The organism is uncultured Bacteroides sp., assembly GCF_910585845.1.
Taxonomy (GTDB): Bacteria; Bacteroidota; Bacteroidia; order Bacteroidales; family Bacteroidaceae; genus Bacteroides.
In genome coordinates this window covers 1-57,671 of sequence record NZ_CAJUHF010000017.1, presented here as the reverse complement: position 1 = coordinate 57,671, position 57,671 = coordinate 1, and the positions used below count along the sequence as shown (strand labels likewise).

General features: G+C 47.8%; 47 protein-coding genes, 1 tRNA gene and 2 pseudogenes (1 of these 50 running past the window's edge). 21 read left to right on the top strand and 29 right to left on the bottom strand.

The genetic code is table 11. From position 1 onward, the window contains the following. Positions 1–1,572, top strand: a pseudogene (locus tag QZ323_RS06785) (DUF3987 domain-containing protein); it begins 262 nt to the left of the window's first position. 327 nt (positions 1,573–1,899) lie between these two features. Here QZ323_RS06785 and QZ323_RS06780 read toward each other — a convergent pair. After that, a complete protein-coding gene (locus QZ323_RS06780; RefSeq protein WP_294633857.1) occupies positions 1,900–2,118 on the bottom strand; it encodes a DUF4248 domain-containing protein in 219 nt (72 codons plus the stop codon). 345 nt (positions 2,119–2,463) lie between these two features. Between QZ323_RS06780 and QZ323_RS06775 the strand changes: the two genes are divergently transcribed. The 5 genes from QZ323_RS06775 (at position 2,464) to QZ323_RS06755 (ending at position 6,749) form a co-directional block, all read left to right on the top strand. Then, the gene (locus QZ323_RS06775; protein WP_294633856.1) at positions 2,464–3,027 is read left to right on the top strand and encodes a DNA-binding protein; all 564 of its coding nucleotides are present in this window, start codon (positions 2,464–2,466) and stop codon (positions 3,025–3,027) included. 44 nt (positions 3,028–3,071) lie between these two features. Beyond that, positions 3,072–3,179 (top strand): smalltalk protein, encoded by a 108-nt coding sequence (locus QZ323_RS06770; protein ID WP_294633855.1) that lies wholly within the window; start codon positions 3,072–3,074, stop codon positions 3,177–3,179. A 361-nt stretch (positions 3,180–3,540) separates the two neighbouring features. Further along, complete coding sequence (locus tag QZ323_RS06765; RefSeq protein ID WP_294633854.1) at positions 3,541–4,089, top strand: Panacea domain-containing protein; 549 nt, start codon at positions 3,541–3,543, stop codon at positions 4,087–4,089. Positions 4,090–4,099: 10 nt separating this feature from the next. Further along, positions 4,100–4,579 (top strand): hypothetical protein, encoded by a 480-nt coding sequence (locus QZ323_RS06760; RefSeq protein ID WP_294633853.1) that lies wholly within the window; start codon positions 4,100–4,102, stop codon positions 4,577–4,579. 64 nt (positions 4,580–4,643) lie between these two features. Continuing rightward, positions 4,644–6,749, top strand: coding sequence for a Tex family protein (locus QZ323_RS06755; RefSeq protein WP_294633873.1), 2,106 nt, complete (start codon positions 4,644–4,646; stop codon positions 6,747–6,749). On the opposite strand, the gene QZ323_RS06750 is transcribed toward QZ323_RS06755, so the two are convergent. After that, positions 6,688–7,593 (bottom strand): type II CAAX endopeptidase family protein, encoded by a 906-nt coding sequence (locus QZ323_RS06750; protein ID WP_294633852.1) that lies wholly within the window; start codon positions 7,591–7,593, stop codon positions 6,688–6,690. The two genes, QZ323_RS06755 and QZ323_RS06750, sit on opposite strands and share 62 nt — an antisense overlap. Positions 7,594–7,836: 243 nt before the next feature. Between QZ323_RS06750 and QZ323_RS06745 the strand changes: the two genes are divergently transcribed. Both QZ323_RS06745 and QZ323_RS06740 read left to right on the top strand, forming a co-directional pair. After that, positions 7,837–9,126, top strand: coding sequence for a Fic family protein (locus tag QZ323_RS06745; protein WP_294633872.1), 1,290 nt, complete (start codon positions 7,837–7,839; stop codon positions 9,124–9,126). Between the two features lie 58 nt (positions 9,127–9,184). Beyond that, on the top strand, positions 9,185–10,273 hold the full coding sequence (locus QZ323_RS06740; RefSeq protein WP_294633851.1) for a leucine-rich repeat domain-containing protein: 1,089 nt from the start codon (positions 9,185–9,187) through the stop codon (positions 10,271–10,273). On the opposite strand, the gene QZ323_RS06735 is transcribed toward QZ323_RS06740, so the two are convergent. Next, positions 10,239–11,855 (bottom strand): ATP-binding cassette domain-containing protein, encoded by a 1,617-nt coding sequence (locus tag QZ323_RS06735; protein ID WP_294633850.1) that lies wholly within the window; start codon positions 11,853–11,855, stop codon positions 10,239–10,241. The two genes, QZ323_RS06740 and QZ323_RS06735, sit on opposite strands and share 35 nt — an antisense overlap. Before the next feature lie 294 nt (positions 11,856–12,149). On the opposite strand from QZ323_RS06735, the gene QZ323_RS06730 reads away from it, so the two are divergent. Together QZ323_RS06730 and dnaJ are read left to right on the top strand one after the other, a co-directional pair. Then, the gene (locus QZ323_RS06730) at positions 12,150–12,758 is read left to right on the top strand and encodes a nucleotide exchange factor GrpE (RefSeq protein ID WP_294633849.1); all 609 of its coding nucleotides are present in this window, start codon (positions 12,150–12,152) and stop codon (positions 12,756–12,758) included. A 35-nt stretch (positions 12,759–12,793) separates the two neighbouring features. Then, positions 12,794–13,975: a molecular chaperone DnaJ gene (gene dnaJ, locus QZ323_RS06725; RefSeq protein ID WP_294633848.1), complete on the top strand. Its 1,182-nt coding sequence runs from the start codon at positions 12,794–12,796 to the stop codon at positions 13,973–13,975. Positions 13,976–14,075: 100 nt separating this feature from the next. Here the strand turns inward: dnaJ and QZ323_RS06720 are convergent, their stop codons facing one another. The 5 genes from QZ323_RS06720 to QZ323_RS06700 all read right to left on the bottom strand — a co-directional run bounded on the left by QZ323_RS06720 (position 14,076) and on the right by QZ323_RS06700 (position 19,317). Further along, a complete protein-coding gene (locus QZ323_RS06720; protein WP_294633847.1) occupies positions 14,076–14,534 on the bottom strand; it encodes a WbuC family cupin fold metalloprotein in 459 nt (152 codons plus the stop codon). Continuing rightward, a complete protein-coding gene (locus QZ323_RS06715; protein WP_294633846.1) occupies positions 14,534–14,884 on the bottom strand; it encodes a UpxY family transcription antiterminator in 351 nt (116 codons plus the stop codon). Before QZ323_RS06715 ends, QZ323_RS06720 begins: the two co-directional genes overlap by 1 nt. Next, positions 14,860–15,969: a GNVR domain-containing protein gene (locus QZ323_RS06710; RefSeq protein ID WP_294633845.1), complete on the bottom strand. Its 1,110-nt coding sequence runs from the start codon at positions 15,967–15,969 to the stop codon at positions 14,860–14,862. The genes QZ323_RS06715 and QZ323_RS06710 overlap by 25 nt, the downstream gene beginning before the upstream one ends. Before the next feature lie 10 nt (positions 15,970–15,979). Beyond that, positions 15,980–18,427: an SLBB domain-containing protein gene (locus tag QZ323_RS06705; RefSeq protein WP_294633844.1), complete on the bottom strand. Its 2,448-nt coding sequence runs from the start codon at positions 18,425–18,427 to the stop codon at positions 15,980–15,982. Between the two features lie 134 nt (positions 18,428–18,561). Continuing rightward, positions 18,562–19,317 (bottom strand): polysaccharide biosynthesis protein, encoded by a 756-nt coding sequence (locus QZ323_RS06700; protein WP_294633843.1) that lies wholly within the window; start codon positions 19,315–19,317, stop codon positions 18,562–18,564. 653 nt (positions 19,318–19,970) lie between these two features. Here QZ323_RS06700 and QZ323_RS06695 point away from each other — a divergent pair. The 6 genes from QZ323_RS06695 (at position 19,971) to QZ323_RS06670 (ending at position 25,600) form a co-directional block, all read left to right on the top strand. Further along, positions 19,971–20,043 (top strand) — tRNA-Thr (locus QZ323_RS06695). A gap of 157 nt (positions 20,044–20,200) precedes the next feature. Then, positions 20,201–21,241 (top strand): endolytic transglycosylase MltG, encoded by a 1,041-nt coding sequence (gene mltG, locus QZ323_RS06690; RefSeq protein WP_294633842.1) that lies wholly within the window; start codon positions 20,201–20,203, stop codon positions 21,239–21,241. A gap of 230 nt (positions 21,242–21,471) precedes the next feature. Further along, the gene (locus tag QZ323_RS06685; RefSeq protein ID WP_294633841.1) at positions 21,472–23,064 is read left to right on the top strand and encodes a thiamine pyrophosphate-dependent enzyme; all 1,593 of its coding nucleotides are present in this window, start codon (positions 21,472–21,474) and stop codon (positions 23,062–23,064) included. A gap of 100 nt (positions 23,065–23,164) precedes the next feature. Continuing rightward, positions 23,165–23,746, top strand: a complete 582-nt coding sequence (locus tag QZ323_RS06680) for an indolepyruvate oxidoreductase subunit beta (RefSeq protein ID WP_294633840.1) — start codon at positions 23,165–23,167, stop codon at positions 23,744–23,746. A 27-nt stretch (positions 23,747–23,773) separates the two neighbouring features. Next, positions 23,774–25,081: a phenylacetate--CoA ligase gene (locus QZ323_RS06675; RefSeq protein WP_294633839.1), complete on the top strand. Its 1,308-nt coding sequence runs from the start codon at positions 23,774–23,776 to the stop codon at positions 25,079–25,081. A 270-nt stretch (positions 25,082–25,351) separates the two neighbouring features. Beyond that, entirely contained in the window at positions 25,352–25,600 is a 249-nt protein-coding gene (locus QZ323_RS06670; protein ID WP_294633838.1) for a hypothetical protein, read from the top strand. A gap of 321 nt (positions 25,601–25,921) precedes the next feature. Here QZ323_RS06670 and rplT read toward each other — a convergent pair whose 3' ends face one another. The 11 genes from rplT to QZ323_RS06615 form a co-directional block, all read right to left on the bottom strand. After that, on the bottom strand, positions 25,922–26,272 hold the full coding sequence (rplT, locus tag QZ323_RS06665; protein ID WP_294633837.1) for a 50S ribosomal protein L20: 351 nt from the start codon (positions 26,270–26,272) through the stop codon (positions 25,922–25,924). Positions 26,273–26,373: 101 nt separating this feature from the next. Further along, the gene (gene rpmI, locus QZ323_RS06660) at positions 26,374–26,571 is read right to left on the bottom strand and encodes a 50S ribosomal protein L35 (protein ID WP_294633836.1); all 198 of its coding nucleotides are present in this window, start codon (positions 26,569–26,571) and stop codon (positions 26,374–26,376) included. A gap of 61 nt (positions 26,572–26,632) precedes the next feature. Next, the gene (gene infC, locus QZ323_RS06655; RefSeq protein ID WP_294633835.1) at positions 26,633–27,226 is read right to left on the bottom strand and encodes a translation initiation factor IF-3; all 594 of its coding nucleotides are present in this window, start codon (positions 27,224–27,226) and stop codon (positions 26,633–26,635) included. A 126-nt stretch (positions 27,227–27,352) separates the two neighbouring features. After that, entirely contained in the window at positions 27,353–29,293 is a 1,941-nt protein-coding gene (thrS, locus tag QZ323_RS06650; RefSeq protein WP_294633834.1) for a threonine--tRNA ligase, read from the bottom strand. A gap of 80 nt (positions 29,294–29,373) precedes the next feature. Next, positions 29,374–31,431: a tetratricopeptide repeat protein gene (locus tag QZ323_RS06645; protein WP_294633833.1), complete on the bottom strand. Its 2,058-nt coding sequence runs from the start codon at positions 31,429–31,431 to the stop codon at positions 29,374–29,376. A gap of 84 nt (positions 31,432–31,515) precedes the next feature. Beyond that, positions 31,516–32,070, bottom strand: a complete 555-nt coding sequence (gene def / locus QZ323_RS06640) for a peptide deformylase (protein WP_294633832.1) — start codon at positions 32,068–32,070, stop codon at positions 31,516–31,518. A gap of 141 nt (positions 32,071–32,211) precedes the next feature. After that, positions 32,212–32,634: a Holliday junction resolvase RuvX gene (ruvX, locus tag QZ323_RS06635; protein WP_294633831.1), complete on the bottom strand. Its 423-nt coding sequence runs from the start codon at positions 32,632–32,634 to the stop codon at positions 32,212–32,214. Between the two features lie 131 nt (positions 32,635–32,765). After that, positions 32,766–33,959: an OmpA family protein gene (locus QZ323_RS06630; protein WP_294633830.1), complete on the bottom strand. Its 1,194-nt coding sequence runs from the start codon at positions 33,957–33,959 to the stop codon at positions 32,766–32,768. Positions 33,960–34,017: 58 nt separating this feature from the next. Next, positions 34,018–34,773 carry a YjbH domain-containing protein gene (locus QZ323_RS06625; protein ID WP_294633871.1) on the bottom strand — a complete coding sequence of 252 codons (756 nt, stop codon included), beginning with the start codon at positions 34,771–34,773 and terminating at the stop codon, positions 34,018–34,020. A 50-nt stretch (positions 34,774–34,823) separates the two neighbouring features. Then, positions 34,824–35,786, bottom strand: coding sequence for a hypothetical protein (locus tag QZ323_RS06620; protein ID WP_294633829.1), 963 nt, complete (start codon positions 35,784–35,786; stop codon positions 34,824–34,826). Between the two features lie 11 nt (positions 35,787–35,797). Continuing rightward, on the bottom strand, positions 35,798–36,787 hold the full coding sequence (locus tag QZ323_RS06615) for a hypothetical protein (protein WP_298130604.1): 990 nt from the start codon (positions 36,785–36,787) through the stop codon (positions 35,798–35,800). A gap of 364 nt (positions 36,788–37,151) precedes the next feature. Here QZ323_RS06615 and QZ323_RS06610 point away from each other — a divergent pair, with 364 nt between their 5' ends. The 5 genes from QZ323_RS06610 to QZ323_RS06590 all read left to right on the top strand — a co-directional run bounded on the left by QZ323_RS06610 (position 37,152) and on the right by QZ323_RS06590 (position 42,877). Beyond that, positions 37,152–38,291 carry a site-specific integrase gene (locus tag QZ323_RS06610; RefSeq protein ID WP_294633828.1) on the top strand — a complete coding sequence of 380 codons (1,140 nt, stop codon included), beginning with the start codon at positions 37,152–37,154 and terminating at the stop codon, positions 38,289–38,291. Positions 38,292–38,553: 262 nt separating this feature from the next. Continuing rightward, on the top strand, positions 38,554–39,801 hold the full coding sequence (locus tag QZ323_RS06605) for a hypothetical protein (protein WP_294633827.1): 1,248 nt from the start codon (positions 38,554–38,556) through the stop codon (positions 39,799–39,801). 12 nt (positions 39,802–39,813) lie between these two features. Then, the gene (locus QZ323_RS06600; protein WP_294633826.1) at positions 39,814–40,776 is read left to right on the top strand and encodes a DUF3869 domain-containing protein; all 963 of its coding nucleotides are present in this window, start codon (positions 39,814–39,816) and stop codon (positions 40,774–40,776) included. Between the two features lie 61 nt (positions 40,777–40,837). Further along, the gene (locus QZ323_RS06595) at positions 40,838–42,004 is read left to right on the top strand and encodes an OmpA family protein (protein WP_294633825.1); all 1,167 of its coding nucleotides are present in this window, start codon (positions 40,838–40,840) and stop codon (positions 42,002–42,004) included. Between the two features lie 126 nt (positions 42,005–42,130). Beyond that, on the top strand, positions 42,131–42,877 hold the full coding sequence (locus QZ323_RS06590; protein ID WP_294633824.1) for a YjbH domain-containing protein: 747 nt from the start codon (positions 42,131–42,133) through the stop codon (positions 42,875–42,877). Between the two features lie 142 nt (positions 42,878–43,019). Here the strand turns inward: QZ323_RS06590 and QZ323_RS06585 are convergent, their stop codons facing one another. The 10 genes and pseudogenes from QZ323_RS06585 to QZ323_RS06540 all read right to left on the bottom strand — a co-directional run. Continuing rightward, positions 43,020–43,988, bottom strand: a complete 969-nt coding sequence (locus QZ323_RS06585) for a PCMD domain-containing protein (protein ID WP_294633823.1) — start codon at positions 43,986–43,988, stop codon at positions 43,020–43,022. 13 nt (positions 43,989–44,001) lie between these two features. Next, on the bottom strand, positions 44,002–45,111 hold the full coding sequence (locus QZ323_RS06580) for a sulfotransferase (RefSeq protein ID WP_294633822.1): 1,110 nt from the start codon (positions 45,109–45,111) through the stop codon (positions 44,002–44,004). A 90-nt stretch (positions 45,112–45,201) separates the two neighbouring features. Then, on the bottom strand, positions 45,202–46,665 hold the full coding sequence (cysN, locus tag QZ323_RS06575) for a sulfate adenylyltransferase subunit CysN (protein ID WP_294633821.1): 1,464 nt from the start codon (positions 46,663–46,665) through the stop codon (positions 45,202–45,204). A gap of 151 nt (positions 46,666–46,816) precedes the next feature. After that, positions 46,817–47,725, bottom strand: a complete 909-nt coding sequence (gene cysD, locus QZ323_RS06570; RefSeq protein ID WP_294633820.1) for a sulfate adenylyltransferase subunit CysD — start codon at positions 47,723–47,725, stop codon at positions 46,817–46,819. A 10-nt stretch (positions 47,726–47,735) separates the two neighbouring features. Beyond that, positions 47,736–48,341 (bottom strand): adenylyl-sulfate kinase, encoded by a 606-nt coding sequence (gene cysC, locus QZ323_RS06565; protein WP_294633869.1) that lies wholly within the window; start codon positions 48,339–48,341, stop codon positions 47,736–47,738. 24 nt (positions 48,342–48,365) lie between these two features. Next, the gene (locus QZ323_RS06560) at positions 48,366–49,919 is read right to left on the bottom strand and encodes an SLC13 family permease (RefSeq protein WP_294633819.1); all 1,554 of its coding nucleotides are present in this window, start codon (positions 49,917–49,919) and stop codon (positions 48,366–48,368) included. 22 nt (positions 49,920–49,941) lie between these two features. Continuing rightward, positions 49,942–50,763: a 3'(2'),5'-bisphosphate nucleotidase CysQ gene (cysQ, locus tag QZ323_RS06555; protein ID WP_294633818.1), complete on the bottom strand. Its 822-nt coding sequence runs from the start codon at positions 50,761–50,763 to the stop codon at positions 49,942–49,944. Positions 50,764–51,066: 303 nt separating this feature from the next. Beyond that, positions 51,067–52,626, bottom strand: a complete 1,560-nt coding sequence (locus QZ323_RS06550; protein ID WP_294633817.1) for a Gfo/Idh/MocA family oxidoreductase — start codon at positions 52,624–52,626, stop codon at positions 51,067–51,069. A 63-nt stretch (positions 52,627–52,689) separates the two neighbouring features. Continuing rightward, entirely contained in the window at positions 52,690–55,998 is a 3,309-nt protein-coding gene (locus QZ323_RS06545; RefSeq protein ID WP_294633868.1) for a glycoside hydrolase family 2 TIM barrel-domain containing protein, read from the bottom strand. Between the two features lie 243 nt (positions 55,999–56,241). After that, positions 56,242–57,671: pseudogene (locus QZ323_RS06540) on the bottom strand (glycoside hydrolase family 2 protein); the annotation flags it as partial.

Genomic DNA, 57,671 nt, shown 5'->3' with positions numbered 1-57,671 from the left:
TGTGCGGCGTGAAAACAGAGCAAATGGAGACAATGGGGACAGTGACCCCCGGCTCCCTCACACACACACGATCGCGCGCACGCGTATAATAGGTGTACACAAGAAAAATACACAGAAGAAGAAGAGGAGGAAGACAGCCTTTCCTACAAAGAAGAGTTCACCCCGGGCAGTGACCCGCTGACCTCCCTCCCCACCCTCGACAAGACCCGCCGATGGCCCCGACTGCTGGAACAAATCATCAGCCATGCCTCCTCCGACGCCCAACGCGACGTCATGCTCTTAGGCAGCATCGTCACACTTGGCTCCACCATGGCGTGGCACGTCAGGTGCATATACGGAGGAAAAGTCATATCACCATGCATGCAGATGATAACCCTGGCAACGCCCGCGTCCGGAAAAGGCGTACTCTCGCTGGTGAGGCTGTTGGTAGAGCCTTACCACGACGAGATACTCCGGAAGTCGGACGAGGCAATGACCTGCTACCTGCGCGAAAAGGCCAAGTACGACGCACTGGGCAAAGGACGAGCCGACGTGGACGCACCCGTAATGCCCGTCAAAAAGATGTTCCTCATCTCCGGCAACAACACCGGAACGGGCATCCTGCAAAACCTGATAGACTCCGACGGCGTCGGGCTGATATGCGAAAGCGAAGCGGACACCGTATCCTCCGCCATCGGATCGGACTACGGGCACTGGAGCGACGCCATGCGCAAGGCTTTCGACCACGACCGCATCACCTACAACCGGCGCACGGACCGCGAATACCGCGAAACGAAGAAGTCATACCTCTCCGTCCTCCTATCGGGCACTCCCTCGCAGCTGAAGCCGCTGATACCCAGTGCGGAAAACGGTCTTTTCTCCCGACAGATTTTCTACTACATGCCGCCCATACGGAAATGGAAGAACCAGTTCTACCCCCAAGACGCAAACCTCGAAGAGGTATTCACCCGGATGGGTATGGAGTGGCGCGAGCAGCTGAAAACCCTGCAAATGGGCGGCATCTACACGCTGAAGTTCTCGGACGAACAGAAGGAGGAGTTCAACCGGCTCTTCTCGCAGCTTTTCGAGCATTCGGACCTGATCAACGGTAGCGAGATGTCGGGCAGCATAGCGCGTCTTGCCGTCAACCTGTGCCGCATCATGGAGGTGGTGGCCATGTTGCGCATACTCGAAAGTGAAGACATGACCCGTTCGCCCCTACTCATGCCCGACCCGGACATTGCTACCGACAACCTGAAGGACAACATCATCAGCCGATGGGAGATCCGGATCACTCCCGAAGACTTCTCCACCGTGCTGTCTACGGCCAACACGCTCTACCGTCACGCCACGCATGCCCTCTCCCTTCTGCCCTCCACCGAAGTGAGCCACAGGGGAAATGTCGACCGCGACGCCTTGATGATATGCATGAACGAGCAGTTCACCAGAGCCGAGTGGATGCAGCAGGCGAAAGAGATGGGAATAAAGCCCAAAACCGCCCAGACCTGGCTGAAACGGATGAAAAGAAACGGACTGGTGGAAAGTACCGAGAAAAGAGGGGTTTATCACAAGCCCAAACCCAAGGAAAAGTAGATTCTGAGGATGATACTCTCTCGTGCGTACGTGTGTACGTGTATGTGCGTACGTGTATGTGCGCACTTACGCGTGTGTGTGTGTGTGAGGGAGCCGGGGGTCACTGTCCCCATTGTCCCCATTAGCAGCGTAAACCTCAACTCTACGGTGCTAAACCTGAGGTTTAGGGGTGAAAAAGTGAAAGGGGACAATGAGGGTCAATGAAATGGAAAATGGAAAATGGAAAGGGGAAAATGGAAAATGAAGGGAGAAGAGAAAAAATAAGAAGAAGAAAAAAAGTAGGAAAAATTTTCCATTTTCCACTTTCCATTTTCCACTTTCCATTTTTCAAGGTTCTCCCAATGCGCGGACGATTAGGGTTACTTGGGCGGGTGTATAGGTGCGTGAACGGGGAGAGAGTCCTGAGGCAGCGAGGTTTTCACGCAGGCCGGGATAGAGGTCGATCCACTGTTTCAGTTTGCGGTAGGCAGAATCGGGGCACAGGCCGGGATTGTAAAGCTGGGCAAGTTCGGTACGCCCATAAGTACGTATTTCAAAAGGTTCCATAACAGATATACACATTTTATATTTCAACAAATGTAGCTAAAAATCACGATATTACCAAGTGCGAAAGGCATAAAATAGAGGATGAAACGGGATAAAACCGACCATTACCGACACTAACCGACAGTCAGCGACCGTTACCGTCGATAAGCTCCTGCTACCGTCGATAATCGTCCGGAAACGGCAATAATCTCCCGCTACCGGCAATAAACGTCCGGAAACGGCCGTAACCGTCGGTAACCGACAGCCTCACACGACGCTGCACTATCTTTGCATCGTTAAGCTTAACACAGAGAGTGAATCGTTTAAAAACAGTTATTAACCCAAAAAAGAAAAAAATTACGTATTATGATTCGTTACAAAAAGTATCAAGTGATGGGCGAGAAAAGCCCGCTGAAAGGCCTCTGGTATGCACGCCCCGTGATCGAAGAGACTTATGACACCGACAAACTTGCCAAGCACATGGCCAACCACAACACTCCTTTTTCGAGTGGCGTCATCAAAGGCGTCCTGTCCGACATGATTGCCTGTATCAAGGAGCTGATCCTGGACGGCAAGAACGTGAAGTTGGACGACCTTGCCATCTTCTCCGTGGGAATCGTCAGCAAAGGCGGCGCCCAGTCTTCCGACCTGTTCTCGCTGGCGAACAACGTGAAGGGGCTGAAGCTCCGTTCGCGTGCCACGGGTGAGCTGAGCAACGCCCAGATCAATCTGGAAGGACAGCTGAAGGAAGCGTCTATCTACTCCCCGGAGACCCGTTCGTCCGACAGCGGCACGACTGGCGGTTCCGACGAAGGCGGAAACGGCGGAAGCGGAAACGGCGGAAGCGGAAATGAAGGTGGAAGTGGAAACGAAGGTGGAAGCGGAAACGAAGGTGAAGGCGGAGGAGTAGATGAGAATCCGTTCGGCTAATCTAAAACAGGCTCTAATCTCTTAACCCTAAAAATCAATATCCCATGAGTAAATCAGAGAAATCTAAAACCGTCTGGGGAATCATCCTCAAAGTAATCATCACTGCCGCCACCGCCATTGCGGGCGCTTTAGGATTAGGATCATGCAAATAGCAGGCGCAACAGACGCACGGGCACCTCCGGAGAAGTGCCCGTGCCCTTTGGAAACACATAAGAGCCTGTTTAAATCTTCTTCAAAAAGTTTTTTATCCCACTTCTTTTGAGTTTCTTGCCGGTCTGTTTTCCTCTTCTTATTCGTCACATCACCCGCTATGCTCCTCATAAAAACAGGAAAACATCCTCAAAGAGAACTCTTAAAAAGAGGCTGAACAAAATTTAAACAGGCTCTAATCACATAAAAAACAAAACAAAAACATTATCTTTGCAAAATAAATAGTCAATGCTATATAACCCAACTGACAAACTTACATATATCAGTGTCATTATATAGTACTTACTTAAAAAAAACAGGAGCATGAATCAGTCTAAAATAGGAAACTTATTAGCTTATCTTTCATCTAAGGTCAAAGATATCAATCTTAGAAAACTAATCAAATTAGTCTATCTGATAGATGAAGAATCAGTCGTCTCACGGGGGCTGTCTGTAACGTGGCTGACATACTATGTATGGGAAAAAGGTCCTGTCGCTCCATGTATTTACAATATAAAGCAAAATGGAGGTGACTTCTCTAAATATGTCAATGTACATAGGGACAGAGAAGAAAAGGTAATTGTCACTCCGGTTGTAAACGAAAAAGAGAGCGCACTCCAGTTCAGTAAAAAAGAACTGAGACTGATAGATTCTATTATCCGGAAATATGGAAGCTTGTCCGCCGATGAACTATCGGAAATAACTCACAAGCCAGACGGGCTATGGGATAAAGCGAAGAAAAAATATAATCCCAACTTCAAATCGTCTAACGGATGTTCTGAAATAGAATTGAACTTGATGGATTTAATACAAGGAGATAATGAAAAAACAAGCGTTTACAACGACGCTTACGAGATTGCTGTCATGTGTTAATCGAATAAAGATGTTATCACCGCAAAATGTAATTCGAGGTTTTTGCAAAAGCACCAATCCCCCCAAATATAAATATTTGATTTCTTTGTATCGAAGTGAAGAATTGAATATAATTGCCTGTTTCACCACATCGCAGGATCGTGCCGGAATACCCTTGGAAGAGATAAGACACGGAGTCATAAAAAACAAGAAAAACGAAATCATTTCTTATGTGTTCTTGACCGATGTATGTGTGGGGAAAACACCTGAGGATAAGGATTTTCACTTTCCGCTTCAATCTGTCATACGCTTCGACTATTGCTTTAAGGAAGGAAATCAGGCAGAACTTTTATCGAATTTTGAATCTCCCGTCATTGTATGCAAATTGAATGACAAAGAATATGAGGATTTAATCTATGCCATGTATAAAAGTGACGATACCCCGGAAGTATATAAGCCTCATTTTGAAAAGATTTTATTTAAATTAGGGCAGAAGAAGACTGCTATATAGATACAACACACTTATTTTCAATATTATATATCGTTACCAGCGTATGATAACATCATTTCAACCCATGATCTCCGCCACCCTCGGCATCTCCGAGAAGCAGGTAGCCCACACGCTCGCCCTGCTGGAGGACGGAGCCACCATCCCCTTCATCAGCCGCTACCGCAAGGAAGCTACCGGCGGACTGGATGAGGTGCAGATCGAAAACATCAAAACCCAATACGAGAAGCTGAACGAAACCGCCAAGCGGAAGGAAACCATCATCGCCACCATCAGCGAACAGGGAAAGATGACCCCCGAACTGCAAAAGCGCATCGACGAGACCTGGGATCCCACCCTGCTCGAAGACATCTACCTGCCCTATAAGCCCAAGAGGCGCACACGCGCCGAAGTGGCACGCCAGAAAGGACTGGAACCCCTCGCCACCCTGCTGCTTCTGCAACGCGAACCCCACCCCGCCCGACGCGCCGAAGCCTACGTGAAAGGCGACGTGAAGAACGCGGAAGAGGCACTGAAAGGTGCACGAGACATCATCGCCGAACAGGTGAACGAAAACGAGCAGGCACGCAACACCGTACGCTTCGCCTTCGCACGGCAGGCAATGGTCGTGGCCAAGGTGGTGAAGGGCAAAGAAGCGGAAGCCGACAAATATCGCGACTACTTCGACTTCAGCAAACCGCTGAAAAAGTGCACCTCCCACCAGCTGCTTGCCATACGCCGCGCCGAAGCCGAAGGCCTGCTGAAAGTGAGCATCACCCCCGACGACGACGAATGCACGGAACGACTGGAACGACGGTTCGTCAGGGGCAACAACGACTGCGGGAAGCAGGTGGCGGAAGCCGTGCAGGATGCCTACAAGCGTCTGCTGAAACCCTCCATCGAAAACGAATTTGCCGCACAGAGCAAGGCGGCGGCGGACGAAGAGGCCATACGGGTATTCGTGCAGAACCTGCGCCAACTGTTGCTTGCCTCCCCGCTGGGACAGAAACGGGTGATGGGGATAGACCCCGGATTCCGCACCGGTTGCAAGGTGGTATGCCTCGACGCGCAAGGTAACCTGCTACACAACGAGAACATCTATCCGCATCCTCCGGTAGGCAAGACCGCAGAGGCCGTGGCGAAACTCCAGAAGATGGTGGAAGCCTACCGGATAGAGGCCATCGCCGTAGGCAACGGCACGGCAAGCCGGGAGACGGAGGAGTTTCTGAAACGGCAGACGTTCCGCACCGACATACAGGTGTTTGTGGTGAGCGAACAGGGTGCATCCATCTACTCCGCATCCAAGATTGCCCGCGATGAGTTTCCCGAATACGACGTCACCGTGCGCGGAGCAGTATCCATAGCCCGCCGGCTGATGGACCCGCTGGCGGAACTGGTGAAGATAGACCCGAAATCGATCGGCGTCGGACAATACCAGCACGATGTGGACCAGGCGAAACTGAAGAAATCGCTGGACCAGACCGTGGAAAGCTGCGTGAACTCCGTAGGCGTCAACCTGAACACGGCAAGCAGCCACCTGCTGACCTACATCTCGGGACTGGGTCCGCAGCTGGCTCAGAACATCGTCAACTACCGTGCGGAGAACGGCGCGTTCACCTCGCGCAAGCAACTGCTGAAAGTGCCGCGCATGGGTGCCAAGGCTTTCGAACAGTGTGCCGGCTTCTTGCGCATCCCGCAGGCGGAGAACCCGCTGGACAACTCCGCCGTGCATCCCGAAAGCTACTGCATCGTGGAACAGATGGCAAAGGACTTGGGCTGCAACGTGGCAGAACTCATCGCCAACAAGGAGTTGCGGCTGAAGATAAAGCCGGAGAAGTACGTCACCTCCACCGTGGGAATGCCTACGCTGAAGGATATCTTGCAGGAGCTGGACAAGCCGGGGCGTGACCCGCGGGGACCGATCAAGCTCTTCGAGTTCGACAGCAACGTGCGGACCATCGACGACCTGCGCGAAGGCATGGAGCTGCCGGGCATCGTGGGCAACATCACCAACTTCGGGGCATTCGTCGACATAGGCATCAAGGAGAACGGGCTGATACACCTCTCGCAGCTTGCCGACCGCTTCATCACCGACCCGAACGAAGTGGTGTCCATCCACCAGCAGGTGCGCGTCAGGGTACTGAGCGTCGACACCGGCCGGAAGCGTATCGCCTTGAAGCTGATCGCAGACTGACCGCAACGGCACATAGCATCAACGCGGTGCACACCACGGAGGCTTCGAATCCGAAAGCACCGCCGTTGATGAGGTCGTTGCCGGAGACATGCAGCGTCAGCAGCGTATCGCCAAAATCTCCCCCGCTCACCCCAAAGCCCAGCACGGGCCCTTGCAGCCAATTCCAAAAGAGGTGGAGGGCGATGGGGAAACAGAGGTTGCGCGTGTATATGTAGGTGGAGCCTAACAGCATGCCTGCCAGCAGGATATTGAGGAAGGCTATCAAGGAAAAGCCGGGATTGAAGAGGTGCATCAGCGAAAACAGTGCAGCCGAAAGCAGCAGTGCCGCAAAGCGGTTGACACCCGCCGCCAGCAAACGTCCCAACACGAAACCGCGGAAGGCAATCTCCTCCGAGAGCGCCACCAGCAGCATCACCAGGAATGACAGCAGCAGTCCCGGCGCATCGAAACGGACGGAGACCACCTCGATCTCCCCTAACCCGCACAGCACTCCGAAGCCCACTGCATAGAGCAGCAGTGCATACATCATGCCTTGCAGCAGGTCTCTCCCCCTCCCCTTGGGCGACAGTCCCAAGCTGGAGAACGGCAGATGGTCTCCTGCCCTCTGCAAGACCAGCGCAGCCAGAACGGCTCCTGCCAGGAAACATCCCCGAACCACCAGTTCACCCACTCCCTTCCCCAGCTTCGGGCTGGCGGATAGGTCGGGCAGCAGCGATGCAGCCACCATGTACAGCATCACGGCAAGGCCTTGCATCAAAGATAGATAGATGATGATCTTTGCTGCCAACAGTATGTAGAAAAGTGCTTTCGACCTTCCGGAGAGAATTGCTTTGTTCTTGTTCATTGGGATTATATGCAGTTACGATGTTATGTATCAAGTCAATTCTGTTTAACAATAAATCAAGCTACAAAAGTAATCATTACTTTCTGATTGACGAATTTTACAGAAGAAACGCACTGTGGGATGACGGATTTTTTGCGTTATTTTCCCTGAAAAATTGGTCATTCGACATTATTTGCGCATTTTTGTCGCAAAATTTGCGACGATAAGCGTTGTTTTTTGTCGCACTAAACAAATAAAGGCATGATGTATATTCACGAAAAAGACAATTGGACCCGCTTCCGTTGGGATGCTTCGCAGGTGTCGCTCCTTCAGGAACAGGTATGCCGTAAGCAAGGAATGCTTTATGGCAGGTTGAGTTCGCTGGGCTTTGACAGCAAGTTGCGGGCAATGGCTGAAAACCTGACGTATGACGTAGTGTATTCCTCGGAGATAGAGGGGGTACTGCTGAACGTTGACCAGGTACGTTCCTCCATTGCCAGAAGACTGGGAATAGAAAATGTGAAGCAGACCGCTCCTTCCCACTATGTCGATTCTGTAGTAGGCGTCATGCTTGAAGCCGTGCAGTGCTATGACCAACCTCTCAGTAAAGAGAAATTGTGTGCCTGGCAATCGGCTTTCTTCCCTTCCGGTTTCAGCGAAGGCAGCCAGATAGAAGTGGGCAAATATCGAACCAACGAGGAACACATCGTCAGTGGAATGTTCGGACGCGAGAAGATTCATTATATTGCACCATCTCCCGAACGTGTGCCGAGAGAGATGCAGCGTTTTCTTGCCTGGTTTGATGGCAAAGAACCTATGAGCAGCGTCATCCGCTCTGCCATTGCGCACTTTTGGTTTGTGAGCATACATCCTTTCGAGGATGGTAATGGCCGATTGGCCCGCATCCTTTCAGATATGCTCCTGGCCCGTGGAGAGAAGAGCGAGTTCCGTTTCTACAATATATCCTCCCAAATCAATAAAGACAAGAACCGCTATTACGATATACTGGAACGTACACAGCGTGGCGATGGAGACATCACCGAATGGTTAGTTTGGTATATGCAGAAGTTAGCGGATGCACTGGGCGAAGCTGAAGCCACGATAACAATGATCCTGAACAAGAGTTTCTTTTGGCAGAAGGCATCATCTGTGCCCATGACAGGCCGGCAGGTGCAGATGCTCAATCTCTTCCTTGACGGCTATGAGGCCAAGATAACGTCAAAGACATGGGCGGCACTGGCCAAGTGTTCGAAAGACACCGCCATACGTGACATTCAGTACCTTGTCAGCAAGAACATACTGATAGAGGACATTCCTGGCGCCAGACGTCCCATCTATTCCATCGTCTATGATGTGGAAGACCTTACGCAGTTCTTCACAGAAGTGAACATAGTCGAAGAGAATGGCAGAGCGTATCTCAATGCCTTGTTCAAAGGAAAGAAGAAAGTATGCGAAAGGATATTGTCACTTGATGCAGAACGCTACCATAAGGGGGATCTTCCTCTTTCGAATCTGCTCAGTAAATACTGTTCGTATATCATGGCAGACAAGTAAAGCTCTTCCGTATTCCACTTTTTTTCGTAACTTTGTCCTTCACATAAAGAAAACGATCATGAAAATAAAGAAAATATTCGCCACTGCAACGCTGGCCCTGTATGCCTGCGCAGTTATCGCACAGAATCCCGGTAGCACAAAAAACCGGAAGACTTATTTCGTTGCCAAACCCGGCACCCTGGTGTCCATGATGACCGAAGACGAAGCCAACGCCATCACCCACCTCACCCTGACCGGAAAGCTCAACGCCATCGACTTCAAGCACCTGAGGGATGAGTTCAAGAACTTGCAGGTGCTCGACATCGCCAATGCCTCCATCGTGATGTATGCCGGCAAAGGCGGTACCTATCCCGACCGCTTCTACGTCTACCCGCCCAACTGCATACCCGCCTACGCCTTCTGCCGGCAGACGGGCGACAGCCTCTTCCACGGCAAGACGACACTGCGGAAGGTCATCCTCTCGGACAAGACCAAGAACATAGAAGACGCCGCCTTCAAAGGATGCGCCAGCCTGACCGTGTGCCAGCTGAAAAAGAAAACGGCTCCCAACCTGTTGGCGGAAGCCTTGGCAGACAGCATAACAGCCGTCTTTGTCCCCCTGGGCAGCAGCGATGCCTACCGCGCCAAGAAGAATTGGGATACTTTTGCCGTCATAGAGGGCGAACCGGTGGAAGCCTTCGTGCAGGTGGGACAGATGGGCAGCCTTGCCAGCGAACTGCTCGAATCGGGCGTGCAACCCCGCGACGTGAACTTCCTCACCGTAGAGGGGAAACTGGATGCTGCCGACTTCACCCTGATACGCGACTACATGCCCAACCTCGTTGCCGCCGACCTGAGCCGATGCAACGCCGTAGCCATCCCAGAGTACACCTTCACACAGAAGAAATACCTGCTACGCATCGCCCTGCCCCAAGGACTGAAAGTGATCGGACAACGCGCCTTCAGCGGCTGCGGACGCCTGTGCGGCACATTGGTATTGCCCGAAGGGCTGACCGCCATAGAGTATGGTGCATTCATCGGATGCGACAACCTGCGTCATGTGAAAGTCACAGGCAACAAGCTGACCACACTGGGCGACAACCTCTTCGGGGAAGGGGGACAGAACAAGCTGATCAATCCCCATACATCCGCGCCCTCAGTTCCTTGATGTGGTCTGAGGTGATGTATTCGTCATACTCCATCATCTTGTCGATGATGCCGTTCGGCGTCAGTTCGATGATGCGGTTGGCTACGGTCTGTATAAACTCGTGGTCGTGTGAAGAGAAGAGGATATTGCCCTTGTAGGTCTTCAGGTTATTATTGAAGGCCTGTATGGATTCCAGGTCCAAGTGGTTGGTAGGAGTGTCCAATATCAAGCAGTTGGCATTGCGCAGCTGCATACGTGCTATCATACAGCGCATCTTCTCGCCTCCCGACAATACGCTTGCCTTCTTCAGCACCTCTTCGCCCGAGAACAACATACGTCCGAGGAAGCTCTTCATGTAGACCTCGTTCCCCTCACCGAACTGGCTCAGCCATTCTACCAAGTTCAAGTCGGTATTGAAGAAACGGGTGTTGTCCAGCGGCAGGTAAGCGGTAGTGATGGTGACACCCCAGTTGAAGGTTCCCGCATCCGGCTTCATCTCTTCGTTGATGATCTCAAACAGCGAAGTCATGGCACGCGGATCGCGCGAAAGGAACACGATCTTGTCTCCCTTCTCCACATTGAAGTTGACATCACGGAAAAGCACCGTACCGTCTTCCAGCGTCTTGGTCAGGCCCGATACTTCCAGAATCTGATTGCCCGGCTCGCGTTCGGGGGTGAAGATGATGCCCGGATACTTGCGTGAAGAGGGCTTGATCTCCTCTACGTTCAGCTTCTCCAGCATCTTCTTGCGGCTGGTGGTCTGCTTGCTCTTTGCCACGTTGGCGCTGAAACGGCGGATGAACTCTTCCAGTTCCTTCTTCTTCTCTTCTGCCTTTGCGCGCTGGTTCTGCTGCTGGCGGAGTGCCAACTGGCTCGACTCGTACCAGAAGCTGTAGTTTCCGGCAAACAGGTTGATCTTGCCATAGTCGATGTCGACCGTATGTGTACATACCGAGTCGAGGAAGTGACGGTCGTGGCTCACCACCAGCACCGTATGCTCGAAGTTCGCAAGATAATCTTCCAGCCACATCACGGTCTCCATGTCCAAGTCGTTGGTAGGTTCGTCGAGCAAGAGGTTGTCCGGATTGCCGAAGAGAGCCTGCGCCAGCATGACACGCACTTTCTCCTTACCGCTCAGGTCGCCCATCATCAGGTAGTGCTTGTCTTCCTTGATGCCCAGACCGCTCAGCAGGGCAGCTGCATCGCTCTCGGCATTCCAGCCGTCCAGTTCTGCAAATTTCTCCTCCAGCTCGGAGACCTTCAGACCGTCTTCGTCCGTGAAGTCTTCTTTCGCATAGAGCACTTCGCGCTGCTTCATGATGTCCCACAAAATCGTATGCCCCATCATCACTGTATCCATCACCGTAAAGGCATCCCACTTGAAGTGGTCCTGGCTCAACACGGAAAGGCGTTCGCCCGATCCCAGCATGACGGATCCCGTGGTAGGCTCCAGATCGCCGGATATGGCACGCAGGAAAGTTGATTTTCCGGCACCGTTGGCACCGATTATACCATAACAGTTACCACTTGTAAACTTCAGGTTTACGTCATTAAATAACACTCTTTTTCCAAACTGTACGGAAACGTTCGAGACTGTAATCATTTGTATTTTATGAGTAGATTTATGAATTATATGCAAAAACAGCTGCAAAGGTAGTCATAAATCTTCAAATTGACAATTGCAATGACGATTGCTGTCAATATGACATAAAAATATTACCTTTGCAGCGTTTTCGGCGCAAGGTTAGCGTTTGGCAAAGTTTTTGTAGACACTGCCATATATCGGATGGAATCGGACAATCCGTATCTGACAATCCGGAAAGAAAGCCTTGACAACAAGAATGAAAACAAATCTTTTTTTTCTAAGGTAAACAACAAGAATAACAAAAAAAGAAATATGAATCCAAAAGAAAAAGAAAACATCTACGAAGAAGAGTTGAACTCCAAAAACACTCAAGAAGAAGTGGCGGAGAACGAAGAGAACCGTGAAGAAGGAAATGCCTGCGAAGAAAACGCACAGGAAGAAGCCCCTCTGACCGAAGAGGAAAGACTTGCCCGCGAACTGGAAGAGGCTAACAAAACCATAGAGGAACAGAAGGATAAGTATCTGCGTCTGGCTGCCGAATTCGACAACTACCGCCGACGCACAATGAAGGAGAAGGCAGAACTGATCCTGAACGGAGGCGAAAAGACCATAGACAGCATCCTTCCTACCGTGGACGACTTCGAACGTGCCCTGAAAAATATGGAAACTGCTACCGACGTGGCTGCCGTAAGAGAAGGAGTGGAACTGATATACAACAAGTTCATGTCCGCACTGGCACAGAACGGAGTGAAGGTGATAGAGACAAAGGAGAAGGCACTCGACACCGACTATCACGAAGCCATCGCCGTAATCCCCGCACCGGATCAGTCACTGAAAGGCAAGATCCTGGATTGCGTGCAGACAGGATACATGCTAAACGACAAAGTGATCCGCCATGCCAAAGTGGTGGTAGGAGAATAACCGAACATACGTGGTAGGAGAATAACAGGACATATATGGAAAAAAGAGATTACTACGAAATACTGGAGGTCGCCAAGACGGCATCGGCAGATGAAATAAAGAAGGCTTACCGAAAGAAAGCCATCCAATATCACCCCGACAAAAATCCGGGTGACAAAGTGGCGGAAGAGAAATTCAAGGAAGCGGCAGAAGCATACGAAGTGCTGAGCAACCCTGACAAGCGTGCACGATACGACCAGTTCGGACATGCCGGAGTGGGCGGTGCAGCCGGAAACGGAGGTCCCTACGGAGGTTTCAGCGGAGGCATGTCCATGGATGACATTTTCTCCATGTTCGGCGATATATTCGGCGGACGAGGTGGCGGATTCGGAGGTGGATTCAGCGGATTCGGAGGCGGATTCGGCGACGGAGGAAACCAGCAACGCCGTTTCCGGGGGTCGGATCTGCGCGTAAAGGTGAAACTGAACCTGAAAGAGATTTCCACCGGTGTGGAGAAGAAATTCAAACTGAAGAAATATGTTCCGTGTAGCCACTGCCACGGCACCGGTGCCGAAGAGAACGGAGGTACGGAAACTTGTGCCACGTGTAAAGGAAGCGGTACGGTGATACGAAACCAGCAGACCATACTCGGCACCATGCAGACGCGTACCACCTGCCCTACTTGTGGCGGTGAAGGCAAAATCATCAAGAACAAGTGTAAGGTCTGCGCCGGAGAAGGTATCGTGTATGGCGAGGAAACGGTGACCGTAAATATCCCCAAAGGTGTGATGGACGGCATGCAACTCTCCATGAGCGGCAAGGGTAATGCCGGAAAGCACAACGGTGTGCCGGGCGACCTGCTGATTCTTGTGGAAGAGGAAGAGCACAAGGAGCTTGTACGCGATGACAATGACTTGATCTATAACTTGCTTCTCAGCTTCCCCACTGCCGCACTGGGTGGTGCCGTAGAGATTCCTACCGTCGATGGAAAGGTGAAAGTGAAGATCGAACCGGGAACACAACCGGGGAAAATCTTACGCCTGCGCGGAAAAGGTCTGCCGAACGTAAACGGATATGGCACAGGCGACCTGCTGGTGGAAATCAGCATCTACGTGCCCGAAGCCTTAAGCAAAGACGAAAAGAAAGCTCTGGAAGAAATGGAGAAGTCGGACAACTTCATACCGAACAACTCCATCAAAGAGAAAATATTCAAGAAGTTCAAGAGCATGTTTGAATAAAGTGGAAAGTGGAAAATGGAAAATGGGAAGTTAAATATAACAATCAACTTTCCATTTTCCATTTTCCATTTTCCACTTTCCATTTTCAATTTCCCATTCCCTAAAGCTCAAGCATCCGCTTCATGTATTCCGCCACTCCTTCTGTATCGGAGGGCGCAGGAGCCCACGGTGCAATGTCTTCGGGCGGAAGCGGCTGATAAGGACCGGACTTGATTTCAAAAATAACCGTGCCCGTCTCTAAAACAACAATGCTATGCCACGTACCGGCAGGTATTTCCACTCCATAGGTTCCCGCCGCAGGATTCAGGCAGACTTTCTCTGTCACATTGCCTGAATCATCATAGAAGAAGGTCCACAGACTACCCCGCAACACAACATATGTCTCTTCCTTATCCGAATGGCGATGGGGAGGAAGATAAGTTCCCGGTTCCAACGCATTAAGCAGACGATGGATGGGCGCATCCAAAGACTCGTGAAAGTTATAGTTCATGCGCAAGCGGGAATTCTCCTGCGCCGCACGGGTCACACCGTCCAACAGTTCTTCTGATATCAGTTTCATCAGCATCCAAACATTTGGGCAAACTTGCCAAGCAAGCTTGCCTTATCCGACATTATGGAAATTTCTCTCCCCTCAGCATCCACCACAAAGGAGACCTTCTGAGAAGCCACGACAGATGACACACCGCTACAATCACCTTCAACAAATACACAACCGGCAAACAAAGGCACAATCACTTCCTTCGTCTTTCCATCCCAGCTTACATAGCTTGTCTGCATCGGACAATAGGTTCTGTATCCTGCCATTGCCAAACGTTGCATCAACTTACGTTCCGATCTCGGCGCTGTGTACAAGACGTACCAGCAATGCGAATTCTCATTCCTCATCATATCGTTAATTGCTTTTTCCATCCTTTTATGAAATCTTTCACGAACAAAATCCAACCCACACTGCCCGCAGCAGCAAGGAAGACAAAGCCTACAAGAATCATAGGCTTGCTCGGCTTGGAAGGGCGCAAAGGCACCGTTGCCGGCTGAACCACCGTGTAAACTGGAGTGATCTCCTGCACCTTGGCTTTTGCCATCTGCAATTGTTGGGCTACTTGGGTATATACGTTATATGCCAGATTCATCTCGTTCTGCAAACGTTCCTGCTCGGCACGGTAGCTCAGCAGGATGATATTTTGGTTGGCATCCACAAATGAGGCGTATTTCTCTTGAGCTTCCGTATAGTTGGCTTTTGCCTCATTATACAACTTCTCGGTAAATACCAAATCATGGCGTGCCTTGTTCGTACGGTATTCCGTGATGTAGTTCTGCAAACGGTGCATAACCGTATCTGTCAGCGATGCGGAAATCAAGGGATCCTGCATCGTTACCGTCAGTGTGGTAACACCGGTCTTCTTGTCAACCGAAACGGCAATACGATTGCTCAGTGCCTCCGCAATGTTTGCTTCGTCTTTGGTCAGCCTGAACGGATTCAATACGCCGTCGCCCGTTTCTTCATCGTCTCTAAACAAAGAGATGACCCATCCCAGCACCTTGAAAGGAGCCGAGGTTACGGCACTCCACCAAGGAGCACGCTGATGTTTGTCCAGATAGACATACAAGGTCGTGTCAACCTCCTCTTTATCGTCCTTCACTTTCACGTCGAACAACTCGATGAGGAAGGGCGTGGAACTTACAATGTCCGGATAAAGATCGGGCGACAGGGCGTCTTCGCCGATCGAAGCGCCCATATTGATTCCTGCCATAGCCGCCAAAGCACCCATACTGCCACCAGCGGATTTTCCGGTACTTTCCGGTGCCAATGTCACGCTGGTCGAATATTCCCGGGGAATGCTGAATGCAACAATCAGTCCCACGATGATGGCATATCCGCACGCCTTAAAAACCAATTTCCGTTCTGCCCAAACCTTTGCGGCAAGTTCCATCAGGTCTATTTCCTGCTCCTCCGGCTGCTGAGGAAGTGTATTCAGTCTGTTTTCTTCATTCATAATCAAAATTTTACTTAAAAGAGTTAGACAAAGTTGCCACCATCGCTGCAATGGTAGCGGTCGTACTGCTGATACCCAAAATCTCTGCCAGTGCCATGCGTTTCTTTTCGGACCTACTCGGAACGATAATCTCACATCCCGGTTCTATGGCTTTGGCACTTCTTGCCTTCAGACGCGCCACCGTACCGTTCATATATACCACATAGACTCTCTTCTTCTTTGCCAAATGGCCAAATCCGCCCGCCTGGTTTATGTAGTGTTTCAGTTTCTTGTCCCGTTGATATACCACTGTATTGGGATACATCACCGCTCCACTGATCTTCACTGTATTAACATATTCGGGGATGTACAGCACGTCACCCTCACGCAAGACAAGGTCATAATCGGAATGGGGGTTGGACAAGGCTTTCTCCAAATCGATACCTACCACGTAGTTGTCCGACATATTCAGTTTGGCCACTGAAATGGAATCTTTTCCCTCTTTGTTCTGTGCCATACGGAGCACATCGCTCTGGCGGAGTTTTTCTTCTTCCGACAAACGACGGATCAGACGCGCCCCTTTCACGTATGCATCAGGAGTTACACCACCTGCTTTGCTTATCAAATCGGACAAACGTTCGTTTTTCTGCAACAATGAGTAGCTGCCGGAGAAAAGCACCTCACCTGCAACAGTCACATTCTGCTGCTTACGGTAAGCGGGGCTCTTGCGGATATATACAGCATCAAACGGCTCCAGATAGAAATTCTCCGTGTCACTCACCAACAGACCGTCTTTTATGTCGAAGGTGAATGTCTTACCTAATATACTGCTGACCGAAGTGCTCTTCGGATCTTTAATACGACGGGTTACCTCAACTCTTGTTGTTGCAGCTTCTTCCAAAAGACCACCTGCTTGAATAAGCAAATCTTCGATAGTCATGTTCTTGGAGAAAAGGAAGGTACCGGGATTGGCAATCTCGCCATAAATGGATATGGTCTCTTCTTCTTTCAAGTCGTTGATGCTCGGTATGTAAAGGATATCATTCTTCTGCAAAGGAATATCGGCAACCGTACCTCTCAACAATCCGCCCAAGTCGATCGCAATGATCTCGTGAGACAGGTCTTCATGTTCGCGGTCGATCATGGCTCTGTTCAGGAAAGCATCGCCACGCAAGCCTTCCGCTTTCTTGATCAGTTGCTTCACGGTGTTCACCGTACCATCCAGCTGATACAATCCGGCACGGTAAACGGCTCCACGCACTTCCACGCGGTTTTCAAAACGGTCGAGCACGGCGTCGATCGTGATCATATCGCCATCGTCCAAACGGAAAACGGAATAGTCCATCTCGTCTACATTGTAAACCTGATGTTCGCGGCCGCTCTTACGTACAAGGCGAACTGCTTTCTTATAGGCATCACCCGTGAAACCTCCCGCATACTTTAATATAGTAGCCACAGTTTCCGTAGGCTTCATCTCATAGAACATCGGTCTCTTCACCTTACCTATAATCTCAACCAGTTCCTGATAAGGCTCTACCAAGATGACGTCGCCTTCCTGAAGACGGATGTCATCTTTCATCTGGCCCTTCATCAGAAAATCGTAAACGTCCAGATCGGCAAATGTCTTACCGGCACGCACTACCTTTATGCTACGCAAACTACCGATACGGTTCACTCCACCGGCACGATACAAGGCATGAAAAACAGTAGAAAACGCTGACAGCGTGTAGGTTCCCGGCACGGAAACTTCACCCATGATGTTGATCTGTATGGTTCGGATATCACCCAGTGTCAGCTTGATTTGAGAGTTCGGTTCGTTGCCCGAAATACCCGAATAGATTTTAGAAAATTCCCTTTGCAGGAACGAGTTTGCCTCTTTCACTGTCATCCCATTCAGATGGACAGGTCCCAAGCCACGCACCAAAATGGTTCCTTCCGGCGAAATGGTCTGGCGGATCGTATTTTCTGAAGCGCCCCAGATGTCAATGATGACTTCATCGCCCGGACCTAAACGGTAGTTGACCGGAGTGGCAAGATTGGCACTCGGTTCAAAAGAAAGATTACGGCTGGTAAACAGGCTATGACCGAAAATATTACTTACCGGAGCTTCTGGAACAGCTTTTGCATCACGCTTCAAGTCAATGATTTCTTTCTGTTCCTCCAATTGTGCTTCCTCATAAGAAGTACCTCTGACGGCTTGTCCATCTTTCATCAAAGATGTACGCTCACGAAGTTGCGAAGGTTTGTTTTCTACTCCTTCTGCAGCGGTGCTTTGCTCTGCATATTTCTTTTGGATACGGGCAACTTGTTCTTTGGTTACTCCTCTACGCAACAGTTCTGTAGTCATCTGCTTCTGAGATTTACCACTTCTCTGTGCCTCTTTCACATATTGAACGACTTGCTCATCAGACATCTGCTGGGCCATCATTCCCCCTGTCATGATGAAAATTGAAAAGAATAGTGCTAATAATCTACGCATAAGATATTGGATTAATCTTTAAAAATCCTACATTAAATATAAATCGGGCACAAAGGTAACACATTATTTCAGAAACGCCCAATTTATTTCGTGCCGAAATTTCAGAAAAACAATTAAAAGCAGATTCCCAGCTTTCAGACCATTATCTTGGAAACAGCGGTTTTTGAGATTATCTTTTTCATTTCATCGATGATGTTTTCCAAATTCTGCACGCAACTATTTTCCGTTAAAACATCAATCAGCCGACAGACATCGCCACCATCCGTGAAACGCACACTGAGTTGGCTGATTTTCTCGTTGTTTGTCGGCAGCAGGTCTTCTGCCTGTGCCTCTTCAAATATATATATTCCACCGTTTTCGCCCCAATTTCCTATCGTCAACAGCAGTTGGCAGGCTTCCGGCATAGTCATCAGGCTACGGGGATCGTGAGGATAAACATTGCCGAAACGGGCGACCATCAATTTAGTACAACTATTTTCCGACGTCGCCACACACGACATTCCTTGCACGTACATCTCCGCCAAACGCTTACTGTATCCCATTACATGAAGCGGAACCGATGCACAATCCGTAGAAATCATCATACATTTGGCTGCCCTGTATTTTACCGATAAGTCTACTACATTTTTTGTTCCTGCCACATTCGTCCGAACCGCTTCATACGGATATTCATCAAGCATGGAAATATCTTTATAAGCGGCAGCATGAAACACGAGCTGCGGCATGTATTGTCCGAAAATAAACTCCATGCGGCTACGGTTGGCAATGTCTGCCACCAGCACCCGTACATCGACTCCCTCCCAATGATCGGACAGCTCCAATTGGACATCGTACAGGGGTGATTCCGCCTGATCAACCAATATCAGCTGCCCCGGATTCAACTCACGCATCTCCTGTCATCAAAAGACATAAGTTCGTGCAACAACTTCCCCAAAATACGCAAAGCCACCATAAATGACACGTTCAGGAGGTATGCAACGAACACAATCCCATTGGGCAACGCCGTGCCGCCTCCCCCCACCTGCCAGGCGAAATTTCCAATACCCAGCATTCCATACCCCAGCGTAAGCGAGACAAACACCCTGGAAATATCCACAAACGAATAAAAACGAATAACTACAACAGAGGTGCGAAAAATGGAAAAGAAAATCCCATTGCACAGCAAAGAGAAAAAAAATCATCCATACATACGATGACATCTTATAGACCACGGACGAAACTTCCAACTGGAGAGTGTATGCCAATAACATGGAAATCATCACTAAAAAGAGATCAATAGCAACGACAGTCCATTGAGGAGCTATACGAGACAGGGAGACTCTATAATATTTCTTCAGATTCATAATTATTGTCAGATTTTAGATTAGCAAAAGGATATGCAAAGATGTATTTTTTATATTGATAAAACATTTTTTTTCACAAGAAATGTACTGTTTTCAATACAAAAATCCCGGTTCAGAAATATTTCTTGAAAAAAAGTCTCTTTTCTTTTCGTAATTTCAAAGAAAGCTGTAAATTTGCACCCCGTAAACGAAAAGTTACTGCCGCTATAGCTCAGTTGGTAGAGCAACGCATTCGTAACGCGTAGGTCGCCAGTTCAAGTCTGGCTAGCGGCTCATCAGGAAGAGATGCTTATGCATCTCTTTTTTATTCCACATATTCTTCTTACCTTTGCGCAACTGATAGAGATTATCGCAAAAAGAAATTTGCAAAAAAGAAAATGGGGCTCAAGCCGGAAATTGCAAAAAGAAAGAAAAGAAAATCGCAAGACAGATGAAAAAGAAGACGAAAAGAATCCTGATAGGAAGCGCGGCAAGCCTGTTCCTCATAGGAGCCGTTTGTGCCGGAATATTCTATTACTACATATTCTATCCGCAGTTTCACCCGCAGAAAACAGCATACATCTACATCGACAGAGACGATACGACGGACTCTATATATAATAAGGTGAAAGAAAAGGGACATCCCAAGAGTTTCACCGGATTCCTTTGGATGGCACGCTGGAAGAACTATACGTCGGCAGACATCCACACCGGACGCTACGCCATCCGTCGGGGAGAAAACGCATACCACGTCTTCAGCCGTCTGTACAGGGGGTATCAGGAGCCTGTCAACCTGACCATCGGCAACGTACGCACCCTCGACAGGCTGGCACGCAGCGTGGGCAAACAACTCATGATAGACTCTGCCGAAATAGCCCTTGCCATGAACGACAGTGCCCTCCGGCAGAAGATGGGATACACGAAAGAGACCTTGCCCAGTCTGTTCATCCCCGACACCTATCAGGTCTATTGGAACATGAGTGTAGACGAGTTCTTCGCCCGCATGCAGAAAGAGCATGAGAAATTCTGGAACCAAGAACGCCTCGCCAAAGCCACCACCCTCGGCATGACACCGGAAGAGGTCTCTACCCTCGCCTCCATCGTGGAAGAGGAGACGAACAACACTGCCGAAAAACCAATGGTAGCAGGCCTGTACATCAACCGCCTGCACAAAGGAATGCCGCTACAGGCAGACCCCACCATCAAGTTTGCCCTTCAGGACTTCGGCTTGAGGCGCATCACCAATGTACATCTGAACGTAGATTCACCCTACAACACCTACCTGCATGCCGGATTGCCCCCCGGCCCCATACGCATCCCCTCTCCCACCGGCATCGATGCCGTATTGAACCACGTGAAGCACGACTACCTCTACATGTGTGCCAAAGAGGATTTCTCGGGCACGCATAACTTCGCGTCCAATTATGCCGACCACATGAGAAATGCAAGAAAATATTGGAATGCGTTAAACGAAAGAAAGATTTTCCGATAAGATGATGATAAAATAAAAGCAAAGGGCTATATTTGCGAGTGAGAAACACAGCGGTGTGCCAGAACTCACCACAGATTACGCAGATTACGCAAATTGGCACAGATTTTATGATAAAAACATCAGCAATCCATTCAGAGAATGCATTCAGAGAATGGCATGATACATCCGGGTAACTTGTGGTCCATATCAGTTTTGGCACATCCACATGCTAACATTAAAAACAACCTGATATGAGCAAGCAACTCTTACTTGGCGACGAAGCCATTGCACAAGCTGCATTAGATGCCGGACTCTCCGGCGTCTACGCCTATCCTGGCACCCCCTCTACGGAAATCACCGAATACATCCAAACGGCACCCGCCCCGGAGAAAGAGAAGATCCACAGCCGCTGGGCAACCAACGAAAAGACGGCTATGGAAGCCGCACTGGGCATGTCGTTCGTTGGCAAACGGGCACTGGTGTGCATGAAGCACGTAGGCATGAACGTGGCAGCCGACTGTTTCATCAACTCGGCCGTCACAGGCGTAAAAGGCGGACTGATCGTAGTAGCCGCCGACGATCCCAGCATGCACTCTTCGCAAAACGAACAGGACAGCCGCTTCTATGGCGACTTCGCCCTGATTCCGATGTACGAACCGAGCAACCAGCAGGAGGCATACGACATGGCATACAACGGCTTCGCTTTCTCCGAAAAGATAGGCGAACCGGTATTGTTGCGCATGGTCACCCGCTTGGCACACTCACGCTCCGGAGTAGAACGGAAAGCGCAGCAGCCTCAGAACGGGATATCGTTCAGCGACGATCCGCGCCAGTTCATCCTGCTGCCGGGCAATGCGCGCAAGCGTTACAAAGTCCTGCTGGAACGTCAGGCAGAATTCATCGAAGCGTCCGAGAACTCTCCATACAACAAGTACATCGACGGACCGAACAAGAAAATGGGTATCATCGCCTGCGGCATCGGCTACAACTACCTGATGGAGAACTATCCCGAAGGATGCGAATATCCCGTACTGAAAATAGGACAATATCCGTTGCCCAAGAAGCAACTCCTGCGGCTGGCTGAGGAGTGCGAAGAAATACTGGTGCTGGAAGACGGACAACCTTTCGTAGAGAAGCAGCTGAAAGGTTATCTCGGCATCGGCATCAAAGTGAAAGGACGCCTGGACGGAACATTGACACCGGACGGCGAACTGAATCCGGACAAGGTGGCACGCTGTGTAGGCAAGGAGAACCCATCGGAATTCGGCGTACCTGCAATCGTCGAAATGCGTCCGCCCGCCTTGTGCGAAGGATGCGGACACCGCGACATGTACACCGTGCTGACACAAGTACTGAAAGAAGAATATCCCGACCACAAAGTGTTCAGCGACATCGGCTGCTACACCTTAGGAGCCAATGCCCCGTTCAACGCCATCCACTCTTGCGTGGACATGGGCGCATCCATCACGATGGCCAAAGGCGCATCCGACGGCGGACTGCATCCTGCCGTGGCCGTCATCGGCGACTCCACCTTCACCCACTCCGGCATGACGGGCCTCTTGGACTGTGTCAACGAGAATGCCAACGTCACCATCGTCATCTCCGACAATGAAACCACCGCCATGACAGGCGGACAGGATTCAGCCGGAACAGGACGCCTCGAAGCCATCTGCGCCGGTATTGGCGTAGCGCCCGAACACATACGCGTAGTGGTTCCCCTCAAGAAGAACTACGAAGAGATGAAGCAAGTCATCCGCGAAGAGATCGACTACCACGGCGTGTCCGTCATCATCCCGCGCCGGGAATGCATCCAGACTTTAGCACGTAAAAAGCGAAACAAGTAAATGCAGCAGGTAAACGAAACAAGCGAGTGAAACAAGTAAGTGAAACAAGCGAACGAAACAAGTAAGCGAAACAAGCAAACGAAACAAGCGAACGAAAACCATGAAAAAAGACATCATACTTTCCGGCGTAGGCGGACAAGGCATCCTCTCCATCGCCACAGTGATCGGTAAAGCCGCCCTGAAAGACGGGTTGTACATGAAACAAGCGGAAGTGCACGGCATGAGCCAACGGGGCGGCGACGTACAGTCGAACCTCCGCATCAGCGACCGCCCCATCGCCTCCGACCTGATTCCTTCGGGCAGGTGCGACCTGATCATCTCCCTCGAACCGATGGAAGGGCTGCGCTACCTCCCCTACCTGAGCAGCGAAGGATGGTTAGTGACCAACGAAAACCCGTTTGTCAACATCCCCAACTATCCGGCAGAAGCCGACATCAAGGCAGAGCTGGAGAAGCTGCCCCATAAGATCGTACTCGACGTGGACAAGGTTGCCAAAGAAGCCGGCTCCGCCCGCGTGGCAAACATTGTCCTGCTCGGAGCCACCGTCCCCTTCCTGGGCATCGACTACGAGAAGATACAGACCAGCATCCGCGAAATCTTCGAACGAAAAGGCGAAGCCGTCGTAGAGATGAACCTCAGAGCCCTTGCCGCAGGCAAGGAAATTGCCGAAAAATTAATGTAAGCCCCCTCAAACAAAACAACCGGAACCATGAATAGCAAATACTGGGAAGAAGAGATAGAGACCATGAGCCGCGAGAAGTTGCAGGAATTGCAACTTCAACGGCTCAAGAAGACGATCGGCATCGCCGCCCATTCGCCATATTACCAAAAAGTATTCCAAGAGCACGGCATCACCGCCGACAGCATCCGCACCCTGGACGACATACGCAAGATCCCATTCACCACCAAAGCCGATATGCGCGCCTGCTATCCATTCGGCATGGTGTCGGGCAACATGCACGAAGACGGCGTACGCATCCACTCCTCAAGCGGAACTACCGGCACGCCGACCGTCATCGTCCACTCGCAACACGACCTTGATTCATGGGCAAACCTGATAGCGCGTTGCCTCTACATGGTGGGCATACGCCGGACAGACGTCTTCCAAAACAGTTCCGGATATGGCATGTTCACCGGCGGACTGGGCTTCCAGTACGGCGCCGAACGCTTGGGGGCACTTACCGTGCCTGCCGCCGCCGGCAACAGCAAACGGCAGATCAAATTCATCACCGACTTCAAGACCACCGCCCTGCATGCCATCCCCAGCTATGCCATCCGTCTGGCAGAAGTCTTCCACGAAGAGGGCATAGACCCCACAAGCACCAGTCTGAAGACCCTTGTCATCGGTGCGGAACCCCACACCGACGAACAACGCAGGAAGATTGAGCGCATGCTGAACGTCAAGGCATACAACAGCTTCGGCATGACGGAGATGAACGGTCCCGGTGTCGCCTTCGAGTGTCAGGAACAGAACGGCATGCACTTCTGGGAAGATTGTTACCTCGTCGAAATCATCAACCCTGAAACAGGCGACCCTGTCCCCGACGGAGAAATCGGCGAGCTGGTGCTGACCACTCTCGACCGTGAAATGATGCCCCTGTTGCGTTACCGCACCAGAGACCTGACCCGCATCCTCCCCGGAGAATGCCCCTGCGGACGTACGCACCTACGCATCGACCGCATCAAAGGGCGTAGCGACGACATGTTCATCATCAAGGGTGTCAACATCTTCCCGATGCAGGTGGAAAAGATTCTGGTGCAGTTCCCGCAGCTGGGCAGCAACTATCTCATCACACTGGAGACCACCAACAATCAGGACGAAATGATTGTGGAAGTAGAGCTGAGCGACCTTTCCACCGACAATTACATTGAGCTGGAGAAGATACGCAAAGAGATCACGCGCCAACTGAAAGACGAAATACTCGTCACTCCCAAAGTGAAGCTCGTCAAGAAAGGCTCCCTCCCCAAAAGCGAAGGAAAAGCCGTCAGGGTGAAAGACTTGCGCCAGAACCGATAAGCGTTTCTCCTCTCTCCTCTTGATATCCTACTCTTTGATACAAACTCTAAAGGTCACCTTTAGAACTGTAAAGGTGACCTTTAGAAAAATAGTACTGACCTTTAGGGAAATAGACTTACTCTTAGAAAAATAACACTGATCCTTAAGAAAAAAACACTGCCTTAGAAAAACAACACTGATCTTTAGGAAAACAACACCCACTTATAGAATGTATCCCTCTCATCTCATGGGACGGATTTTTTCGTCCCGCAAGACGAAATTTTTCATCTCATGAGACGGATTTTTTTGTCTCATGAGACGAAATCCTTCGTCCCACAAGACGGAATCAGCCGTCTCGTACACCTCTCAAACTGGCAATATTACCCACCTGAAATATCTACTGATCCCGAAATATCCGCTGATCCTGAATATCCACTGCTGCTCCCCTTAGCTAATACTTATACCAAGCATATAAAGAAAGGGAACGGTAGTCTGAATGATTACCGTTCCCTTTATAAAGAAGCCGCATCGATGATGTGATGAAACTCCGAATGACATGATTTGAGTGCTCCTCCTCTTTGTAATCCACCGACTCAAAGGTTACCCCGAAGGGCGTGGCCCGCCATTGAGGAGCGAAGCTTGTCTCGGTATTTCATTAAAATTTGATGAGTTTCCCGATCTAATCAATGCGGCTATATTTTCTACAACAAATGTAGTGAGTTTCTGTGAAAGAAACAAGGAAAAGCATAAAAATGTTCACATTCTCCGGCATTTTTTATGCCTCCTATCTCCCCCTCTATATGCACAAGGTGCCGATTACTATTCGCAATCAGCACCTTATCTATTTTTTCTTTTCCTTACTTATGCAGCTTTAGCCTTAGCAACGATAGCCTTGAAAGCTTCCGGATGGTTCATAGCCAAATCGGCCAAAACCTTACGGTTGATTTCGATACCTGCATTATGCAAAGCACCCATCAGCTTAGAATAAGACATTCCTTCCAAACGGGCTGCCGCATTGATACGCTGAATCCACAAAGCGCGGAAGTTTCTTTTCTTGTTCTTACGGTCGCGGAACGCATAAGTCAGACCTTTCTCCCAAGTATTCTTGGCAACGGTCCATACATTTTTTCTTGCACCAAAGTAACCTCTGGTCAATTTCAAAATTTTCTTTCTTTTTGCTCTTGAAGCAACGTGATTTACTGATCTTGGCATAGTTTTACTAAATTTTGAATGTTAGCGCCATTACTTCACGCAACGGACTTAAAGCTAATGCATTCGGTTAATAACTTTAAAATACTTTGTACGCTCTTTTTTTACTTCATTGCTAAGAGTTCCTTAACCTGGCTTACATTTGTTGTGTCAACAAGTGTTGAGTAGCACAGATTTCTTTTTTGCTTCTTAGTTTTCTTAGTCAGGATGTGACTATGAAAAGCGTGCTTTCTTTTGATTTTACCTGTTCCGGTAAGAGTGAATCTCTTTTTAGAACCGGAGTTAGTCTTCATCTTTGGCATCTTTAGTTAGTTTTATTTTAATTATTAAATATATGGCAACGCACTATACCTATGGCGTTACTCATTTCTCTTTCTTTTCCGTTGTCTCAGCTGCCGGAGCCTTTGGAGCGGCATTCTTCTTCGGGGCATCTTTCTTCTTCGGCGAAAGCTGTATGGTCATTCTCTTTCCTTCCAGAATAGGCATTTGGTCTACTTTCGCATATTCTTCCAAGTCGTTGGCAAAACGCAACAGCAGCACTTCACCTTGCTCCTTGAACAGAATGGAACGTCCTTTGAAGAAAACATATGCTTTCACTTTATCGCCGTCTTCGAGGAAGCCGATGGCATGCTTCAGCTTGAAATTGTAATCGTGATCATCGGTCTGGGGTCCGAAACGGATCTCCTTCACATTCACTTTCACCTGTTTCGCCTTCTGCTCTTTCTGACGCTTCTTCAGCTGATAAAGAAATTTAGAGTAGTCGATGATACGACAAACAGGGGGTTGCGCATTAGGAGAAATCTCCACGAGATCCGCTTCATGTTCTTCTGCAAGCCTTAATGCCTGAGCTATCGGATATACGTTAGACGCTCCAACTTCATCACCCACTATGCGGACTTCTTTGGCACGGATTTGTTCGTTAATCCGGTATTGCCCTTTTAAACTGTCATTCTTCATTAAATAACCTTTTCCAGTTTGTTTCTTATTTACTACTCCCAAATTTTATTTCTATTTTATTTATGCCCGTAAAAGCTCTTTTCCGGAACATCTCCGGCAGGCATGCTTTCACAAGCGGGCGCAAAGTTACCATTTATTTATCATATTCTGAACTTCTTCGTTCAGTTTTTTTGCAAAATCTTCAAATTTCATGGTACCTTGGTCGCCTGCACCCTGTTTACGCACGGATACTTCTTGATTTTCGGCTTCTTTTTCGCCCACGATAAGCATATAAGGAATACGTTTCAACTCATTGTCGCGTATCTTACGTCCGATCTTCTCGTTGCGGTCGTCCACAATCGCACGGACATCATACTGTTTCAGGTATTTCTTCACCTCTTGGGCGTAGTCGTTGAATTTCTCGCTGATAGGCAGGATGACTGCTTGTTCGGGCGTCAGCCAGAGCGGGAACTTACCGGCTGTATGCTCGATCAGTACGGCAACAAAGCGTTCCATCGAACCGAAGGGCGCACGGTGCACCATCACAGGACGATGCTTCTGGTTGTCGGCTCCCGTATATTCCAGGTCGAAGCGTTCGGGCAGGTTGTAATCTACCTGAATCGTACCCAGCTGCCAACGGCGTCCGATGGCGTCTTTCACCATGAAGTCCAGTTTCGGACCGTAGAAAGCGGCTTCTCCATACTCTATCTTGGCAGCCAGTCCTTTCTCCTGGCAGGCTTCGATGATGGCCTGTTCGGCTCTTTCCCAGTTTTCATCGCTACCGATGTATTTCTCGCGGTTCACCTTGTCGCGCAAGGAGATCTGAGCTTCGACGTTGACAAATTCCATAGAACCGAACACGATGGAGATGATGTCCATCACGCGCAGGAATTCGTCTTTCACCTGGTCGGGACGGCAGAAGATGTGCGCGTCGTCCTGCGTGAAGCTACGTACACGTGTCAGTCCGTGCAGTTCTCCGCTCTGCTCGTAACGGCAGACGGTTCCGAACTCTGCCAAACGCAAGGGCAGGTCTTTGTAGGAACGCGGTGAGTTCTTGTATATCATACAGTGGTGCGGGCAGTTCATCGGTTTCAGGAAGTACTCTTCACCCTCTTCCGGCGTATGGATGGGTTGGAAGGAGTCCTTGCCATACTTGGCATAGTGTCCGGAAGTGATGTAAAGCAGTTTGTTGCCGATAGGCGGAGTGATGACTTCCTGATAATCGTAGCGTGCCTGGATGCGGCGCAGGAATTCCTGCAGGCGCAGACGCACCGCGGTTCCTTTCGGCAACCACATGGGCAGACCCTTGCCTACCGTATCGGAGAACATGAACAGGTCCATTTCTTTTCCGATCTTACGATGGTCGCGTTTCTTGGCTTCTTCCAGCAGAACGAGGTATTCGTCCAGCATTTTCTTCTTCGGGAAAGTTATACCGTAGATACGCGTCATCATCTTGCGGTCTTCCTGTCCGCGCCAGTAAGCACCAGCCACAGACATCAGTTTGATGGCCTTGATAGGTGCAGTGGTAGTCAAGTGCGGACCACGGCACAGGTCGGTGAATGCACCTTGCGTATAGGTGGTGATATGTCCGTCTTCCAGTTCGGAAATCAATTCGCACTTATAGGTTTCTCCACGGTCGCCGAACTTCTTCAGCGCATCCGCTTTCGAAATGTTTTCTCTTACTACGGCCTCTTTCTTGGCTGCCAGTTCCGCCATTTTCGCTTCGATAGCAGGCAGGTCAGACTCTTTGATTGTTGTTTCGCCCGGATCTACATCATAGTAGAATCCGTTTTCGATGGCAGGACCGATACCGAACTGGATGCCCGGATAGAGCTCTTGCAAAGCTTCGGCCAGCAAGTGGGCGCTGGTGTGCCAGAAGGCATGCTTTCCTTGTTCGTCTTCCCACTTGTAGAGCACAAACTCTGCATCCTCTTCGATAGGACGTCCTAAATCATAAGTCTCGCCATTCACGCCGCAAGCCAGCACTTCTTGTGCCAGGCGCGTACTGATGCTTTCTGCAATTTGCAGTCCCGTTACTCCTTCGCTGAACTCGCGTACGGAGCCGTCTGGAAATGTTATCTTTATCATAATGTGTTATATATTTCTATAATTTCAGGACGCAAAAATAACGATTTCTTTTTGATATTCTATTTTTTAGAAAAAAAATGTTATTCACGCGTATCGGTAAACCGTTTGATAATGTTGTAGGCTGACACAATGCCCAACTCGCCCGCCTTGCTCAGGTCTGTAATGCCCAGACGGTTGTTGCCCAAGAAGATATGGGTCAGTCCGCGATTGAAGTAGGCTTCGGCAAAATCCTTGTTCAGCTCGATCGCTTTATTGTAGTCTTCCAACGCACCGCGATAGTCTTTCAGCATCGAGAGCACATTGGCACGGTTGTAGTAGGCATAGACAAAGTCGGGAGCCAGCCGGATCACGTGGTCCAGATCTTTCTTCACCATGTCGTAGTCCAACACGGTTACTTCCGTCTGCTTCTTGCTGTTGTCGGCAGAGTTGCCCAGCATGCCTTCTGTCAGTCCGGCTTCCGCTTTCTTATACTCCAGCTGCTTGCAACGAACCAATGCCCGCATGAAATATGCGGGGAAGAAATCGTCGTCCAGCAAGATGGACTGCGTGAAGTCGTCGATGGAGCTGGCAAAGTCCTGCACCAGATAGAAATCAAGTCCGCGCAGGAAACGCTTCTTGGCGTCTTTGTCGTCTGCCACGATATCAGAAGTGTGCGAATCGATCAGGGCGAAGTGGAATTTCACTTGCTCTTCCGTCAGTGGCACTTCCATATTGGTAATCTTCAGCGGCTTCGGCGCAATCTTCGCATGGTTCAGTTCTTCGATATATTTATGGAAATGGACGATGCGTTTCACTTCGCTTGGCTTCTCGTAATAGGTCAGCGCATACATCGGCTCTATCTTGATGTTTACGTTGCGGTCTTGCACCCGTCCGCGATAGTCGCTCTTATATTTCTGTGTGGTTTCGGAGTCGTCGGCAATCACAATCTTCCGGTAGTTCTCCATGTTCTTGTCGGACTTCTTTCGCGTGCCGCTGCCGTCGCCTTCTTCCGTGTTGTCGGCTACGTCTTTCTGGTCGGGGTTTGCTTTGTTGCTATTACCGGCGGCAGCATTCCGTTTATCAATCTGCATTTGCATGATCTTAAATTCATCCTGCTCCGCTCCCTTGCGGTCGCCCATCTTCTTGCGTGCTTCGGCGCGGTGGTAGTATCCTGCCGTGAAGTTGGGATATTCATCAATCACCCGCGAATAGTCGGCGATGGCTCCGCGATGGTCGCCTGTCTGCGCACGCAGCAGACCGCGGTTGAAGGTCGCCATCATGTTGTCCGGCTCTATCTGCAGCACAAAGTCGAAGTCCTCTATCGCCCGGTTGTCATCTCCCACCTGCGCACGCAGCAGACCGCGGTTGTAGTGTCCGAGGAAGTTGTTCGGGTCAATGTCCAGTGCCAGGTCATAATCGCTCATGGCACCTCTGAGATTTTTCTGATGGAAACGTGCCAATGCACGGTTGATGTAATTTCCCGCATTCTTCGCACTCAGGTGGATAGCATGGTTCAGGTCTTCTTCCGCATCGGCGTACTTGCCCTGTTGGAGGCGTACGATGGCACGTGCCCCCCACCCGTCGGGATCGTAACGGTCCATCTCGATAGCCTTTTCAAAGTCGTTCAGTGCCTGCAGGGTGTCTTTCTGCTTCAACGAGACTTCGCCACGCATCAGATAGGCGCGTGTATATCGGGGAGAGATAGTCAGCAGTTTTCCCAAGTTATCCTTTGCCGCTTCATAGTCTTCTTTCTGCATATTGCAGAGGGAGAGGTTATGCCAAAGCACGATATTTTCGGGGTCGTACTTCAAGGCCATCCTGTAGTCTTCGATAGCTCCATCGTAATTGTTCTGCCGGATACGTGCCAGACCACGAATCTGGTAGGCGCCCACCACGAAGGGATTACGTTGGATAGCCGCATCACAATCCGCCTCCGCACCCTGGAAATCGTCCAGGTTGATCTTTGCCAAACCGCGAAAAAAATAGGGTTCGTACAGATAAGGCTTTGCGTTGATTACTTGATTGAAATATTGTATGGAAAGCACATAATCTTCAAAATACAATGCGTTGCGCGCGATGGTCATCACGCGCTCCGTATTGATTTGCGCACACGCCAATGCGGGGAGCAAAAGGAAAGCCGTCAGTATTCTTTTTATCATCTTGTCTTATAAACGCTTGTAAACGAAACAAAAATAGTGCTTTTCGTTCACTTCGCAGGATTAACGAAAGACTTTTTATATTTTTTATCTTACAGTCTTCACCTTATAAGTACAGTGCGCCTTCCCTTTCAGCATCGCATTCAGCTTTCCTTTGATCATCTGCCTGCGCAGAGGAGAGAGATGGTCGATGAACATCTTTCCTTCCAGGTGGTCGAACTCATGCTGCATCACGCGTGCCAGATAGCCTTCTACGATTTCGTCATGCTCCTGCATATTCTCGTCCAGATACTTCACGCGGATCTTGTTTCCTCGTTTCACTGATTCATGAACGCCCGGAAGGCTCAGACAACCTTCTTCCATAGAGACTTCTTCGCCCGACACTTCCAAAATATGGGGGTTGATGAATGCTTTCCGATAGCCCTTGTATTCGGGATATTCCTCCGACAGGACATCCAAGGTGATCACTACCACACGGATAGGTAGGCCGATCTGCGGAGCTGCCAGCCCCACGCCTTCTGCATGATCCATTGTTTCGAACATGTTCACTATCAACTCTTTCAAACCCGGATAGTCGGGAGTTATGTCTTCCGCAACTTTCCTCAATACGGGCTGGCCGTATACATAAATAGGTAAAATCATTCTTTATCTTTATTTAGTCAATATACATTTCTTTATCAAATTTCAGTTGTCAGCTGTCAACTATCAGTTATCAGCTGTCATCTGCCAGCTACCAGCTATCAGCCGTCAACATCTCAGCTATTAACTCCAACTGCCCACGTTTCAGAACGCAAAACGCTTGCTCTCCAAATAACTTTGCAGGATGATAGTCGCGCTGATTTCGTCTACAAGCGCCTTGTTCTGCCTGGCTTTCTTCTTCAGTCCGGCTTCCAGCATGGTACGATGGGCCAGCACGGAGGTGAAACGCTCGTCGACGTACTCCACGGGCATGTCCGGCAACTTCTTTTTCAACATACGTACAAAAGGCTCTATCCGCCTCATATTCTCCGAAGCCTCGTTATTCATCTGCTTAGGAAGCCCTATCAGAATCCGTTCTACCGGTTCTTTGCCGACATAATCGACGATAAAAGCCAGCAGTTCGTGCGTAGGCACAGTAGTCAGTCCGTTCGCAATCATCTGCAATGTGTCGCTGACGGCTATCCCTGTACGCTTCTGTCCGTAATCTATCGCTAATATTCTGCTCATAATAGGGCACAAAATTACGATTTATATTTGATATTTACCTCTATCCGAAGTCATAATAACAAAAAAGGATGCCTAACCGAAGTTAAGCACCCTTTTTCTTCACGTAGAGCTTACACTCTACGAACCCTATATCATTCCAGAATTACTACACGGTTCAGATAGTTCTTGCCGAACATGTTTGCAGTACCACCGAAGCCCACGAGTTCGATCTGGTCTTTGTCAACGCCTTCCTTGATCAATGCGTCGTAAACAGCCTGAGCACGTTTTTCAGACAGTTTCTGGTTCCAAGAAGCGCTACCCGTAGCTTTGTCAGCATAACCGGCAATTTTATATTTCTTGTCGGGGTTAGCCTTGAGGATCTTGGCAGCCAACTGGATGTTGACCATACCGTAATCGTCGATGCGTGCGCTACCGATCTTGAAGAAGATGGCGCGAGGACCGGCAACTTCAACTTCCTTAACAACTTCCTTTGTCACAGGCTTAGCGTTAACCAAAGCGTTCTTAGCGTTAGCCAAGTCAGCCTGAGCCTGTGCAAGCTCGTTTCTATACTTGTTTACTTCTCTGTTGATAGCATCTTGGTCTACTTTTGAGCCACAAGAAACAAACTTCTTGCCACCGAAAGTATAAGTAAGACCGGCACCCACGTAAACACCGCCTACTGTTCTTGAAGAAGCCAAGTAGCCGAGATAAGATGAAGCCAGCTCACCACGAGCTTCGATATCAATATCGAGATAGTTATTCACATTAAACTTACCCAACAGACCGGCAGAACCGTTGATGTATGCACCTACCTTGTTATCAGCACCGGCAGGACGAACTTTTTGCCAAGCTGTTCCGGCAGCATTCTCTTCAATCTCGAAAGAACCTGAACCTTTAGCGATGGTTAAGCCGGGACCTGCAAATACAGACAGCGTGAACAAACGGTCGGGATTGTATCCGCAGATTGCGTTAGAGAGGTTATAGATACCGTCCAAACGAATCTGACCTACATTCTTGTTGTAGTTCACTTCAGAACCTACCATGCTACCATCAGCAGCATATGTTCCCTTTGACCAGTTGGTATTGAAGTTAGCCTTCCACAAACCACCTTGGGCACGGATACCCCAAACCGGAGTAAACCATTTACCGAGAGACACAGTAATATGAGGAGCAACATCTCCAAACTTACCTTCGCTCTTGCCTGAATTTACCATAGAAATTCCACCAGTCACGCTCACGAAGATATTGTCTCCGGCTTTTTCGCTGACGAATTTCTCTTTTGTCTGAGCCGTTGCCACACTGGCACCAGCCAACATCAAAGATAATATTACTAATTTACTTTTCATTGTTTTTGGTTTTATTGTATTTCAACTCTTTTTTAGTTATTTGCTCCGACCACTCTTCTTACTTCAGATAGATCTTGTAAGTAAGTCCGCCGGTAAAGTATTTCATTTTTTGCAATTCTACCTGCGCATGCAAATGGTTGAAAAGCAAATATGTGGCACCCAACGCAAAATCTTTCGAATCATACTCTGCTATCATCCGTAGTTGCGGATGGAAAGAGGGATTATAGGTGACGCCTACTGCCGGACCGTTCAGACGATACTCCTTACGGTTGTTGTAGAGATAGGAAAGGTGCACACCTATCGTCTCCTTCCCTATCGGGATATGTTTTGTCGCTGCAATATAGAAGCGGCAAAAATAACCGTTACCCTCAGTAGATGATATCTGTCCGTCTCCCGACTCGGTATAGGGATCCGAAGTCCCCAACACCACAGCCGGCATATACTTCCAGAATTGTCCTTCTTTCAAAGCGCGCAGCCGGACAGAGAAATACCTGTCCTGATTCGTAAATCCTGTGTAACCGTATGGTCTCAAGCCTAAAGCTTCCGCCTTGAAGAGCGTACATGTGTACGCCACCTCCAACCAAGGGAATATGGTTACGTTCAGAAAATAATTGTACGTATGATAGTACCAAGTAGGAGGAGTTATCTCCTTATTCAAAAAGTTACCACCAATCATCACCGTCTTGTCCCGCTGCATCTCTGCTGAGGGGGCATGCAACAGACCGGTGGTACCATACGTCAATTGAGCCGAAAGCAAGAGAGGGCAACACAGCAATAAAACCGCAAGGGCTATTTTCACATAGATATACCTCATCATCGCTTTCTTTCCGCTTTTTGTTGTGCTATACCTTATATATAATATAATTATTCAAAGATACCACCACCAGCGTTCAAGTCACCACCATGACCGTGACCATGTCCGTGTCCGTGATACATATTCAACAGTACAGGTGTATTGCTGAAGATTACGCTGGCAAGACGTCTTGTCGTAGCTGTATAAGACTGTCCGTCGTATGCAACCGCATAAGTCTTATCATCATAGATATACTGGATTGAAATTTTCTGTAAAGCAGAAGCAGCAGGCAACAAGAAAGAATATTTTTTTGTTTCTTTTTTTGTGAATTTATCTGCAATATTATCTACACCTTCAGCCTTTGTGATATAGTCATGAATTCCAGCAAGAACGTCAATAGCACGTGTAGCTGCTACCGGTTTAAGATACATGATACCTGTGGGGTATGTAATATCACGGCTGATAAGCATCGGCTCCTCCGTTCTGTTGATGATATCCAGACTTGAGTCAATCGTTATATTTTCTTGTTCACCACACACTTTATCACCTGTATAAGAATCCGTATCAGAAGTTGTATTCGTAGAAACTTCAACCTTCATTCCTTCCGGTATAAATACAGTCGGATTTACAACGATGTTAGCATAACATGTAATAGCCTGACCGTTCGTAATATCAGCAACTTCAACTGTAGTTGATGCTGCATCATATTCATTTGCCTTTCCAGCAACGCTAACCGTAACAGTAGACGCCATCTTAGTTCCAGTTTGGTCGTTAGTAACAACCTTCTGATAAACACCATTGCCCACATTGTCACAGGAAGCTGTACCTACAGTCACATCCGCATCAATTACAGGATTACCCGTAATACCATTAGTTACCGTAACAACAAATGTGTAAACGGCATCCGGAGCCTTATACGGTTTGGTCACATCACCGTTTTCTGAATCATAGCAGCTTGTAAACATAGCTCCTACTGCTAAAATTGCCATCGCTAACTTAGCGGTAGCACCGAAAAATTTACATTTCATTTTCATCTCAATAAAAATTAAAAATTTAATAATTCTGATTTAATATAATATGGGTTAAAACTATTTTCAGTCGCCATATTGTCATCTACACGAGGATTGAACGAACGCCCATAATACTGTTCATTTCCCGCATTGTATGACATTCCAAAATATTCCGAAGGCAACACCCTCGGTATGTACCCTCTTCTTTTATATTTATAAGGCGGCAAAGCGATCTGAAACCGGAAGCCACCGTTATACCCTTTATTACCGGCATTCTGTACCTTCATGCCATAAAACCCGATGGATGCATACCTGAAATTACGTACCATATCAAAACGAATCCCTTTTTCACCCAACAGATATTGTTCAACTTTCAAAGAAAACGCAGTATTATATTCAGGCCAATAGAAATCCCCTCCCAAATACCACGTCACACGTTTCAGAGGACTTACCTTCCAACGCCAATTTTCAAAGCGGGAGCGTCCGGTATAACCAACCCGTCCTTGTACAGAAAACCTCTCATCCTTAAAAACATGCTTCACATCCAAAGTTCCTCCCCAACGATAATTATTGAACGACCCAATTGTCGCCGTCAGAAAAAGATTGTAGGGCAACCTCACAGACTGAGACAACGTGACATATCCTTGCCGAACCTGTTCGTATGAAACTCCATACTCATTATATATAGGTATAATAACCTGCCCTGTCACCTTCATTCCATTCCATAACGAAATCTCAATCGCAGGATTCAAATTGAAAAGCACTTGATACACTTGTGTAATAACCAGATTTTTCAATTTGAGTTCCGGATATACCACCACATCCACCTTAAACAAAGAGCTATTCTCTCTTTTTACTCTCCGCGCCTGCTTCCATGCGCCACCCAAATCATAACTGACATCCCAATCCCTGCGGTTCGCTTCGGGAACAGTATCACCTATAATCGGCTTATAGTAAAGAGAGAGCTGAGGCACATTGTTGTCAAGAACAATTATCCGACATGGCTTTTTGTCCGGTAAACCCACAGAGAATGTATCTCTTGTGAGGGAAAATATAAATCAACTAAGATGATTCATATAATCAATTAGAATGATTTCCTATAATCATCTTAATTGATTCTTATCCCCTTCCACAAGAGAGCCAGGCAAGACTATGCATCCCACCTGCAACAGACGTCTTTGTTGCCCGTTTGTCACTGTTTCCATATCTTTGCAGAAAGATTTTCCCTCTGATCATCCTCTAATATTTAACGGATTAAGGATCTCGGTAAATCAAGACAAACATCAACCAAGCACCATTCTTGAGACTATATTTGTTACCATATCGTTACCTGTTCATTTGAATTATTCACTTTTATAACCATATCAAACAAACTTAAAAGAAACCAGCATGAAAAAAGAATTGAAAATCAAAGAACCTGTTAAAATAAGGGTAAAGCATCTGTCCAATGGCAACAAGTCGATATATCTCGATATATACATGGACGGCGAGCGGAAGTATGAATTTCTAAAATTGTACATCATACCCGAATGTAGCAAAGCAGACAGAGAACGCAATAGCGAAACCCTTAAGCTTGCTAACTCCATTAAAGCCCGACGCATCCTGGAACTGCAATATCAGATACATGGATTCAAGAAAAGTAAAATATCCAACATCAAACTAACTGACTACCTGCAAAACCTTGCCGACAGAAACACAGAAAAAGAAGTTCGTCAAACCACTTTGCGCGCCGTAATCGGACACCTCAAACGCTACACCGCCTCCGACATCCCACTTTGCAAAGTAGACAAAGAATACATCATCGGATTTCTGGAATATCTGAAAAATGCACAACAGGTACATAGCAAAAAGAAAAAATTGTTGCATTGCAACACGCAAGTCTGCTACTACAAGACATTGCATTACAGCCTGAACTATGCAGTACATGAGGAACTCATCCCTATCAACCCTATGGATAAAATAAAGAATGAGGAAAAGCCACACCGAAACCGGACGGAAAGAGAATTTCTGACTATTGACGAAGTAAAACAACTTGCTCGGACACCTTTCTATAATGCCTTGCTGAAAAAAGCCTTTCTATTCAGCTGTTTTTGTGGCTTGCGGCACTCCGACGTCATCGCGCTCACTTGGAAAGACATAAAGAAAGACAAATATGGAAACTTCAAACTACACATTGTTCAAAAAAAAACCAAAGAAGCAATTACGCTGCCATTGAGCAAAGAAGCGGTTAAACAACTGCCCAAACAGGCTGACAGTGCCGAGAATGACAAAGTATTTAGAGGTCTCATCAGCTTGGGAAGGAGTAATGAAATACTTTCCAAGTGGGCAGAACAGGCAGGGATCAACAAACATATCACTTTCCACGTTGCCCGCCACACCCATGCAACCATGTTGCTGAGTTTGGGAGCCGATCTGTATACTGTGTCTAAACTATTGGGACACACAGATATACAAACCACGCAAATCTATGCAAAATTGGTGGACGAAAGTAAAAAGAAAGCAATAGACCTGATTCCGAATATCACATGACACCCGACAGAGGAAAAACAAAAAACTCTTATCCTATTTATCCTCACTATGCATCAATATATCAATTTGAAAGAGAGCCCCCATACACATCCCTTCACATCACAATTTCATTTATGTCGGAATAGTAGCATTGAGAAAGATGATTTTTATGAAAAGCTACATTATTTCATTTTTTCATGTAAAATTCTTTGGTATTATTAAAAATGTGTCTATTTTTGCACCATATTTTGTGTCATTGGGATGCGAAAATTAGGAGAAAAAGATGAGGTATATAAACTCTAACATGATAAAGTGTCTAACTATTAAAGCTATAGCACGATGTGCAGCGCTCTTTTTATTCTGTTTGCTTCCGTTAAAAGGAATTTGCCAAACAGGGGAAGATGTAGTAAATGCTTTAGTGGAGATGGGATTTGAGAATGTAGGGTGGACAGAGGACGATAAAGAACGGGTATATGTGTTGGAAAACTCGGCATACCGCCTGAATGGTGTCGGTATTGGTAAGGCTGTGGATGTCATTCAGGAGATGGGTTTACCGGACAAAAAGCCATGTCGGATAATTGTTCTTGACAACAATGTACCTCAAGTTTCTCTTTATTACAAACCGATAATCGGTGATACTGTTCCCGAAGCCAGCCGCAAGGATTGGGATGTCAGTTACGACCTGGGAGGAACGTGGAAACGGATACGGAAAGTAAAAAAAGAAAATAGCTCTTTGTTTAAGGTAGACATTTTGGTATATCCGCAGCTCTATTTCAAGAATCTGATCATAACGCAAATCTATCAGGCATGTTTGGAAATAAGTCCGGCAGTTGAGATTTCGTTATGGAAAGGTGCCAAATTCACAGCTCAGGTTATATTTCCGGCATACAACGACGGATATAGAGGCGCCCAAGAAAATATCAGATGGGGATATCTGACTTTGGATCAGAGCGTGCGGTTGCCACATAATATATGGTTGAAAGCAGTAGTGGGTGTGTTCGACACCAATTGCTACGGAGCGGAGGTGAGTGCATTCCATCCGTTGAAAGACGAGCGTTTTTCGTTGGAAGGTAAAGCCGGATTAGTAGGGATAGGATACTTCAATGATTTCAGTTCCTTCCGCTACAACGGAGAGACAAGATGGTATTGGTCTGTTGGAGGCAATTTCTATTGGACTAAGTTTAATACGGAGTTCAAACTCCGGGCAGAACAGTACTTATTAAAAGATGTAGGAGTGAAATTTGAAATGATAAGATATTTCAGATATGCGGCAGTTGGCTTTTATGCAGAAAAGTCGGATAAGGCAAAGTCCAACGGTGGATTCAAAATCTCTGTTGCACTTCCACCCTATCGATATAAACGGCACGGATATTGGCCAAGAGTATCTACCGGATTTGGAACTGGAATAAGTTATAATGCAGGAAATGAATCAAAATATTATCTGATGCCATACACAAGGGCTGATGATAATGTGCTGAAAAGGAATCAATATAATCCATATTTTATTAAATCAGAATTACTAAATTTTTAATTTTTATTTGTGATGAAAAAGAAAAGTTTTTTAAATGGCCTCTATGCTAAAGGAGCATTGGCCTTGACTATTGTAGCTGGTTTTACACTGGCTGGTTGCGAAAAGGAAGATTTCAGCATAGAAGTTCCTCCTATTAACATTACGACACCGGTAGTAAAAGTCGGAAAAGTCGCAGTAACTCTGAGTGCAACCTCAGCAAGTGGAAACACGTTGGAGGTTAAGTTTTCAAAGGATGGAAAACCACTTGATGAAAATGTAACAACTTTGGAATTTGAGGCAGCCGCACAATTTACTATTACTGCTGAAAAAGACGGTTATAACACAGTGGTTAAGACTGTAAATGTTCCTGCACCGGCCGAAGGTACTTACAGTATTATTCCTGTTAGTTTTGTATTGTCTGCTGTAGAAGCACCTGTTGAAATTCCTACACCAAGTGAAGAAGATAAGGTAGAAGGTGGAACAAAAGTAGACAACGATACAAAAACTTATGCTGGTGAGTATGAAGCAAACAAGCCTTATACGATTGATGTACAAGTTCCTACTGGTACGTTCTACACTGCAGAACAAAAAATAGAACTTTTAAAAGCCGTTGAAGCTCTGAAAGGTCCAGACGAAATTGAGACTCGCGCAGGTGAGGGTGAAGAAGCATTAGCTAATTTGAACATTGCAAAAAACAACCTTCGTACTACAATCAATGCATTGCCTACAACTCCGAACACTAAGACACAACCGGTAACCTTCACATTGACGGATGCCGCCAAGTCTGTAATATTTGCTATTGAAACTACATCAGATGTTTACAAGGTAACTTTCTCCACAGCCGTAGCTGGTAAGAAATACTCTGTAGAAGGTGAACAACTGCAAGTTGCTAAGACAGACATCAAACCGACTGCTGAAGGCGTAGAAATCGATCACGGTCACGGTCATGGTCACGGCAATGGCGGTAACGCTGGTGGTGGTATCGGTGGTAAATAAATGAACGGGCTTTCACAGATTGCCTTTCTAAAAAATGTATTATTTATCTGAGAAAAAGAAAATGAAATATAGATTTTTACTATTATCTCTTCTCTTGGCTGGTACAAATGCAGTTACGGTTAATGCACAAGAGAAGCAGAAAGCAAGCGATAATATATTTATCGGTGGCGGCGTAGGAGCTATGACTGTCTTGAACGATGGTCTTAACTCACCGACTCTCAACATCAACCTTCAGGTTGGTAAATATCTGACTCCGACTTGGGGTATCCGTGGTGTTGTGAGCGGTGCATGGCAGAGCTTGGAAAAACAAGACAATGGCTATAGCAAGTATTGCAAGAAGTTCGGCGAAATCAACTTGGATGCAATGTTGAACCTGAACAGCCTCTTCGGCAACAAGAACGTGAATCGTGCAGTAGATGTGTATGTATTCGGTGGTCCGACTATGAACATTGCTTCTGCAGTAGACGGTGCTATTGTTTTTAAAGGTGATGAAAATATTACATTGCCTGAAGGTGGTGGAAAAACTGACGTTACCCTGACTCCGGAATCTGTTTTCGCTGCACACGGTGCTAAAGCCCGTGTAGGTGCAACTGTCGGTTTGGGATTAGGTTTTAACCTCTCAAACAAGCTTGCCCTCACATTGGAAGGTCGCTATGGCGTTACTCCTTCTATCTTCGGTAATGGAAGCGACTGCCGCAAAGCAGAATCTACAGCCCGTTTGAACATCGGTGCAATCTACACATTCGGTGGAAAGAAATTCATCTCTAATGCCAGTGTAGACCAAGATGCCATCAACAGAGAAGTGAACAAGTACAGAAGCGAGCTTGCACAGGCTCAGGCAGACTTGGCTAACGCTAAGAACGCTCTGGCTAACGCTAAGCCTGTGACGAAGGAAGTTGTTAAGGAAATCGAAGTTGCCGGTCCTCGCGCCATCTTCTTCAAAATCGGTAGCGCACGTATCGACGATTACGGTATGGTCAACATCCAGTTGGCTGCCAAGATCCTTAAGGCTAACCCCGACAAGAAGTACAAAGTTGCCGGTTATGCTGACAAGGCTACGGGTAGCGCTTCTTGGAACCAGAAACTGTCTGAAAAACGTGCTCAGGCTGTTTACGACGCATTGATCAAGGAAGGCGTTGACAAAGATCAGCTCGAACTCGTTGGCTTCGGCGGTACTGCAAACATGTTCGGTAGGAACTATCTGAACCGTGTAGTAATTCTGGAATAAGATAATACTCAGGTCACTGAGAATGCTCCAAAGATGAAGGCGTCTGAAAATAACCGGACGCCTTCTTTTTTAAAATATAAGTCCATACACAGGGCTGTCACAATGCCCGAAACTATTTTTCTAAAGATGAAGTTCAAACTGTTCCTTATCGTTTTGTTGGTTTTCGTTCCCTCTATGCTTTCCGCACAAATGACGTACGGTACAACCGGATTATTACATGCTCCTTCCGCGGAAATGCAACGTGACAAGACTTTCATGATTGGCGGAAACTTCATGAACAAAGAGTTGACCCCTCCCACGTGGTATTATCATACCTACAACTACTTCCTGAACATAACTTTCTTCCCCTGGCTGGAAGTGGCATACACATGCACGCTCTTCAAGGCAGAGGCATTGGGGCTGAAACCATACGGCTATTCAGGATTTACGAATCAAGACAGGTATTTCTCTGTCCGGCTGCGTGCTCTGGAGGAAGGACAATTCTGGAAATACATGCCTGCCGTGGTATTGGGTACATCCGACCCGTTCACCTCATCGGGCGGTGGTGAGTTCGCTACAAAGAAAGGAAACGGATACTACAGTCGTTTCTTCATTGCCGCAACCAAGCATCTGCCAATAGGCAGGGAAGAGATCGGACTGCACCTCTCCTACCTGTATAATCAACGAAAAGAATATAAACTGAACGGAGTGGCAGCAGGCATCACCTATAACCCGTCGTTCCATCCGCAGCTAAGGCTTATCGCAGAATATGATTCCAAGGATTTTGCCTGCGGTTTCACCTACCTGCTGTTCAACCACCTGCATATACAGGCAGAAATGCAGAAGATGAGATACTTCAGCGGCGGATTATCTTATAAGGTGTATCTGAAATAAGACTACAAAAAAACGATGCTAATGTTCTATGAACAGAACAATATAGCATCGTTCAAACAAATATTTATCAATCAGTTCTTGTTTGCCGTAAAGACATACTTATACGTGTCTCCGAACGTGACTTTCTCTCACAGGTGGTGAATCAATAGACCAGCTTCACGTTGTCAATCCAGAGCGTATTGCCCGGAGAACCGATATACGCGCCTCCATGACTGGAAGTGAACTGCAACACCAGATGCGTAGGCACGTCATCCGCTGTTCCCCATGCCACTTCTTTGACAGGCACGCTCTCACCCTTGCTGTTGAGCGCATAGCGCTCTTCTACCTGAAGCCGCATCATGTGCGCCTTATAGGCGGGATCGCCCGATATGTCACCATACATGATGGAATAAGTGGCATTGTTATGCCAATCGGGAGTAGTCGTATCATAACGTACGACCATCGTACCCACACGCTTGGCAAATATGTTGCCGTCTTTATCTTCCCAACGCTTCTGCAGGAAAAGATTCACCTCCGGATAGTCTTTGCCATCCACGTCGGTGATGCGGCTGAAACCGGTGGCACGGATACGCTTCTCACGATCGGACATCTTCACTTTATAGTCGAACTGGATAGCTATGGGTTTCTTGGTGAAAGGGATGCCGGAATTCAGCATCTTCTGCGGATTCTTTGTCCCTTTGATAGGCTCGTGCACCTCTCCCAAGAAGATAGAGCCGGCGGCAAGCACCGTAATGTCTACAAGGCCGAACACCTTCACGCTCTCCATGCGGGTGTCCATGCGGGCACAGTACCCCCCATCGCGCTTCTCCGGAAAGACGGAAGTGTTCGTCTTGGTAATGCCTGCCACACGCGCCATCACGTTGGAAGATGCCCACGGCGAACCGCCCATGTTCTTATACACCTTATTGTCAGTAATCGTTGTGGTCGGTCCGATGGCATATACATTCTTCAATGCACCACCGATAATACCCGACTCCTTAATCTGCCGGTCTACCCACTGGTCCATGTTACCGAATGGAATCATCTCCACAGTATGCTGCTGTGCAGAGGCCACTCCGCAACAACACAGGAAAGCGGATAGCAAACCATACATACAAATTTTCTTCTGCATCGTCAATCGTAAATTATTCAACACTATAGTTCCACTGTTCCAACGCAAAACGCCAGTTGTCCTGCACCAGCTTCACCGTACGTTCATCATATTTATATTTATTCTTCTTGTAGCCTTTCTTTCCGCCCACGTACTTCTCAATGGCAGCACGTGCTTCCTCGAAGCCCGGAATAGACAATTCCCTATAGATGCGCTCAGTCATGCCCATCGCATCGGCTTCGAAGTCCTCGAACTTGACCTCTATCAGATTGCCGGCAGGAATGCACGATTTCTCCGCCTCGTACTTGTGATAGAGTTTGGCATAGATGGAAAGGATGTTGCTCTCCAACTCTTCGTTGCTGATGTCCTGCAACTTCAGCGGTTGAATCGTGTTCGTGAAGAAACTGCGCGTACTCTCGAATACCGTGTATGGATTGCGCACCAGATAAATGAACTTGGCATTGGGGAACATCTTTACCAACTCCTTCACGCGCCCGGTGTGCGGAGGATTCTTGCTCAGGAACTGTGTGCCGTGCGTGTTCCACAACGAGATTTTGATCAGCTTAAGAAATACCTCTTCAAATACCTTCAGTTCCTCCTCCGTGATGTCGTCGAAAAGCAGATACTTGTCCGCATACTCCTGCTGGTACTTCGGCAGGAACCAGAAATTATAATACGTGTAAGGCATCATATTTGCCAGCGCGAACTCCTCTTCTTGCGGCAAGTCTACAGCAAGCTCCATATTGTCCGTAGGACGCTTGTCCGGCATCAGCCAACTCATGTTTTTCTTGAAGAAAGGCTGTCCCCACATCATCAGATGCGGGAATACCGTCTGATAGGTGGTGTTGTAGCCGAAGTGCTTGTCGCACGAAAGCACATTGTGCACAAAGGTTGTCCCGCTGCGCCAGTGACCGAGGATGAACACCGGATCATGCTCCAGCGTCTGTGATGCCAGCAACTTTTCATATCGCTTGTCCTGCAAAGGAGCCAGCACAGAGAGCAACCGGCACACCGCTTTGGTCAGGCGATATTTGCTCTTATAAGCCGGATCGATCTCACGCCCTTGCGTCACGGCTTTAAACGTTTTCCAATCAGCACCTACCAGTGTGTTTATAGGAAGTTTGTTAAACTCAAGTAAGCCCATTATAGTTGAAAAATTGAATTTTAAAAGTTGAAAAATGAAAATTTACATTTTATCGTCAAGAGCTGACTGTGAATAGCCAACAGTTGGCGGTCAACGCTTTATCACTACCGAAATTCCCTGGCGTTCCAAGTCCTTCACAGCCTTTTCTATAGCCTCATAATGCTCGGAAGCGATGCCCAACTTAGGCAGATCCAGCACAGGGAGGTCGGCAGAAAGATGCATGTCTTTATCCTCTACCCTGTCAATGATCATTCCGACGGCACTGGTATTGTTGGTGATAGGGTCTATCAGGATGAAGGCGCCTGTAGCCTTGTTCTTCTGATAAGGATCGAAGAACAGCTCCTTGGCAGTCGTAAGCACTACCCTCGCAATCTGGTTCAGCTGCATGGGCAGCGTGTCAGCGGTCAGTTTGCCATTGTCTACGGACAAGTGCTCCATCGTATTGACATCCACCTTATACTTGATGCTGTCTATGCGCGAACGGCTCAGGTTGGTGGTCTGCTTGATGAAGAAGGACTTGCTGAAATCCATCGGTTCCTCGTCCATCCACACCAGCATTGCTTCGAAGTTACGGTCGACCACAGGCAGATTGTCCGGATAGACCAGCATCTCACCTCTCGACACGTCAATCTCGTCTTCCAGCGTAACAGTCACCGACTGGGGCGGGAAAGCATATTCCAACTCGCCGTCGTAGGTAACGATGCTCTTGATACGCGACTTCTTTCCCGAAGGCAGTGCCATCACTTCCGCACCCTTGCGCATGACGCCCGATGCCACCTTGCCGCAGAATCCACGGAAGTCGAGGTTAGGACGCAATACATACTGTACGGGGAAACGGAAGTCCTCCAGATTATGGTCGTTGTCGATATGCACCGTCTCCAGGAAATCGAGCAAGGAAATGCCCTTGTACCAAGGAGTACGCTCGGACTTCTCCACCACATTGTCTCCATCGAGTGCCGACAAGGGGATGCACGTTACATCCGGAATGCCCAGCGGGGCAATAAACGTCATATATTCGCTCACAATCTCGTTGAAGCGTTCTTCCGAGAAATCGACCAGGTCCATCTTGTTTACGGCAAGCACTACATGCTTGATGCCCAACAGAGATACCAAGAAAGAGTGCCGACGCGTCTGTGTGATAACGCCCGTGCGTGCATCGACAAGAATCACTGCCAGATTTGCCGTCGAACCGCCGGTAATCATATTGCGCGTATACTGCTCATGTCCCGGCGTATCGGCAATGATGAACTTACGGTTGTTGGTCGAGAAATAACGGTATGCCACGTCAATCGTGATGCCTTGTTCGCGTTCGGCTTTCAGTCCGTCCAGCAACAGGGCGTAGTCAATATGGTCGCCTGCATTTCCCATTCGTTTGCTATCGCGTTCCAACGCATCCAACTGGTCTTCATACAGTTTCTTGCTATCAAACAACAGGCGTCCGATCAATGTGGATTTACCATCGTCCACCGAACCTGCCGTCAAGAAACGAAGCAGATCTTTCTGTTCATCCTTATCCAAAAAGGCCTTAATATCTAATTTAGAGTTATTCTCCATCGTATATTACATTTTAATTCTCACCTTTATTCTTCCTAAAGTTAACCTTTAGAGTGCTAAAGTTCAGGTTTAAGCCCCTAAACCTCAGCTTTTCGTTTTTCATTCTTAAACCATGATCCTCCATTCCTAAATCATGATCCTCCATCATTCCTTAGAAGTAGCCTTCACGTTTCTTCTGCTCCATGCTGGCTTCCTGATCAAAGTCAATGACACGGGTAGTCCGCTCGCTCTTGGTGGTGGTCATCATCTCTTCCACAATCTTCTCGATGGTATCGGCATCGCTCTCTACGGCACCGGTCAGGGGCCAGCAGCCCAACGTACGGAAACGCACCATCTTCATCTGAATCTGGTCGCGATACGTTTCGGGCAGGCGGTCGTCGTCCGCCATGATGAGGTTGCCGTCTATCTCCACGCAAGGACGCTCCTTGGCATAATACAGCGGAACAATGGGAATGTTCTCCAGCCGGATGTACTGCCAGATGTCCAGCTCCGTCCAGTTGCTCAACGGGAACACGCGGATGCTCTCGCCTTTATGCACGCGGGCATTGTATATATCCCACAACTCCGGACGCTGGTTCTTGGGGTCCCACTGATGGAAGCGGTCGCGGAAGGAATAGATACGCTCCTTGGCACGCGACTTCTCCTCGTCGCGGCGCGCACCGCCGAAAGCGGCATCAAACTTATACTTGTCCAGCGCATTCAGCAGAGCCTTTGTCTTCATCAGGTCCGTGTGCACCTTGCTGCCGTGGGTGAAAGGTCCCACTCCGGCATTGAAGGCTTCCATGTTGCTTTCCACAATCAGATTCCAACCATGCTGCTTGGCATACTCGTCACGGAACTGGATCATCTCTTTAAACTTCCACTTCGAGTCGATGTGCATCAAGGGGAAAGGCACCTTGCCGGGATAGAACGCCTTTTCGGCAAGGCGGACCATCACCGAGGAGTCTTTACCTATACTATAAAGCATCACCGGGTTCTCAAATTCCGCAGCCACCTCACGGATGATATGAATGGACTCTGCCTCGAGTTCCTTCAGATGGCTCAATTTATATTCTTCCATGTTTATATAATCACTTTTTAATCTGTATCTTCGACAAAACAAGGTCGAGCAACTTGCCGACCGATTCTTCCAAGCTAAGCACCGAGGTGTCCAGCGTCAGTGCCGGATGGAGAGGTGCCTCAAAGGGGGCGGAAATGCCCGTAAAGTTCTTGATTTCGCCGCGGCGCGCCTTGGCATACAGGCCTTTCACATCGCGGCGCTCACACTCGCCCAAGGGGGTGCTGACATAAATTTCGAGGAAATCATCCTGCCCGATAATATCGGCTGCCATCTCGCGAATGTCATTGTTCGGGCTGATGAATGCGGCAATGGTGATGATGCCGGTGTCCAGAAAGAGCTTCGACACTTCGGCTATCCGGCGGATATTCTCTACGCGGTCGGCCTCCGTGAAGCCCAGGTTGTTGTTGATTCCGGTGCGGATATTGTCGCCATCCAGAATGCGGCACAACAAACCGCGCTTGTGCAACTCACGCTCCAAGGCAATAGCTATCGTACTCTTACCGGAACCGCTCAGCCCGGTAAACCAAATCATCACACCATGCTGGCCGAGAAGTTCTTCCTTATCCCTTCTCGACAACATCTTATCAAAAATCGGATATATATTATTATCTGTCATACTACTATCTGTCATACTACTTAACTAAAAGGGCCAAATCAATGGAATCAGGAAAATGGATATCAAAAAGGAGATGATATTCAGCGGCAAACCGATACGAACAAAGTCGGTGAACTTATAATTACCGATACCTTGCACAATCAGGTTTGTCTGATAGCCGATAGGCGTAGAGAAACTGCCGGAAGCAGCCATGCAGATCACCACAAAGAAAGGCATCGGACTGACACCCATCTGCGCCGAAATGGAGAGTGCCAACGGAAACGCCAGCGCAGCGGCGGCATTGTTGGTGATCAGTTCGGTAAACAGGTTGGTGATGATGAAGACGGCAGCCAGAAGCACATGGGGACCATAATGCTCGGTCATCCCGATGATGTAGCTTGCCACTACGTCCGCCACTCCCGAATTGACCATCGCCTTGCTGATGGCAAAAGCGCAGGCAATCGTGATCAGAATGTCCCAAGAGATGTATTTGGTGTACTTACGTGCCGGAAAAACTTTGGTCCATGCCATGATAATGGTCGTCACGGACACAAAGAAGAACATATCGAGCTTGATGTGCGGGAACGCCTCTTTCACAGCCGGCAACTCACCCACCGTGGCACCGGTGATCATCAGAATCAGCAGCGTAAGGGCAAACCAGCGTTTCCCCCTTCCGGTCACCGGTTCCGTGTCTTTGCCATTCGCCAGCATGACGAAGACGGAAGACTCTCCCCAAGTCTGGATGAAAGAATCGTCTGCCATCACCACCAACGTGTCGCCTTCGCGAAAGACTTCGTTGTCCAGATTCTCCCTGATGCTCTGTCCGTTCCGCTTGATTTCTTTGACGGCAGCTCCATAGTGGCGCTGAAAGTTGAACTCGCCCAACTTCTTGTTGATGCCGGGAAAGCGTGAGCCCAAGATCGCCTCAACCGGATGCAGCGCACCGTTTTCCTCCTGTTCGTCTTCCGACTTCACCACATCCTGACGGACATCGGGCAGGAGTTTCGACGAGAAAAGGAACAGATAGATAAGGCCTGCAATGGCGATAAATATACCGACTTTCCCCAACTCGAACATGCTGAAGCCTTCGTAACCGGCTTCCAGTATCATGCCGTGCACCACCAGATTGGTGGAAGTCCCGATAAGCGTACAGATACCTCCCAGGATAGTGACGTAAGAAAGCGGTATCAAGAACTTGGTGGCAGGAAGCTTGACCGCCTCTGCCCAGCGCTTGATGATCGGGGCGAATATGACCACAACCGGAGTATTGTTGAGAAAGGCGGAGATGAAAGCCACGGCAGGAAGCATGCGCAACTGCGCCTTGAAGACGTTCGTCTTGCCCTGAGGCAGCAGCTTCTTGATGACCTGGCCCAACGCGCCCGACTGGCGGATACCCTCACTGACCAGAAACAACATCGCCACGGTTATCATTCCTTTGTTGCTGAATCCCTCCAGCATCTCTTTGGGCGTCAGGATGCCTGCACACAAGAACAGGACCACGACGGAGAACAAGACCATGCCGGGACGCATCTTGTCCAAAACCAATGCTACGACCATGCCCAAAAGGCCTAAAAGCACAAATACGATCTCAAACGTCATTCTATATACACTGTTTTTTTCGTTAATCCTTCATCTGCTTTCGTCCCACTATGAACCAAGGATTCAGCAGATCTTCTTTATTATAACAAAGCGGTTCCTCCTTCCCCGCCTGCCAGATCTCCATACCGGCAGCCCGTGCAATGGCATGGCCGGCAGCAGTGTCCCACTCCATCGTGGGGGCAAAACGGGGATACACGTCCGCCGTTCCCTCTGCCACCAGGCAAATCTTGATGGAGCTTCCGCTCGACACCAGTTCCACCTCCGTGTGCAGGCGTTTCATCTCTTCGATATAGGCTTCAGTCTCCGGCGACAAATGGGAACGGGATGCCACAATGACCAAACGTTCTCTCGAGGTCGAGAGCGGAAGTCGGGTGGCCGATGCCATCAGTTCTTCCAACGAGGCACCTCCGCGTGAAGTCACTCCCGAAAGCTTGTATACCCCCAAGTGCTCTTCGGCAAAATAGAGCACCTGCTTCACGGGCACATAGACAACGCCCATGACCGGTACCGACCGATGAACTAATGCAATGTTGACCGTGAACTCGCCATTCCGCTTGATAAATTCTTTGGTTCCGTCCAGGGGGTCTACAACCCACAGATCGTTCCAGCCGGAACGCTCCGTATAAGGCAAATGCTTGCCTTCCTCACTCAATATGGGAAAGGGGGTGTTGCTCAAAAAACCGACAATTGCCTTATGCGCCTTGCGGTCTGCAATGGTCAAAGGAGAATTGTCAGCCTTTCTCTCTATTTCAAAATCAGCAGAGGGATCATTGTAGATGGAAAGAATATCTGCCCCTGCCTGCAAAGCCGCATCTATCGCGTTTAAAATATATTGTTGTTCCATATAATGGTATCAATACTTTAATATATGAAGCGCAAAATTAAAAACTTTTTTATCTTGAAAAGTTTTCCGACGGGTTTTATAACTTATTTTATATTACATACAGCTTCTTTTATACTCCGAAATCCGGCATTACTGTCCGGAAAGGAATAATAACAGAATGACACACAGACGACACTGGTGAGACAGATGCCCGCAGATAAATTACCTGTATCCAACGATAAAGATCTGTAGCCATCTGTCCCACCAGTGTCGTCTGTGTGTCCTATGCTGTTTTCCGGTATTTTCGGTCCGATGCCGTTGTGTTTACTTCGTTTCCTCTTTTGCAACAGAAGCCCATTCGGCAGCGCCTTTTTCCTTCAGCCGTGCCGTAAAAGCTTTTGCCTTCTCCATTGCTTCGTTCTCTGCTTCAGGCGAAGCGTATGCGTGATGATATCCCTTTATCTTGTTCCACTCACCGCGAGTGAAGTCGGGAAAAGCGACAGCAGCACAATTGTTGTCCATCGACAACTCGCCCAACTCGGCAAGACAACACCACTCGGCAAGGTCATACACATCCATATCCAGAGGAAGACCGTTCTGCAAGCAATATACCAACCGGCTATCCATGATGAAATCCATGCCGCCATGTCCGCCTACTTCTTTTGCCATCTCGCCATATTTCTTCAGAATGGGGTGCTGATATTTCGCCAACAAAGCTTCCATATCCTTCCGAGGCATGAAACTGTGCGAATTGAGATTATCCACCTCCGGAGCCACTCCCGAAGCATTCATCTGCTTGGCATCCAAGGCGTAGCCCTGTATAGGATATTTGTTGGCAAACCCTTTGGTACCGGTCAGCTGGTAGAGGCGATTGTAGGGTTGCGGCGTCATGACATTGTGCTGTATTTCGATGACCTTTCCATTCTCTGTGCGGATCAGTGTAGTTGTGTGGTCGCCGTTGCGGAACTCCGTGCAAGCCTGCCCGGTTCTCTCTTCCACCAACTCTTTGCCCACTGCCGATTTCGTATCCATAGCCACCAAGGTCTTCATGCGGTCGCCACGGTGTATATCCAACGCCTGCGCCACAGGACCCAGTCCGTGAGTGGCATAAACGTCGCCACGATGCTTCATGTTGTAGTCCAAACGCCAGCCCAACTTATCCTCCTCACCGTTCTTCCAGTAATGATCCCAGAAGGGTGCCAGATTGTGGATATAAGCCCCCTGAGCACGAACCACCTCACCAAATACGCCCTGCTGCGCCATATTGAGGGTATTCATCTCAAACCAGTCGTAGCAGCAGTTTTCCAGAATCATGCAGTGTTTGCGGGTCTTCTCACTCATATCTATCAACGCCCAGCATTCTTTCAGATTCATAGCCGAAGGCACTTCAATCGCCACGTTTTTCTGATTCTCTAATGCACACATCGCCACGGGGAAGTGATGCAACCAATCAGCGGCAATGTAAACCAAGTCGATATCGTCGCGCTTGCATAGTTCTTCATACCCCTTCTCGCCTGCATATACGGCAGCTTTCGGCATAGAGGCGTTTTGCAGATACTTTTGGCATCTTTCCGCCCGCTCTTCTTCATAGTCGCACAGAGCCACGATCTCCACACCGGGAATATACGTGAAACGTTCCACAGCTCCGGGTCCCCGCATACCCAGTCCTACAAATCCTACACGAACTACCTCCATCTTGGGCAAAGCCAGTCCGAGGGCACTTGTTTGTCCGGCAGGGCGTTCGGGAGTTTCCACAACAATCGTCCCCTTGTCCCAGTTCCACTTCGTTCCTTTGTCTGAAATCTGTTGTTCCGGCTGCTTTTGGGTCGTACATGCAGCCAGTGCAATACATGCACTCAACAATAAAAATTTAAAATTCTTCATAATACATAATTTTTAACTCCCTCTTCTAAAGGAGAGATGTGTTTTCTCAATAAAATATAAATTTCAATACTTATAACGGAGTGACCGGTCAAGTTCATTCCCCGTTTTCATCGGCACCAACGTAAATCCCCATTCATAATCCCGATTAGCGGGTATTGTGTAACCGGTTTGTACTTTTGCTCCCCAACTATCATAACCGGCAACTCCCTGTTGTTTCATATCGACGCATACTTCTACAAAATTCCGGAAAACAATGTCATTGACATGAGTCATTTTTCGCATGACATTTCTGGCTTCATCCACATTATGATCCTTTATTTCCTCCGGAGAGCGGTTGCGCCATTGATATGGATGTGACGATTCTTCCGAATCAAAATCTTCCACCGCATTCCTCAATGCATTGAAACCTATGGTCTGATCTGCCTGTATCAGTAGTCCACGCCCCTTCTTATCCGTCAAAGCCACCCAACGGGTATCGGTACGATGTCCATTTTCCTGTGGACGCACATAGTCTACATACATATCATCAGCAGTTGTCTTATAACGTCCTATCATGGTACCTGCATTACGATCCACGTAATTTTCCTCCGGTCCGCGCCCAAAATATTCCACCATATTCATTTCCTGAGGTACGCGAAAACGTACACCGATACGAGGCACTTCAAGCAGATTTTTCTTCTCCAGCTTTTTACCGGGAGTATAAGTAGCAAGATGAGTATCTTCCGGAATATCAGTTTCTACCGCATTCTGATCGGTTGAGGTAAACTTCACTGCCACATTGACTACTCCATCCGGATATATTTTATAATCCACTAAATATTGATTACCGGCCGGCAAAGTATATACTGCACTCACTACTGCATTTTTTTCGTCCATTCTTACAGATGCATCACTAACCTTGAAGTTACGGCTCGATGCCTTCCATATCTGCAAACGTTTCGGGTTAGTATTACCATAATCATTATCATTAGGCGCACGCCAAAAATTAGGTTGCACACCAAAACCCTTATCAAAATATTCAATACCATTCACCTGATAGGAAGTAACCATTCCTGAAGCACGATTAAATTCAAAAAACACTTTAGGGGAAGAAACAATCAGGTTATTTCCCTCCTCTTTTGAATTCAAAACCGGACCAGATGTCTTATATGCTGTTTTGGCGGCATCTGCCGATAACCTGAACTGTTCATAAGCAATTTCATATCCTGCCGGTATCAGCGGTTCAGTTTGAGTAGTAAGCACACTAAAATGTACAAAATATTCCACTCCGGCTTTTCCCTTCACATTTTTCACAGGGATAGAAAATTCTTTTTCCGTCTGTGGAGCTACATCTAAAGTCAATTTTCCCTTTTTCAAGATAATACCGTTAGCACGCAATTCATACAGAATGGCATATTTTTGCAGATTAGTGAAATAAAAACGATTAACGACCTGATACTTTCCGGCAGCTGCATCAACAGCCCTGAAAGCTACATTCTGGTGTGCATATTTCACTTCTGCCATGGCGGGATGCGGTTTACGGTCAGGACCCACCAAACCATTGCAACAGAAATTACCGTCGCTCGGCATGTTTACACCATAATCACCTCCGTATGCCCAGTACTGACGTCCATTGTTATCCGTTCTCAACAATCCCTGATCCACCCAGTCCCAGATGTATCCGCCCTGAAGATTAGGATACTTATAAATTTCTTTCCACTGGTCCCACAGATTACCATTTGAATTTCCCATGGCATGAGAGTATTCCGAAGGAACTACCGGACGATCAGACCCTGTCTCTCCAATATATCCCAGCCATTCTGCACTGGGGTATTGCGGCACATACATATCCGTATTCCACTCCCACTGCGCACGCTCATAATTCACAGGTCTATCCATCAAGTTTTTATCCTGATTTTTCACCCATAAGTATGTCTGATAGAAATTGTAACCATTACCTCCTTCATTTCCCAAAGACCAGAACGTTACGGAAGGATGGTTTTTATTACGTTCGTACATGTTCATCGTACGATACATATGCGGCTTCAGCCATTCCGGATTATTACCTAATGTCCCTCCCTTGCGCAAATCGTAATACATTCCATGTGATTCGATATTGGCCTCATCGTATACATATAGTCCGAATTCATCACATAATTCATAAAAACGACGATCTTGCGGATAATGACAGAGACGAACCGTATTTATATTATTACGCTTCATCAGTTCAAAATCCTTACGCATCAGTTCTTCTGTCACATAATGTCCTGTTCGTTCATCATGTTCATGGATATTGACTCCCTTTAATTTTAAAGGTTGTCCGTTAATCATAAGTACTACATACGGTTTTCCATTCTTAGCTTTCCGATCTATTTCTTTGATTTCAATCCTCCGGAAACCGACATTGAAAGGAACAATCTCAGTCACCTGATTTGCTTCTTTCAACGTAACCAATAGTTTATACAGATCAGGAGATTCAGAAGTCCATGTTTTTACTTCCGGTAGGTTTGCATCAAATGTGACTGTCCGGACACCTGCACCTTCTACATCGCAGTTCTCTGTAGACGTAACGACTGTTTTTCCGGTAGATTTATCTATCAACTCATAAAGCACTTGCAGTTTTTTACCCAACGGAACATTATTACGGATATCAACAGCCAATTTAAAAATACCATTTGTATAACTATCGTCCAAGGTAGAAACCACACGAAAATCTTTCACAGCCGTTTTGGGCTGAGAATAAAGAAAAACATCACGTTCAATGCCGCTCAGACGCCAAAAATCCTGGCATTCCAGATATGAGCCGGTACTCCAGCGAAATATTTTCAGAACCAGTGTATTCTTACCGTCCCGGACATATTTGTTTATCAAATATTCTGCCGGATTTTTAGAATCCTCATTATAACCTACTTCTTGCCCGTTCAGATATACATAGACTCCGGATTTCGCACCTGCTATATGCAGGTAAATATCACGTGACATCCAATCTTCCGGCACTGTTATTTCCCGACGGTAAATACCTACCGGTATATCATCGGGCAACTGCGGGGGGTGTGGATTAAGAGCCTTAAATTCATATCCGTGATTGGTATAAATAGGTATACCATATCCTTGCGTTTCCCAATTTCCAGGAACCTGAATATCATTCCATCCCTTCATCTCAGCAACCGGCTGAACAACATCTGCCGGTAAATTACGATGCGAATCAGAATAATAGAATTTCCAGGTCCCATTGAGCAACTTATAATATTTGCTGTTTTCATACTTCCCACTCAATGCCGCCTGACGAGTATCATACGTCATGAAAGCCGTACGAGGGGCTTCCCTATTCACGGAGACGGTCTGGACATCCTGCCAATAAGGAACTTTAGTACTTTTGACATCACCAGCCATTGCTGTAAACAAACTGCCTAACAGGCATACTCCAACTAAACTTACTATATTTTTTCTCATACTACCAGATTATTAAATTTATCTCATCTGGATCAATACCCTGCTTCTTTTGCCAAAAATGTATCTATAGTCTACCCTTTTCACACATGCCCTGCAATTTTCATCCAAAGAAAACCTTTATCCGAAGAACATACAAAGCAAATACATTTCCGATATCTTTCAGATATGTCCCAAATATAGATATTATTTTTTTTCTCCAAAACTTTCTTGTTGCATTTCTACCTCACGTAATTCATATTTTGAAATCTTTTTCTTTAATCGTAATATTTCCTCCTTCATGGAGTCTAATTCCTGATTGTTTATCTCACGAGTGGTAACTTCTGTTTTCAAATTACTCTGCATCTCAATCGGATTATAGATAAAACGCGCTACAGGCTTCACCGACTCGTATTCAAACTCACAAGGAGCAATCGCGTGCACTCCTTCGCCCAATACTTCTGCACGGATATTTATCTTCCCCGCGTTTGTTGTTGCACGAATCAGAACCGGAGCACTTCCCCAGTGAGCAGGTACAGGATTACATGCCATATTGTAATCTCCCACCAATGCTGCCTCACCTGTAACCGTGAAACGTACAGAAGTATTATTCAACCGTTTCACGGTACCTTTCTCGTCAACAATTTCTGCTATCACCGTAACAACATCTGAACCATCTGCACGTAAGGGCAATCCGTCATCATCTACACGGATACGCAGGTTTGTCGGTCGCCAGGAAGGATATTTTTTATTCGTTGCCACAACTTTACCATTCATCAAGCCCTCTGCCAATATATACACCTCTTTTTGTTTTCCGGCGCGAGCCAAGGCTTTCAAATCCATAAAATGAAATGCATCCTTAAAAGTGATAATGGGAGCAGGCATTTTGCGCTCATCGGCAGAACGTTGATAAATGTACTTTTTTCCATTCTCAAAAACAGTCAAACGCACTTCTTCGCAGTTAGAATAAACCGTGATATCTTCGGGGGAGAAAGGTGTCATCTCATTCGCTATATAAACCATGGGACCGTTCTCTGCCGGAAGTTTATCCAATTTTTCAGAAGGTCTCTGTGCCATAAACATATAATAAGATATCTTAGGTTGCCGAAAAGCATCCATTACTCCACCATAAAACGGTTGAGGATGATATCCGCGCTGGTGGTCAAACGCATGCCACAAAGTTCCGCCCACATGTGCTGGTTGAGAAGCATAAAGTGTCTCCAAACATGTATAAGCATAGACAGGAGAAGCATAATGCACTGCTTGCTGCAACATGGGGCTTTCCCCCCACGAGCGATGTACCCGACTATTCGAATTATGAGAATTCCAATCATCTACATTATCGCCGAACTCCCGAGTAAAATACATCGTCCCTTCCTTCAACGTACCAGCATTATAAACCGTTTTTTTGCCACCGGAAACAGAGGTGGGATGAGTATAAATCACCGGAAAACAATCACTTCCCGGTGAACCAGGATCACAAGCAGAAAGAGCTTGCTCATACGGATACTCCTCATCGACTATTTTCTTCGCATTATGGGCATATTCCTTTGGGAAGTGTGTTTCATTTAATACCGGTTCCCTTAAGTACATGACAAAAATTTGAAAACATCGAATTTTGGGGTATAAGTCGGACG

What these genes read in the sequence shown, in the direction of transcription:
- mltG (WP_294633842.1), top strand. Translation starts at nt 20,201, where the DNA reads ATGAAAAAGAAGACGAAAAGAATCCTGATAGGAAGCGCGGCAAGCCTG.
- QZ323_RS06715 (WP_294633846.1), bottom strand. Translation starts at nt 14,884, where the DNA reads ATGGAAAAAGCAATTAACGATATGATGAGGAATGAGAATTCGCATTGC.
- ruvX (WP_294633831.1), bottom strand. Translation starts at nt 32,634, where the DNA reads ATGAGCAGAATATTAGCGATAGATTACGGACAGAAGCGTACAGGGATA.
- QZ323_RS06735 (WP_294633850.1), bottom strand. Translation starts at nt 11,855, where the DNA reads ATGATTACAGTCTCGAACGTTTCCGTACAGTTTGGAAAAAGAGTGTTA.
- QZ323_RS06760 (WP_294633853.1), top strand. Translation starts at nt 4,100, where the DNA reads ATGTTATCACCGCAAAATGTAATTCGAGGTTTTTGCAAAAGCACCAAT.
- QZ323_RS06775 (WP_294633856.1), top strand. Translation starts at nt 2,464, where the DNA reads ATGATTCGTTACAAAAAGTATCAAGTGATGGGCGAGAAAAGCCCGCTG.
- QZ323_RS06745 (WP_294633872.1), top strand. Translation starts at nt 7,837, where the DNA reads ATGTATATTCACGAAAAAGACAATTGGACCCGCTTCCGTTGGGATGCT.
- QZ323_RS06765 (WP_294633854.1), top strand. Translation starts at nt 3,541, where the DNA reads ATGAATCAGTCTAAAATAGGAAACTTATTAGCTTATCTTTCATCTAAG.
- QZ323_RS06580 (WP_294633822.1), bottom strand. Translation starts at nt 45,111, where the DNA reads ATGGGCTTACTTGAGTTTAACAAACTTCCTATAAACACACTGGTAGGT.
- QZ323_RS06685 (WP_294633841.1), top strand. Translation starts at nt 21,472, where the DNA reads ATGAGCAAGCAACTCTTACTTGGCGACGAAGCCATTGCACAAGCTGCA.
- QZ323_RS06675 (WP_294633839.1), top strand. Translation starts at nt 23,774, where the DNA reads ATGAATAGCAAATACTGGGAAGAAGAGATAGAGACCATGAGCCGCGAG.
- QZ323_RS06620 (WP_294633829.1), bottom strand. Translation starts at nt 35,786, where the DNA reads ATGAAAATGAAATGTAAATTTTTCGGTGCTACCGCTAAGTTAGCGATG.
- QZ323_RS06585 (WP_294633823.1), bottom strand. Translation starts at nt 43,988, where the DNA reads ATGCAGAAGAAAATTTGTATGTATGGTTTGCTATCCGCTTTCCTGTGT.
- QZ323_RS06630 (WP_294633830.1), bottom strand. Translation starts at nt 33,959, where the DNA reads ATGAAAAGTAAATTAGTAATATTATCTTTGATGTTGGCTGGTGCCAGT.
- cysD (WP_294633820.1), bottom strand. Translation starts at nt 47,725, where the DNA reads ATGGAAGAATATAAATTGAGCCATCTGAAGGAACTCGAGGCAGAGTCC.
- rpmI (WP_294633836.1), bottom strand. Translation starts at nt 26,571, where the DNA reads ATGCCAAAGATGAAGACTAACTCCGGTTCTAAAAAGAGATTCACTCTT.
- thrS (WP_294633834.1), bottom strand. Translation starts at nt 29,293, where the DNA reads ATGATAAAGATAACATTTCCAGACGGCTCCGTACGCGAGTTCAGCGAA.
- QZ323_RS06755 (WP_294633873.1), top strand. Translation starts at nt 4,644, where the DNA reads ATGATCTCCGCCACCCTCGGCATCTCCGAGAAGCAGGTAGCCCACACG.
- QZ323_RS06700 (WP_294633843.1), bottom strand. Translation starts at nt 19,317, where the DNA reads ATGCGTGAGTTGAATCCGGGGCAGCTGATATTGGTTGATCAGGCGGAA.
- QZ323_RS06600 (WP_294633826.1), top strand. Translation starts at nt 39,814, where the DNA reads ATGAAAAAGAAAAGTTTTTTAAATGGCCTCTATGCTAAAGGAGCATTG.
- QZ323_RS06730 (WP_294633849.1), top strand. Translation starts at nt 12,150, where the DNA reads ATGAATCCAAAAGAAAAAGAAAACATCTACGAAGAAGAGTTGAACTCC.
- QZ323_RS06590 (WP_294633824.1), top strand. Translation starts at nt 42,131, where the DNA reads ATGAAGTTCAAACTGTTCCTTATCGTTTTGTTGGTTTTCGTTCCCTCT.
- cysQ (WP_294633818.1), bottom strand. Translation starts at nt 50,763, where the DNA reads ATGGAACAACAATATATTTTAAACGCGATAGATGCGGCTTTGCAGGCA.
- rplT (WP_294633837.1), bottom strand. Translation starts at nt 26,272, where the DNA reads ATGCCAAGATCAGTAAATCACGTTGCTTCAAGAGCAAAAAGAAAGAAA.
- QZ323_RS06545 (WP_294633868.1), bottom strand. Translation starts at nt 55,998, where the DNA reads ATGGCTGGTGATGTCAAAAGTACTAAAGTTCCTTATTGGCAGGATGTC.
- QZ323_RS06705 (WP_294633844.1), bottom strand. Translation starts at nt 18,427, where the DNA reads ATGCGTAGATTATTAGCACTATTCTTTTCAATTTTCATCATGACAGGG.
- QZ323_RS06605 (WP_294633827.1), top strand. Translation starts at nt 38,554, where the DNA reads ATGAGGTATATAAACTCTAACATGATAAAGTGTCTAACTATTAAAGCT.
- QZ323_RS06720 (WP_294633847.1), bottom strand. Translation starts at nt 14,534, where the DNA reads ATGAAACTGATATCAGAAGAACTGTTGGACGGTGTGACCCGTGCGGCG.
- QZ323_RS06740 (WP_294633851.1), top strand. Translation starts at nt 9,185, where the DNA reads ATGAAAATAAAGAAAATATTCGCCACTGCAACGCTGGCCCTGTATGCC.
- QZ323_RS06550 (WP_294633817.1), bottom strand. Translation starts at nt 52,626, where the DNA reads ATGAAGAATTTTAAATTTTTATTGTTGAGTGCATGTATTGCACTGGCT.
- QZ323_RS06560 (WP_294633819.1), bottom strand. Translation starts at nt 49,919, where the DNA reads ATGACGTTTGAGATCGTATTTGTGCTTTTAGGCCTTTTGGGCATGGTC.
- infC (WP_294633835.1), bottom strand. Translation starts at nt 27,226, where the DNA reads ATGAAGAATGACAGTTTAAAAGGGCAATACCGGATTAACGAACAAATC.
- QZ323_RS06770 (WP_294633855.1), top strand. Translation starts at nt 3,072, where the DNA reads ATGAGTAAATCAGAGAAATCTAAAACCGTCTGGGGAATCATCCTCAAA.
- QZ323_RS06780 (WP_294633857.1), bottom strand. Translation starts at nt 2,118, where the DNA reads ATGGAACCTTTTGAAATACGTACTTATGGGCGTACCGAACTTGCCCAG.
- QZ323_RS06595 (WP_294633825.1), top strand. Translation starts at nt 40,838, where the DNA reads ATGAAATATAGATTTTTACTATTATCTCTTCTCTTGGCTGGTACAAAT.
- cysN (WP_294633821.1), bottom strand. Translation starts at nt 46,665, where the DNA reads ATGGAGAATAACTCTAAATTAGATATTAAGGCCTTTTTGGATAAGGAT.
- QZ323_RS06670 (WP_294633838.1), top strand. Translation starts at nt 25,352, where the DNA reads ATGAGACGGATTTTTTTGTCTCATGAGACGAAATCCTTCGTCCCACAA.
- dnaJ (WP_294633848.1), top strand. Translation starts at nt 12,794, where the DNA reads ATGGAAAAAAGAGATTACTACGAAATACTGGAGGTCGCCAAGACGGCA.
- QZ323_RS06680 (WP_294633840.1), top strand. Translation starts at nt 23,165, where the DNA reads ATGAAAAAAGACATCATACTTTCCGGCGTAGGCGGACAAGGCATCCTC.
- QZ323_RS06750 (WP_294633852.1), bottom strand. Translation starts at nt 7,593, where the DNA reads ATGAACAAGAACAAAGCAATTCTCTCCGGAAGGTCGAAAGCACTTTTC.
- QZ323_RS06610 (WP_294633828.1), top strand. Translation starts at nt 37,152, where the DNA reads ATGAAAAAAGAATTGAAAATCAAAGAACCTGTTAAAATAAGGGTAAAG.
- cysC (WP_294633869.1), bottom strand. Translation starts at nt 48,341, where the DNA reads ATGACAGATAATAATATATATCCGATTTTTGATAAGATGTTGTCGAGA.
- QZ323_RS06645 (WP_294633833.1), bottom strand. Translation starts at nt 31,431, where the DNA reads ATGATAAAAAGAATACTGACGGCTTTCCTTTTGCTCCCCGCATTGGCG.
- QZ323_RS06710 (WP_294633845.1), bottom strand. Translation starts at nt 15,969, where the DNA reads ATGAATGAAGAAAACAGACTGAATACACTTCCTCAGCAGCCGGAGGAG.
- def (WP_294633832.1), bottom strand. Translation starts at nt 32,070, where the DNA reads ATGATTTTACCTATTTATGTATACGGCCAGCCCGTATTGAGGAAAGTT.
- QZ323_RS06625 (WP_294633871.1), bottom strand. Translation starts at nt 34,773, where the DNA reads ATGAGGTATATCTATGTGAAAATAGCCCTTGCGGTTTTATTGCTGTGT.